Raw genomic sequence first — 43,470 nt, 5'->3', positions numbered from 1 at the left:
GCAAGGCCGGGCGGCGGGTGTTCATGCACCTGTCGCTGGAGGAGGAGTCGCGCACCGTGAGCAAGCCGGCCGTGCGCGTGCGGCTCCGCACCGGCGTGGACCGGGACGGCAAGCTCGTGGCGCGGGACTGCCTCGTGCACGTGGACGGCGGCGCCTACTCGGACTCGGGTCCCCGGGTCACCCAGAAGGCGGGATACCGGGCGCCCGGCCCGTACCGCATCCCGCACCTGCGCTCCCACGCCTACACCGTCTACACCAACACCGTGCCGGCCGGCGCGTTCCGCGGCATGGGCACGCCCCAGGTGGCGTGGGCCTACGAATCGCAGATGGACATGATCGCCCGGGAGATGGGCTGGGACCCGGTGGAGTTCCGGCTCAAGAACCTGCTCGACAAGGGCGAGGAGTTCGCCCCCGGCGAGACCCCCCTGGACACCGACCTCAAGGAGGGACTGCGACGCGCCGCCGAAGAGATCGGCTGGGGCGAGGAGCTGGAACCCGACTGCGGCATCGGCGTCGCCTGCGGCTGCAAGGACGGCGGCGGCAACTTCAAGATCTCGTCCGCGCGCGTGGAGGTGGACGACGGCGGCGGCATCACCCTGCACGAGGGCACCATCGAGATCGGCCAGGGCTCCCACACCGCCATGGCGCGCATCACCGCCCGGGAGCTGGGCGTGCGCCCCACGGAGGTCCAGGTGGCGTCCCTGGACACCGACTCGACTCCCTTCGACATGGGCACCTACGCCAGCAGCGCCACCACGGTCATGGGGCTCGCGGTGCAGAAGGCCGCCCGGGCCGTCCGCGAGCAACTCGTCGAGGCCGCCCGCTCCATGGGCCAGAGCCCCGACGCCGCCGCGACCCTGGCCAACGGCGAGGTGCGCCTGGCGGAGATCGCCTTCCCCTTCTCCGCGCTGGTGCGGCACGTCAAGGGGGCGGGCGGCGTCATCACCGGCGAGGGCCGCCAAGTGAGCGAGCGTGATCCCGACGCCCCCCTCGGCGCCAAGGCGCCCTTCTGGGAGGTGGGATGGGGCGCCGCCAAGGTCCACGTGGACCGGGACACCGGCGAGGTGCGCGTGCTCAAGTACGTCGGCATCGCCGACGCCGGCAAGGCCATCAACCCGCAGCAGTGCCACACCCAGGAGCAGGGCGCCTTCCTGCAGGGGCTCGGCCAGGCGCTGTTCGAGGAGACCGTGTACGAGAACGGCCTGATGCTCACCCCCGACGCCCTCACCTACCGCCTGCCGAAGATCTCCGACCTGCCGGACGAGCAGGTCAACATCCTCTTCGAGAACGCCAACGGCGCCGGCCCCTACGGCGCCAAGGGCCTGGGCGAAAGCGGCATCCTCCCCGTCCCGTCCGCCATCGCCAACGCCGTCGACCAAGCCGTGGGCGTACGCATCACCGACCTGCCGATCACCGGAGAGAAGATCTGGCGGGCGCTGAACAAGTGACCGCGGTTGCACCCAGAGACCGCTTCTACTTTAAGCTCTTCGACCGGCTCGACGGGCCGGGTTGCCCCATCTGCGGCATCGTCATCGACGACAGCCGCACCTACCTGGACAGCGTCCTCTACGAACGCGTTACCGACGTACCCACGCGGGAGGGCCTGCGGGAATCCTTCGGCCTCTGCAACCCGCACACGTGGCTGCTGCGCGACCTGCCCGCATCCAGCGCCCCCGACCTGGGCTTCGCCATCATCGCCAGGGACCTGCTGAACCGCTTCCGCCACACGGCCGGCGCGCCCCCTGTTACCGGATGGCGCGCCCTGAGGGGTTGGCTGACGCACGCCGCGTCGGGACTGCGCGCCCGCCTTAAGAGGACAACCTGTCCGGCCTGCGTGGTCGCCGCCCGATCGGAGTCCGTCCACCTCCAACAACTGCTGGACCTGCTTGGAGACAAGACTTTCTCCGGGAAGTACCGCAACTCTTCCGGCATCTGCATCCCGCACTTCCTCGTCGCCGAGGAAACCCAAGCCGGCCACCCACACTTCGCCAAGCTCCGGCAACTCCAGGTCCGCGCCGCCCAGTCCCTGCACGACACCCTCGACCGTTTCACCGAGAAACACGACCACCGCGCGCGGGAGGAGATCACCCCGGCCGAAGCCAATGCCTGGATCGACGCCATGGAGTTCCTGGGCGGGAAGCGCGGTGTGTTCGATAACGAGATGCGGCGCCCCGCACGTTGGTCTTGGCGAAGTCTCTTCAAACGGTAGCCGGCCTCGCGAACCGGCCCCGGTTCGGTGCTTCCTTGTAGTTCAGGACCTCGATCATCGGCCCATTTCAAGTGAAGTTACCCAAGGTTATCCAAATCAGATAACCTTGGCCCGCAATCTCAGCCTTCTCGCAAGGCGCTGCTTCAATCCATGGTCCTCGGATCGAGGATGTCCCTCAGCCCGTCGCCGATCATGTTGAAGGCGAGGACCACGGCGAAGATGGCGGCGCCGGGGGCGATGGAGAGCCAGGGCTGGTTGAGGAGTTGGTTGACGCCGTCGCGGATCATGCCGCCCCAACTGGGGGTGGGCGGCTTCACGCCGAGGCCGATGAAGCTCAGGTTGGCTTCCTGGAGGATGGCGGTGGCGGTCCACAGGCTCGCGACCACGAGCACTTCGTTGGAGATGTTGGGCAGCACGTGCTTGCAGATGATGCGCGCGTCGCTCATGCCGAGGGCCCGGGCTCCCTGGATGAAGTCCCGCTCCCGGAGCGCGATGGCGGAGCCGCGGGCGATGCGGGCGAAGCGCGGCGTGATGGCGATGGCGATGGCAATGGAGAGGTTCACCATGCCGGAGCCCAGGACGGCCAGCACCATCAGCCCGAGGATCGTCGTGGGGAAGGTCATCAAGAGGTCCGTCAGCCGGACCGTGGCGGTATCGATGGCGCCGCCCTTGTAGCCCGCGACCACGCCGAGGGTGCTGCCGAAGATCAGCGCCATGCCCACCGCGGACAGGGCGATGCCCAGGGACACGCGCGCCCCCATGATGATGCGCGAGAGCACGTCCCGGCCGAAGCTGTCCGTGCCCAGCACGTGCTCCGCTCCGGGCGGCATGTCTCCCTTCATGAGGTTCTGCTGGACCGGATCGAAGGGGACCAGCCACGGGGCGAACAGGGCCACCAGCAGGATCAGCGTGGTCAGGACAAGCCCCACCAGCGTGGTCTTGTTGCGCTTCATGGCGCGCCACATCCTGCGGCGCCGGCGGCTGCCGGACGAGACCTGGGCGCTCACGGGTTCCAGGGTATCGGCGCTCACGGGTTCTTGCGTATCGGCGTTCATGGTTTGGTTCACTTGTACCGGATCCGCGGATCGATGAGAGCGTAGGTCAGGTCGGTCAACAGGTTCACCAGCACGATGATCCCGGCATAGAACGTCATCACCGCCTGGAGCATTAGGTAGTCATGGGTGTTGATGCCGCCGACCATGAGCTTCCCCAGGCCCGGCCGGTTGAAGACGATGGTGACCAGGATGGAGCTGCCGATGAGGATGCCGGTGTAGATGCCGACCACCGACACCACCGGCATCAGGGCGTTCCGCAGCGCGTGCTTGTACATCACCCAGTGCTCCTTGAGCCCCTTGGCCCGGGCGGTGCGCACGTACTCCATGTTGATGACCTCGAGCAGGGCGGACCGGGTGACGCGGGTGATGTACGACATCATGGCCAGCCCCACGCTGAGCGCCGGCAGCACCAAGTGGTGCAGACGGTCCCAGGGGTCGTTCAGGTCGCCCGCGCCGATGACCGGGAAGAGGCGCGTCTGATAGGCGAAGAAGAAGATCAGCAGGATGCCGAGGTAGAAGGACGGCGTGGAGATGCCCGCCAGCGAGAGCACCCTGGCGCAGTAGTCCGTCATGGTGTTGCGCCGCCGCGCGGTGAGGATTCCCAGGGGAATGCCCAGCAGCAGGCCCACCGCCAGTCCGGAGACGGCGAGGTCCAGCGTGTACGGCAGGGCACGCAGAATCTGCGGCAGGATGGGCCTGCGGTTGGCCATGGAGATGCCGAGGTCGCCCCGCAGGAGGCCCCAGACATAGTCCCGGAACTGGATCCAGAGCGGTTCGTGGAGGCCCCAGCTCCGCCGGAACTGCTCCAGGGCTTCCGGTGGCGCCTCGTCCCCCAGGATGGCATAGGCGGGGTCGCCGGGCAGGATCCGCATCACCACGAAGATGAAGACCATGACCCCCAGCATGGTGGGGATGGCCCAAAGGGTCCTGCGCACGATATAGCTGCTCATCTCCGCCCGATCAGTCGCTGATGTCCTGAAGAAACCAGCTCAGCGGCAGCTCGTGGCCCAGGCCCCGCGCACGGGCGCCCTCGTAGACCTTGCGGGCCGCGGCCGCGAACTGGATGGGTATGCCCTGGGTCACGAAGCAGGTCACCTCCTCGCTGGACCCCCTCCCCGGATGGTCCCCGAGCACCACGTCGGACAGGAACACCCGCTTCTCCCGGCCCATGAGCTGCTTCTCCCGTCGCAGCCACTCCGTATCGATGGGTTCGTAGCCCACGGCCGGGCGTCTTTCGGGGTCGGCGACATGGTAGTCGGTCCTGGGCGTGCGGGAGTAGACGTAGCGGTGGCACCGGCGGAAGACGTCGTCATCCATCTCGTTGGGCAGCACCGCGAGGACGTGCATGCCGGGCTCCAGCCACTCCCCCTTGACCACGGGCTCCAGCGAGTTGGTGCAGGCCGCGACGATGTCCGCGCCCTCCATCACGCCGCGCGGGTCGTCCACGGCCGCCACCTCGACTCCCAGGTTGGCGCCGGTCCGTTCCGCGAAGGCCGCCCGGTGCTCCGGGTTGGGACTGTAAACGAGGATCTTGCGGAGGGGCCTCACCTTGGAGATGGCCAGCGCGTGCGCCGTGGCCATGCCGGCGGTGCCGTAGAGGCCCAGGACGGCGGCGTCCTCGCGGGCCATGTGCCTGACGCTGATGGCGCCGGCGGCCCCCACGCGCATGTGCTGGATGTGGCCGTCGTTCATGATCGCCAGGGGCGCGCCGTCGTCAGTGCTGAACAGCAGGATGAGGCCGCAGAACTTGCCGGGCGCCACGCAGTACTTCTTGACCTGGGTCCCGGAGGCCGGAAGGATGTCCGACTTCATGCGGACGGCGAGCGCGTCCATCTTCGGGAGCGCGGAGGCCATGGGGTCCCAGGCGTACCAGCCGTCCCCGTTCGGCCGCGGCACCGAGTGCGTCGCCCGGGTGGCGGTGGCCCGCCCCAGACCCCACTCGCGATACGACTCCTCGACCGCGTCGATGGTGTCCTCCATGGTGAGGACGCGCGCCGCGGTCTCGTTGTCGATGAAGAGAACGCTCCGCTGCGCGATCTCCCGGTCCGCCTCGGTATTGCCGTGGTAGGTGACGTAGGCGTCGTTGTCCATGGTGCCGCCAAGCCCTCCCGGAACCTGCGCCGCGGTGGTTCGGTGCAGGGGCGACCGGCCGGCCGCCCCTGCAGCGCATTCCGATTACCGGGGAAAGGCCGCTAGCCCATCTTGGCATCCCACTTGAGCGGCACACAGATGCACAGGTCCGACACCAGGTTGAAGCCGATGTCGACGCTGGACTTGCGGGCGTAAACGTTCTTGATCTCGTGGGTGGGGAGCGCCGCCAGGTCCTCCAGGATCTTGACCTGGGCGTCCTGCCACGCGTCGATCTGCCCCTGCGGGTCCATCTCGGCCTTGGCCTTCTGAATGGACGGGTCCGCGCCGTTGAAATGGGAGAAGTTCCGTTTCGCGCCCTTGGCGAAGAACTCTTCCAGGATGAAGTTCGCGGTGGGGAAGCGCGTGGCCGCCCGCAGCACCAGGGGGTTGCTGCCCTCGTCGTTCTTCTTGTGCCAGGCCGGATGGGCGATGACGTTGATATTGATGTCGATGCCCACCTGCTGCATCTGGTTCTGCAGCACCTCGATGGGGCGCCGGAACATGGGCTTCTCACTGATGAAGACCGGATCGATCTTGAACCCCTTGGGGAGGCCCGCGTCGGCCAGGAGCTGCTTGGCCTTTTCCGGGTTGAATTCGTAGCGCAGCTCCTCGGGCACGTCCTTGAGGGCGCCCACGAACGTCGGCGGGATCACCGATTTGAGGGGCGACGCCACGTCGGGGCCGATGAAACGGACCAGCGCTTCTCGGTTGATGGAGTGGGCGATGGCCTTGCGTACCCGGAGATCGTCCAACGGCTTGCGCCGCCGGTCCATGTGCAGCTTCACCACCGTGGACGGGCCGAAAGACTCGATGGCCACGCCCGGCCCCTTGACCTGGTCGATGGCGCGCTGCTCCCGGGCCATCTCGATGATGTGCAGCTCCCCGGCCTTGAAGGCGAGGTTCCGGCTGCTGGAGTCCGGCAGGAAGCGGAAGTTGATCTGCCGGATGCCGGGCTTGCCCCGGTAGTAGCCGTCGTTCCGCACCAGCACCAGCCGCTCCTGCGGTATGTGCTCCTTGAACGCGAACGGGCCGGTGCCGATGGGATGGGTCTTGACCTTGTCGCCGAGCTTCTCGGAGGCCTTCCGGCTCATGAGCATGCCCCCCTGCCAGCCCAGCAGGTTGGGCAACAGGATGAGCTTGCTCTGCGGAGTCTTGAGCGTAATGCGGACCGTGTGCTTGTCCAACGCCTTGACGTCGTCGAACTGCTTGTAGAACTTGGCGTAGATGCTGGTCTTCCTGTTCCTGGCGCGATTCAGCGAGAAGGCCACGTCGTCCGCCGTGAACTCGCCGAAGCCGCCGTGGAACTCGACCCCCTTCCTCAGCTTGAAGTCCCAGGTCTTGAGATCGCCCGAGGACTCCCAGCTCTCCGCCAGATCGGGCTCGAACCGTTCCGCGTTCACCTCGCCGGGCACCGGCCGCACGAGCCCCCGGTACACGTGCTCCAGCACGGTCTTGTCGGTCGAGTTGGGTCCGGCCATGGGATCGAGACGGCGGATGTCCGCGGCCCCCAACCCGTACTCCAGGACGTCTCCTTCCGCGCCGATGGCGAACGGATGCAGCGCGCTCAGGCCGATGGCCGTGCCGCCCACGACCCCGATCCCCTTGAGAAACGTGCGTCGATCGATTTCCCTCATGATCCCTCGCTCCTTTCCCTGCTGGTGTCCCAGCGTCAGGCGTTCCAGTGTCGCGATTCGATGTGGCCTTACCCGGTGATTTTCGCTATAGCTACCCCGTATGTCACGCTCTCGTGAAATCCCGCGCACGAGCGCGGTTGAGCAAGGCCATACCAAAGGCCCGAACGCGCTGTCAACGACGTTCTTCGGCCCCATGACACGGCTTACGATGCGGCACTCGCCCGGAAGGGAACACACGTGATACGAGTCGACCCCCACAAATGCGACGGCTGCGGCATCTGCGTGTACGACTGCGGCGCCGACGTGTTCCGCTTCACCAACAAGAAGGACAAGGTCTTCCCCTTCGGCAACAAGTACTGCGTCAACTGCTTCCTCTGCGAACTGGTCTGTCCCGAAGACGCGATCGAGGTGGTGCTGCAGCCCAAGAAAAAAAAGGCCGTGGCGGCCACCGAGCCCACCCCCTCGGCAGACACATGAGCGACGCCGTCCCCACCACCGACTGCGACGTCCTCATCATCGGCGGCGGCCTGGCCGCGTGCATGGCGGCACTGGAGGCCTCCAAGCGCAACATGGACGTGGTGCTGGTGGACAAGGGGCGGCTCGGGCGCAGCGGCTCCAGCCCCACCTCCGGCGGCGTCCCCCAGGCGGCCTTCGCCCACGCCGACCCCCGCGATAGCAAGGACCAACACTTCCGCGACACCATCGTGGGCGGCGATTTCATCCCCAACCAGAAGATCGTCCGCGCCATCGTCGACGAGGTCACCGACCGGGTCATCGAGCTGGAAGAGATGGGGCTGCACTTCAAGAAGACCCCGGACGGCAAGCAGTTCTACCAGGAAAAGCGCCTGGGAAGCTCCTACGCGCGCAGTTGCCCGCCGGTGGGCGGCAGCGTGGGCATGCTGGGCTCCCTCCGCAAGGAGGTCTTCAACCGCGAGGTGCAGGTGCACCAGTGGACCATGGTCACCAAACTCCTGCGGCACAACGGGCGGGTCACCGGCGCCTTCGGCATCAACGTCCAGAAAGGCACCTACCACGCGTACCGCGCCCGCGCCGTGGTGCTGGCCGCGGGCAGCGCCATCGGCATCCAGAAGTACACCAGCGCCAACTTCCTCACCACCGGCGACGCCTACGTGACGGCCTTCGACATCGGCGCACCCCTGGCCAACCTGGAGTTCCTGGAATTTACGCTGATCCCGGCCCCGGGCGGCGAGGCCATCTCCATGGCCGGCCTGTCGCCGTTCACCAGCAAAGGCGGCCGTTTCTTCAACGCCCTGAACGAGCGGTTCCTGGAGAAATACGACCCCGAGCGTCTGGAGGGCACCACCCGCGCCATCCTGGTGGGCGCCACCTACAAGGAAATGCTCGAAGGGCGCGGCCCCGTCTGCCTGGATCCGTCCTACATCCCGGACGAGAAATGGGACGACGAGATCCAGTTCGAGTACACCCCCAAGCTCGGCAAGGCCGGCGTCAACCCCCGCTCCGACCGCTTCGAGTGGGTGCCCGCGCTGCACACCTTCCTGGGCGGCCTCGACATCAACGAACGCTGCGAGGTGGCCGGAGTGGAGGGCTTGTACGCCTCGGGCGAGTCCGCCACCGGAACCCACGGCTCCAACCGCCTCAGCGGCAACGCCATCGCCAGCGCATTCGCGCTGGGGGCGCGGTCGGGGAAGTACGCGGCCATCTACGGTGCGGACGCCGAGATGGGAGAGGTGGACCCGGCCGAGCTGTCCGCCGAGGTCGCACGAATCGAAGCCTTCAAGGGCGAGAACGGACTGGACCCCACCGAGCTGCACGAGGAAATCAAGGACATCGCCTGGGAGAGCACCGGCGTGGTGCGCAACGAGCCCGGCCTCACCTCCGGGGTAGAACGCTTCCGGGAAATCCGCAGCGAAAAGGTCCCGCGTCTCAAGGCCGACAACCTCCGCGACCTCATCAAGTCCCTGGAATGCGCCAACCTCTCCTGGGTCGGCGAGATGGTCGCCGCCTGCGCCCTGGAACGCAAGGAATCCCGCGGCCAGCACACCCGCGACGACTACCCGGAGCGGGACGACAGGAACTGCCTCAACTGGATCTCGGTGGAGAAGGACGGGGATGGGGTGAAGCCTGTGGTCAGGCCGATTTCGTTTGAGGAGGGGGATCTGAAGCCGTAGGGAACTATCGCGGAACGCTACACGCACGAGGTTGAGAAAGCCTGTGCAAGGTTGGGCCGGCTGTTGCGCAACGGAGGGAGAGACTATGAGAGCAAGGCACAAGGAAAAGGCGAGGGGTTGGACGAACTGCGAAATTCACTTGGGGGACTCATCATGGGACAGCTCAGACAGCTCCGCGAAGTTCGCATGGCCGGACAAGAACGGCAAAATGGCTCGTGGGGGCGAAGTTCCGGTGGAAGCTCTACCCCAGCTCCTTGAGGCTGCAATTCGGGAGGGATACTTGAGGATCAAGTCCGGTTGATTAGTCAAGTATAGAATTCCCTTTGCTAACGACTATCGGCGATTGATGGGCCTCGCCCGATTCCGGCCATTTTCATTGGGATGCCTGTTCACGATGGTGGGCGGCAAGCGAGGAACACATTGCCGCTAGCCGCTGGCGGAGGCTGGAGGGCTCCAGCACGGTCACGCTCTCCCCCCAAGTCACCAGATGCCAGCAGATTTCCTCGGTGCCTCCGGCCCTGAAGCGTACTGTCAGGGAACCGTCACCGCTCTCGATAGTCGTCTGGCTTGGATGGAATCGAAACGCCTTGGCGTCCGGCGCTACGTCGGCATCGAAGCGGAGCACAACATCGACGGGTTTCTCCTGGAAGGTGCCGAATGAACGCTCGGCATAGCGCCGCAGGTTGAACGCCGGTTCGCGCTCAAATGTTTCGTCAGTGATCCTGGCCTGAGTCACGTTGGCGAGGCGCCAGAGCATGGGATCCTTTCCGCGATCCGTTCGCCCCACCAGGAACGCGCGGTTGCCGTAGAGCACTCCGTAAGGCCGCACCCGCCGCCGTCGCCGCCGTCCCGTTCCTCGAGAAAGGTAGTCAAACTCGATCTTGCGGCGCGCCGTGATCGCATCCCGCACGAGCGAAAGAAGTCCCTCTTCAAGACATTCCCTCGGGCCAGCACGCATGGCAAGCCCTTCCGCCTCCATGAGGCTGGTCAGGGCGCTGTGGAACTCTTCGGGGGAGTGGCGCCGCGATGCTGCCCGCAGCTTGACCGCGAGGTCGCGGACCTTGCCGGCACCTTCCGCGAGGCCGGCATTGCCCAGGCTTCCGGCCGCCGCCTCGATGTCCGCCAACTCGTCGGGTGAGATTTGAACAAAGGGATGGAGGGCGCGCGACCGAAGTCGCCACCGAATGCGCCGGTCGCCGGTCTCCACGTCTACGGTCTCCAGCGGTCCGAAGACCGCCTCAACGGCGTCACGCATCCGCTCCGCCGTGCGCCGACTGACGGAGAACTCCTCTTGGATGTCTGCGGTGGTCAGTCCGCCGGGGCTTCCTTGGAGGTGAGTAGCCAGGCGGAGGATTTCTGCAAGGCGTTCGTAGCGCATGTGCTAGCTAGGGTTGATCGCCGCTACAGCCGATTCCCGTAGCTCGGCGTCTTTCCATACCGCAGAAACCGCATCAAGGAAGTGGAAGTGGCTTTAGCTTACTGATTCGCCACGTCTTTGAAGAACCGGCGTCGCTTGCGATCGCATAGTGCCAGGCCGGCAGTGGCTCAACGGCGGTTCGGATTCCTACCAGAAAGAGGTACTCCGTGTTGTCCGCCTCCGGCCACTTTGAGTCGACCTCCGTACACCAACCCAACAGCTTCTTGAGCTTCTCGGTTAGCCAAGTATTGTCGGCTTCGTCATTGTCGTAGAATATCAATACCTTCAGAGGCGAACGCCACATGAGAAGTTTCCACATCTCCGTTCCCACATCCCTTCTGTTGTTTTCATGCTCGATAATCACATCCATGCAGGCTGGAAACACATATTTTCTCCCAAGGCGGTCCTGTAGGCTTGAATTTTTGTCATAATACACGGCATCCAGCGTGTACCATCCTCGAGCCATGGTGAAGTTCAGCTTTTCCGACAAGCGTCCGAGGAACGTGCATTCGCAAGGGGTTTTACTCGTCGCCAGCATGTATGTCGTCTGACTCTTGCCTTTCGAGAATGCCTCACGAATTGCTTCCCTATTCTGCTCGACTTCCTCCTTCCACAGTTTCGCAAACACACGACAGAAACGTCTTGCAGAAACCCTTTCCGGTTTCTTGCTCTTTAGGTTTAGCATGGATTTATGGGCCTCCTTCGTAGGCGTTGGTGAAATCCTAAACGGCAAACCCGATACCGCGTGGGCAGCTTGATTTGGCTTCACACTCCGCCCGCAACATTTCCGCTAACGCCTTCGGGTCCCTCAGACAACCTAGAATCTCCCCCTTCCTCAGCACGACGGCAAAATCACCGGGCGTGAGGACGCGCAAGTCCGCAATCTCGCCTGCGGGCTCAATATCGAAGTACACGCAGAATGCATCGATGGCTTGCTCAGGCGACAGATAGTCAAGCGCGATCTTGAACGTAAAGCGCCTCAGGGTCGCCGGGTCAAGCCGCTCGCCAAAGTTGGTCGTGAAGGCGACGGGGAACGGGTGGCTTTCCATCCAGGTCAGCATCTCGTTCACTTGGCTCACCTCCCAGCTTCTTTCGGCGAGACGCCGGTCGGCCAGCAGTGAATCGGCTTCGTCGAAGACCAGGAAGGCTTCGGCGTCGCGAGCTTCGGCAAAGGCTTCGGCGATGTTCGCTTCAGTTCCACCGACCCACATCGACATGAGATCGGATGCGCGCTTCTGCACGACTTCGAGGCCGAGGCGGTCTGCGAGATACCGAACGAATGCGCTCTTTCCGGTGCCCGGCGGCCCTTGAAGGGACAGCGAGAAGTGACGCGCGCCGGATGCGACGAGACGGTCTGCGAGTTGCACCGGTTCCACGTCGGCGCGGATCAGCGCGGGATCGTACTTGTCCGGTGGCCGTTGAACCGGCGGTTTGTCGGCCGACAGCACCCGTGCGAGTCCGCGTACGCCGCGGCGTACGTCGGTGACCGTCCCGCCACCGAGCCCCGCGGCGGCGGTGACCCCGGAAGCAACGCCCGGCGTCACGTCGAACTCTCGTGTAAGGGCGTGAGCATCCTCCTCGGTCGCCTCGATCCCATGGTGTGCGAGTTGTCGCGCCCAGATCCGCGCTCGGACCTTGGGCGGGGGTTGGCGGAGCTCCAGCGCGAACATCATGCGACGCAACAGAACCGGGCTGGTCCGCCCGGCGACGTTCGACGTCCACAGGATCGGCACCGGAGTCTGCTCCAGGAGACGGTTCATGAATACCTTCGAACCCTCTGCCGAACGCGCGGGAGCCCGACGCGACCCAAACAATGCCGCCAGCACTTCTCCCTGCCCCGAAAGCAAATCCTCCATCTCATCGAAAAGCAGGATCGACCGCCGGTCTTCGGCAAGCAAACGTTGAGCCAGCCGGAGTTCCTGTATCCTCTCCTGGCGAGAAGGTTCGCCGCCGGCGGCATCCGATTCTCCCACCACGTACAGGGGTGCTTCCAGACGGGCGGCCAAGGTCTTGCAGAACTCGGTCTTGCCCGTCCCGGGTGGTCCATATACGAGCACATTGACGCCCTTCCGGCCACTCCGTAACGCCCCGCGCAGGATCCGTTCGAGTTGGTCTCGGTCGCCGGCGACATGGTCGAAATCGGACCAACGCAGCTCGCCAGGACCAGCCTCGTCAAGCAGCAGGCGTTGCACCTCGAAGCCGGCCTCCCTCGGAACCCAGTGAAGTCGAGTCAACCGGTTGATGAGAGTCAAGTCGCCATCGTCGTCGATGGATACAAGCCCCGATGTCAACAGAGGCGCGTCGGGCGCCATGCGGCGATGGACCGCGGCGGCCGACAGACCAAGCAAACGCGGGACAAAGGGGTTGTTCACTCCGACGCCGCTCCTCGTCCAGTGCAAATCCTCGAAGAGCGCGTCGATCATCAGAGCCACCAGGGACCCGGTGCGGCGGTGCAGCAACAACTCCAGGATCGCGGTATCGGTCCGGGAAAGACGTGTAGTCCTTGCGAGATGTCGCAGGCGCCTCGCCGTCCGATCCGGGCGTACGTGTCTGGTTGCTTCCAGCGCGGTTCTCAAAGCCGCCTCCACGCGCTGCCACACCCGTGCGGGTACGTCCTGGTCTCGCAACCCTTGCGCCAGCACGCGCGCAGCCTCGTCGTCCTCCCTCAGCAGGTACGGAAGGCCCAGTTGGTCCTCATGTTGACTGAGCCATAGCAGCAGATTTTTTGCCTCCTCGTCGCGGCCACGGAGGTGCGGAACAACATTCGACAAGTAGAAGAAGATGAGACGGCGTTCGTAGGAAGGCAACATGACAAATCCCCCATTTCTGTGACGTCTATGGGAGACTTTAGCGGAGGCATGCGTCAGTTTCGGACGTACTCGTCCGTCCTTGACACAGAATTATTCGAAATGAGGAGGCGCCAGGCTCTCACACCCGCTGCAGCACTGCCGTCCCGAACAACTCCATCGCCGACAGGATATCCTTCTGCTCCAGGCCGGGGGTCCAGTCGAAACGGAGCAGCAGCAGGTCGGGCTTGAGGGACTCCTTGTAGGAGCGGATTTCCTCGATGCAGTCCTCGGGGGAGCCGAGGATGAAGCGGTGGCGGGCGAGGCGGTCGAAGTCCCAAGTTAGCTCGTCGGGGTTGGTCATGGCTTCGTCCTGGCCCCATTTGACGTAAACGTCGCGGTAGAGGCGGTCGAGGCAGGGGCGGGCCTTGGCGACGGCCTCTTCGCGGGTGGGGGCCACGAAGCACTCGCGGACCATGACCAGGGCGCCGTTGCCGGGCTTGCCGGTATCCGCCCACGCCTGGCGGAACAGCGCGGTCTGGTCCTTCAGTTCCTCGATGGCGGAGTGGGGTCCTACGAGCCAGCCGTCGCCGATGCGGGCGGCGCGGCGCACGCCCTTGTCGCCGTTGGCGGCGATCCAGACGGGCGGGCGCGGCTTCTGCAGCGGACGTGGGGCGATGGTGACATCCTTCAGCTCGAAGGCATTTCCCGAAAACGAGACGTGCTCCTCGGTCCACAGCCGCTGGACGATCTCCACGCCCTCCACGAAACGGTCGAAGCGTTGTTTCTTGGTGAGATTGAACGCGTCCAACTCCTGCTGCCGGTAGCCGAGGCCGAAGGAAAAGACGGAGCGGCCCTCGTTCATGACGTCGATGGTGGCGAGCTCCTTGGCGATGACCACGGGGTCGTGGAGGCCCAGCAGCGTGGTGGCGGTGCCGACGCTGGCGCGCTTGGCCTCGGCGCAGAGCCGTCCCAGGAGCGGCACCTGGTGGAGGCGCTGGAAGCCGGGGATGTTGTAGTGCTGGCCCATGGTGATGGCCTCGAAGCCGGCTTCGTCGGCCACGCGGGTCTGCTCCGCCAACGTGGGCAGGAGGGTTTCGGGGGGCTTCTCGTTGGAGACCTGTGGGTTGAGCTGGATTCCGAATTTCATGGTTCGCTCCTCGACTTCTTGACGGCCTCCAACAACCTCGCGCCGTCCTTGAACGTCTGCGCCCACAGGTCGGTGACGGCCAGGAAACCGGCCACCAGCGCCAGCAGCGCAACCAGAATCAACAGAACCGCCAGCATCATCGTTCCACTCCTTCCTCCTAGGCGTCGAAGCCGTCAACCCTTGCCGTTGAGAGCCCGCCATACGCGCTCGGGCGTAAGCGGCAGCTCACGAATCCGTACCCCCGTGGCCCGTGCGACGGCGTTGGCCACCGCGGGCGCCACGGCCACGATGCCGGACTCGCCCATGCCCTTGGCGCCCCAGGGGCCGGGGCCGTCGGCGTTCTCGGTCAGCGCCACTTCGAACCGGCGCGGCATGTCTGCGAATCCCGGCACCTTGTAGTCGATGAGGTTGGGGTTGAGGGGTTGGCCGCCGTCGTAGAGCAGGCTTTCGCACAGGGTGTGGCCCAGGCCCATCACGGCGGCGCCCTCGTCCTGGGCTTCTGCCTGGAGTCTGTTGATGGCCTTGCCCACGTCGGCGACGCTGGCGTAGTGCGGGACGCGGACCTCGCCGGTCTCTTCGTCCACGGTCACCGCCGCGGCGCCCATGCCGGTTTCCCAGAACACCGGAAACTGGTTGGGAATGCCACCGCCGGCGCGCACGTAGCCCCGGCCGATGAATTCGCCGCCGGGCATGGCGAAGTACGCCCGCACCACCGCGCCGTAGTCCATGCGTTGTCCGCCGGCTTCGGCCCAGCCGTTCTCCAGGGTCACGCCGGTCGGCTCGCAACCCATGGCCTCCGCGGCCGCCTTCCGGATCTGCCCGGCAAGGTCTTCCGCTGCAAACTTCACCGCGGTCCCCATGACCGTGGTGGAACGGCTGGCGCCGGTGGAGCGGTCGAACGGCGTCACGTCGGTGTTGGTGGCGCGCATGACGATGCGCTCCGGCGGCAGGCGAAGGCCCTCGGCCGCCACCTGGCTCAGGACCGTGCGTGCTCCCTGCCCCACCTCGGTGCTGCCGGCCATCAGCACCACGCTGCCGTCGCTCAGAAGGCGCAGGAGGGCGGTGGACACCGGCATGGCCTCGGAGTCGGTGACGCCGACGGCGATGCCGAGGTTGTGTGCCGGGGCCCCCTGCTCCTCGTTCCAGCCCACCATGGCTCCCACCGTGCGCAAGTCCATGTGCAGGTCCGCGTCCATGGGCTTGGCCCCCGGTTTGAGTAGCTCGTCGCGGCGCAGCAGGTTCTTGAGGCGAAACGCCAACGGGTCGATCTCCAGCCCTCGGGCGATGTCGTCCATGTGCGACTCCAGCGGGAAGATCGACTGGGGTCCGCCGATGGAGCGCATGGAGCCCGCGGGCGCGGTGTTGGTGTACACGGCGTAGACGTCGATGCGGTAGTTTGGAATCCGGTAGGGGCCGTGGATGCGGGTGGCGACGCGTTTGGCCACCCGCGGACCGTTGTCGGCGTAGGCGCCGGTGTCCAGATGCAACCGCGCCTCCCGCGCCACCACGGTGCCGTCCCGGAGGACGCCCGTCATGACCCGGCAGCGCGCCGAATGGCGCCGGATGGTGAGCATGGACTCGGAGGCGCTCTGGGCCAGCCGTACCGGCCGGCCGCCGGCGGTGCGCGCCAGCGCCACCGCCAGGGGCTCGATCTTGAAGTAGGACTTGCCGCCGAAGGCGCCGCCCACGTAGGGCACCGTCACCCGCACGTTGGGCATCGGCACCCGGAACATCTGGGCGATCTCGGCGCGGATGAGGAACGGGTGGGCCGAGGATGTCCAGAGCGCGATCTCGTCTCCCTCGAACCGGGCCACCGCGGTGTGGGGCTCCAGCGAGTAGTGGCAGATCATCGGGAACTCGAAGGTGTCCTCGAAGACCGCGTCGGCCTGCTCGAAGCCCGCGGCCACGTCACCGTCCTCCAACCGCTCGTGGTGGCAGACGTTGCGCGGCGCCTCTTCTTCCACGGCCGCCATCTCGTGGTATTCGCCGACCAGGGCGTTGGCGTCGTGGAGCACCGGGGCGTCCGGCGCCAGTGCTTCGTCCATGGTGGCCGCCATCGGAAGCTCGCGGTAGCGCACCCGCACCAGCGACAGCGCCTCGTCGGCGAGGTCACCGCTCTCGGCCGCCACCGCTACCACCGGCTCGCCCACGTAGCGCACGCGGTCGGTGGCGATGAGCGGCCGGTCCCGCAGGCAGTGGCCGTAGTACGGATCGATGTCCCGGACGGACTCGCGGGTGAGCACGCCGTGGACGCCCGGAAGCGCCTCGGCCTCGCGGACGTCGATGCTCTCGATCAGGGCATGAGGGAACGGGCTGCGGAGAACCCTGCCCTCCAGCAGCCCGGGAAAATCAAGGTCGGCCGTGAACCGGGCCTTGCCGGTGACCTTCTCCACCCCTTCGGCGCGGCGGATGGATCGGCCGACTGTGGTGAACTGCGCCATGGTCGCCGTGGGCGCAGGAGCCTGTCCGAGCAACCGATTCTGTTCTCCCGCAGGTCGGGTTAGCCGAAGGCGCAACCCGACTCCGCTGTCGGATTACGCTTCGCTAATCCGACCTACGAGGGCTGATTACTCGGACAGGCTCCTGGCGGCCCGGTCGGAGGGTCATTTCTTGTAATAGCGGCACTCGAACGTGATGCAGCCGTTGGGGCTCTTGTAGGGGCCGTGCACCATGCCCGGAGGGCGGCAGCCGTACATGCCCTTGGTGAACTCCTGGTTCAGGCGGGTGTCGATGAGGCTGCCCTCGAGGATGATGACCTCTTCCCAGAAATCATGCACGACGGTCTCGTCGGTTTCCACGCCGGCGGGGAAGTTGACCATGCGGGCATAGTCGCCCGTGTCCGGGTCCTCGCTCAGGATCTTCTCCATGATCCCTTCGGCCGTGGCCCCCGAGCCCGCCCCCACGGGGCGCCAGTCGATGGTGTCGGTGTTGAAAAACTCTCGCTCTTCCTTGGGCATCTATTTTTCTCCCTTCAGTCTCTTCAGTCTCGTTCGCTAGTCGATGAGAACCCTGTCATTGAACGCCGAAAACGTGGTGCGAATCTTGGGGATCTGCGCCAGGTCCATCTCTCCACGCACGACGCATTCGCCGTCGCCGCCGGCTGCCAGCGCCGTGCCCCAAGGATCGGACACCGTGCTGTGCCCGACGAAAGCTTTGCCCCGGTTGCTGCCGGTGCAGTTGCTGGAAACCAGGTAGACCTGGTTCTCCAGCGCACGCACCCGGTTCAGCAGAAGCCAGGCCTCGAGCCGGGGATACGGCCAGGCCGACGCCACGAGGAAGACCTCGGCTCCGGCGACGGCCATCTGGCGGTACAACTCGGGGAAGCGCAAGTCGTAGCAGGTGGACAGCCCGAACTTGCCCAGCTCGGTGTCCACCACCGTGGGCGCCTGCCCCCTCGTCAGCAGACGCGCCTCCTCGGACTGGTACCCGAAGAGATGGATCTTGCGGTAGGTACCGATGATCTCGCCCTTGGGGTCGATGAAGACGCTTGTGTTGTAGTACGCGCCGCCGTCCTCTTCCACGATGCTGCCGCCGAAGAGGTACACGCCCTTGGCCGCGGCCTTCTCGCACAGCATGGACACGGTGGGGCCGGACAGCCTCTCGCTCTCGGCGCTGTAGTCGTCGAAGGCGAAATAGCCGACGTTCCAGATCTCGGGCAGCAGGATCAGGTCGGCGCCGTCCACGCCGTCGATGAGGGCGGCAGCGCGTTGGATGTTGGAGGCTTTGCCGCCATCGTCCATGCCCATCTGGATGGATGCCACGCGAATCCGTCGTTCTTGATTGTCACTCACCATATGCCTCGGATGTATTGCGGCCAACGCCGGCTACGAGAGCCAGTCGATGGGGCGGATGCTGTAGCGGAACGACAGCTCGCGCCCGAGTACGTCGTCGGAAAGGCGCCCTTCGAAGGTGGGCGAGAACAGCAGCTCGCCGCCCAGGCTGGGCATGGTCCCCATGTAGAGCACCATGCCGTCCAGTGCCCCGTCCTTCACCACGGCCCTCACGCCGTCGAGAAAGTCGTCGACGGTCAGGAAGTCAGCCAGGGACCCTTCCTGGTAGAGCGTTCGCCGCCCGTCCACATCGATCCAGCTCTGGAGCTTCAGCCGTTCCCAGTGGGGCTTCACGTCCGCGAGCCTCCATACCTCACGGGACACCACCTTGGCGCAAATGACCTTGGACTTGGGGATGCTATCCTTCTCCAGCTCACGGTCCGTGTGGTCGCTGCCCACCGCGATATAAACCTCATCCCCCTTGAACAGGAACACCACCTCCACCTCGCCGGAAGTGTCGTCGCCCAGCACCTCGATCTCGTCGTCGGTGGTGACCATCTCACGGGTCACCGCGAAATAGGCCGGGATGCGGTCCGGCGCGGCCACGCCGTGGGCCTTGAGCTCCTCCACGTGCTTCATGGCCCCTTCCCGGTTCTTCCCGGTGAACCCCGCGTCCAGGATCCGCGCCACCGGGAACTCAAGGTCCGAGCGGTTGCCGTCGGCTTCCACCACTGTCAGGTTCAATGTACGCACGTTTCTCTCCCCGCTACGCGAAATGCGGCATGATCTTCTCCGCGATCAGCTCCACCTGCTCGATGTCGGGGCCGGCGGGTTGCAGCGTGACGTGCTCCATGCCGGCGTTCTCCAGTATTCTCAGCTTCTCTATGATCTGGTCGATGCTGCCCACCATGTAGCACTCCTGGAGGTGCTCCCAGCTCCGGTTGCTGCCCATCATGCGCTCCATGTGCGGGCGCTGGAGCCGCAGCGCCTCCTCCGGGTCCTGGGTGTCTACGACCCAGGTGGCCTGCACGTGGCCGAAGCCCAGGGTGGCGGGGTCGCGCCCCACGGACTTGAGGAACTCGGCGACGGTCTCGAAGTCGCGCTTGACCCACTCCAGCTTGCCCGAGGCGCGGCAGGTGAAGACGTCGGCGTGCTTGGCGATGCGCTGCATTACCGTCTTCACCATGTAGGGCTTGTCGGGCGACAGCTTGTCGGGAATGCGTGAGCCCCCGGCGACCCATACCTCCGGGTACTTGGGCGGCATGGGGTCGATGGTGACGTCGTCGAACTCGAAGAACTCGCCCTTGTAGGACACGTGCTTCTCGGTCAACAGCAGCTTGCACGCGTCCAGGATCTCGTCGGTGCGGCGCCCGCGCTCGCGCAGGTCGATGCCCATGGCGTCGAACTCGGGCTTGCTCCAGCCCGGTCCCACGCCGAAGAAGAAGCGCCCGCCCGAGATGTAATCCAGCGTGGCGATCTCCTTGGCCAGCAGCACGGGGTGCCGCAACGGCAGCACCAGGATGTGGGTGCCCAGCTTGATGCGCTCGGTGCACGCGGCCGCGGCCGCCAGGCAGATGAGCGGGTCCATCCACGAGCCGCCGTAGAGGCCCGGGGCGTCGGTCAGGTGGTCCCACACGGTCAGGGACTCGAACCCCAGCGCCTCGGTGCGCCTGGAGTAGTCCTGCACCACCGTGTGCGCCATCCGGTAATCCATGTCCGGCCAAGTGTAGGTGGGGATGGTGATGCCAAGCTTGAGACTCACGTTGACTCCTTCGGTGGCTCGACGCGGTTGATCCCGAACAGTTAGAGAGCCCGGCGGGCAATGTCAAGGACGAGACCGCTCGCAGTGCGGGGTGCGAACGGCATTGGGCTTCCGCCTTTCCTCGAACGAAGAAGCCCTGCGCGCCGGCTAAAAGAAATCGCCCTCCCAAAGCCTTGCGAGGAACGTGTTGTAGTGGAGCAACTCGATGCCGTTGTCGGTGTTGCGGTCGTGAGGGTCCAGGGAGACGATGACACGGCGCTTGGTTTCCGGATGGTCGGCGGCCAGTTCCCGCAGGCCGCGGGCGTGATCGGCGCGGACCCGATGGACCGCCTTCGTTTCGATCGCGCAGTCGATGTGGTTGACGACGAAATCGACCTCGACGCCGGAGCTGAGGCGCCAGTAATGGAAATCCGCGTAGCGCGCCCGGTACGAGTTGTAGCAGCAAAGCTCATGAAACACCCAGTTCTCGAACGCCTTGCCGAACAGCTCTCCGCCAGGGCTCAGCGCGCCGCGCCTGGCCAGGAAGTTCACCACGCCGACATCACCGAAGTAGAACTTGGGTGCGGCGACGGTCCTGCGCTTCGGGCGGCGCCGATACGCGGGAAGGAAACGCCCCAACAGCGTATCCTCGAGAATCTCGAAGTAGGACCGGACGGTCTGGCTGGCCACACCGGTGTCGCGCGCGATGGTGGTGTAGCTGATCACTTCGCCGTCGGAGAGCGCGGCGAGGGCGAGGAAATCCGCGTACGCCGGCAGCCTGCGGGACAGCCCCTCGGCCGCCACTTCCTCCTTCAGGTACTGCGAGACGTAGCCGTCCAGCAGCGGCAAGGGCCGCGCCGCGGCGTAGATGCGGGGCAAGTAGCCATGGTTCAGCAGCCGGACAAGGTCCACGTCCGGTCCGATCTCCATCGCCGACAGGCCGTAAAGCTCCCGGCGTTCCGCGCGCCCGCCGAGGAGATTGGCGTGCCCGCGCCGAACCTTGCGCGCGCTCGACCCGCACAGCGCAAAGTGAACGCCCCGGTGCTCCATCAGCCAGTGCACCGCGTCGAGCAGCGCCGGCACCTTCTGTACCTCGTCGATGACCATGAAATCGGCGCCATGCCGGCGCTGTTCCTCGATCAGCATCTCCGGCGCCTGCAGGTACCGGCGGTACGACTCGGGCCGCAGGAGATCGATCCACGGCACATCGGAGAAATGCTCGGCGAGAAGCGTGCTCTTGCCCGTCTGGCGCGGCCCCCAGAGGAAGAAGGTACCGGGCTCCGTCTCCCGCAGGGTAAGCAATCTTCTGTATCTTTCCATTACTGATTGAATTTCGCATGTATTTCAGAATTTGGCAATCTGATTTGCGCGAACCAGATACAAGAGATTCGCCGCCTCTTGCTTTACTCGAAGAATTCTATACCTTGTCGCTTGTCGCCCTTGGGAGCACTGGAACCGGGCGCACATTGGAGCAAGGGAGGAGGACCGATTCATGGACAAGGTTCCCATCATCGACGCCGACGGACACATTCTCGAGGACAACGACGAGCTCGAAGACTACTTCGAAGGCCCGTACGAGGGGCACCGCAGGCACAAGGTGTTCGGGTTGTTCCCGTCGCTGGACGGCTGGCCCCGGGGCGCGGTCAAGGGGGTGAAGAAGGCCAGCCAGACCTCGCCGGAGAGCTGGATGGAGTTCATCGACGGCGCCGGCATCGAGGCGGCGGTGCTCTACCCCACCGCGGGTCTGGGCTTCGGGCTGATCCAGGACTCCGACTGGGCGTGCGGGCTGGCGCGGGCCTACAACAACTGGTTCCACGACAAGTACACGCGCACGAGCCCGCGTCTCAAGGGCGTCGCCATTCTGCCGGTGCACGATGTGCCGCAGGCGGTCGAGGAGTTGCGCCACGCGGTCACCGAGCAGGGCATGGTGGGCGGGCTCCTGCCCGCGGTCAACGTGCTGCACAAGGGCTTCGGCCACTCCGACTTCCACCCGCTCTACGAGGAGGCGCAGCGCCTCGACTGCCCGCTGGCCATTCACGGCGCGCCGAGCCAGGGGCTCGGCTTCGACTACCTCAAGACCATGTCCATGATCCACACCCTGGAGCACCCCATCGCGCAGATGATCCAGATGGCCAGCATGGTGCTGGACGGCGTGTTCGATCTCTTCCCGAAGCTGAAGGTGGGCTACCTGGAGGCCGGCGCCGGCTGGGTCCCGTACATGATGGAGCGCATGGACGACAAGTTCCACGTGGACCGCAAGCGCAAGCACTTCCCGTTGAAGAAGCTGCCCAGCGAGTACGTGAAGGGAGGCAACGTCTTCATCACCTGCGAGCTGGACGAGAAGATCCTCGACGTGGTGGCGCGGGAGTTCGGCGAGGACTGCCTGATGTACCCCTCGGACTACCCGCACGAGAAGGCCGTGTCGGAGTTCGGCACCGACATCCCCGAGTTCCTGGAACGCCCCGACCTGTCGTCGGATCTTAAGAAGAAGATCCTCTACGACAATGCCAAGCGGTTCTACGGGCTGTCGTAGCCGAGGATTTCAGACCCCCGTCCCAATACGTCATTCCCGCGAAAGCGGGAATCCAGGAGGGGTGGGGCGGGGAAACGCCGCTGTAGCGCCCCACCACCGCCCCTGGATTCCCGCTTTCGCGGGAATGACGATACCGGGCGGGAGTGGTCAGCCCAGTCGCACCGACAGGTCGGGCCTGCGGATGTAGATCTGCCTGGTCTCGGAGCGCTCCGTGAGCGACCGGATCAGCCCGACGAGCCCGCCGCCGTTCCGTGACCGCGGCAGCGCCTGCTGCATGGCGCGCACGTCTTCCTCGGAGGTGAAGTAGCGCAGCAGCAACTCGTCGTCGGACACGCCCGGGCCGCCCAGCTTCTCCCGCAACTCCTTGACCGAGGTATCCGGCGGCTGCCAGCTCCGCAGCTCCCTGGCCCGCGGCCGGTCGAGGATGCGGTCGCGCACGTCCGGGTCCATGGACGACGCCTCCTCCTCGCCCCAGTGGCCCATGGCGTACAGGATGACCTCGTCGGTGACCTGCTCGTAGCGTTTGCCCAGGATCACGTTGATGGCGCACTGGCTGCCGACGAACTGAGAGTACGGCGTCACCATGATGGGATAGCCGAACTCCTCCCGCACTTGGCAGGCCTCGTCCAGCACCTCGCCGAGCCGCTCGCCCATGCCGATGTTGGCGAGTTGGTGCCGCAGGTTGGAGATCATCCCGCCGGGCACCTGGTGCTGGAAGTGGTAGGCGTCGTAGTGAAGCGGTTCGCCGATGGGGAGCCCCTCTTCCTTCGCCACCCGTGTGAAATGCTCCGACACCGGCCGCAGGCCGTCCGCGTCGATGACCGGGTTGTAGCCCAGGGCGCGGGCGTTGCGCACGATGTTGAACAGCGACGGGTTGGACGAGCCGTCCGACAGCGGCGGCAGCGCGGCGTTGATGATGGGGATGCCGGCCTCGATGGCGTCCAGGGTGCACAGGGGGCCAAGGCCGCTGTTGCAGTGGGTGTGGAACTCCACGGGGATGCCGCCGCTGTTCGCCAGCACCACCGGGGCCAGCGTCCGCGTCCGGTCCGGCGTGAACAGGCCGCCCGGGTCCTTGAGGCAGATGCGCTTCACCCGCAGCTTCGCGGCCGCGCGCGTGCGCTCGGCATAGTATTCGTCGGTGTGCTTGGGCGAGATGCTGAAGATCAGGTTGACGATGGTCTCGAGTCCGGCGGCCGCCGCGGTGCGCACCTGTTCGGCCCACACGGCCGGGGTGTTGGACGGATCGGAGGTCCGCAACTCGCTGATGCCGTTGGCCGCGAGGCGTTCGAGCCAGAGCTGTTGCACCGCCGGCGGCGTATGTTGGAACGCGGCCATGTAGCGGTTGCGAATTCCCCGCAACGCCGTCTTGGGCACCCGCTCCTTGACTCGCCGCACGCGAGCCCAGGGGTCGTCCTTCAGTTCGCGCACGCACTTCTTGAAGAAGGCCGAAGCGATGATCTCCATGGCCAGGAAGCCGGCCTCGTCCATTTGCGCGGCCACGGGCAGCATCATGTCGGTGCGGATGCCCATGGCCCATAGGCTCGACGGGCCGTCGCGCAGGGTGGTGTCGACGAAGTGGATCTCTTTCATGCCCGGCAGCATATAGAATTCGGCGGGCGATGGACAGCCGGAGGGCGGGACAAGCAAGGGGGCATAGGGGACGCAAACCTGACTGGCAGGTTGCACCAAGTGGGCGGCGGGGCTAGGTTGCGATCATCGAACATGGCCGCAACCGAATCGAGCAAGAAGAGATGGCTCACGTGGACCGCGATCGCGATGTTGCTGATCGTGGCCGCGGTGGGGGCGTGGATATGGTCGTCCCTGGGCTACATCACCACCGACGACGCCCGGGTCAAGGCCGACATCGTCACCATCAGCACCGACGTGCCCGGCAGGATCAACGCACTCCCCAGGGAAGAGGGCGACGCGGTGGAGCCCGGCCATATCATGGCGGTGCTGGACAAGCGCGAGGTCCTGATCCGCATCGAGCAGCACAAGGCCGCGCTGGAGCACGCCCGCAGCCTGCTGATGCAGGCTGAGCGGGAGCTTCGCCACGCGGCCGACGAGCGGAGGCGCGAGATCAAGGAAGCCGAGCGGCTGGCCAAGAAGGCGCGGGTGCGGGAAGCCGAGGCGGAGTTGCAGGAGCTCCAGTTGCGGCTGGGGCTGATGACGCTGCGCAGTCCGGTGAAGGGCGTGGTGGTGAAGAAGAATGCCCACAAGGGAGAGTTCGTGCAGGCCGGCCAGCCCGTCTACATGGTGGTGGACTCCAGCCGCTACTGGGTGGAAGCCAACGTGGATGAGACCCAGATCCGCTTCGTCAAGCCCGGCAACAGCGCCACGGTGAGGCTGGATTCGTATCCCGGCGTCGAGTTCGAGGGCAAGGTCGTGGACGTGGGCGGCGCCACCACTTCCGAGTTCTCGCTGTTCTCGCCGCAAAAGCTCACCGGCGTGTTCATCAAGTCTACGCAGAAGCTGCCGGTGAAGATCGCGGTGGAGAACACCGACGGCATCCTCCGGGTGGGCATGCTCGCGGTGGTTCGGATCGCGAAGCCGGAATCCGGCGAGGACGGACTCCAGGCCAGCGGGCGCCCCGGGAGTTTGTCTGAGTAGTCAAATACAACCCCTCTCCCTCTGGGAGAGGGTGGCCGAAGGCCGGGTGAGGGCCTAACAAGCCATGACTCCCGCGCCGCCTCCCGTCCAGACATACGACCCCGCCCGCAAGTGGCCCGTCACCATCACCCTGTCGCTGGGGATGATCAGCGTCGGGCTCGGCATCACGGGCGTCGACACCGCCATCCCGGCGATGATGTCGTCGCTGGGCACCTCGCTGCACCGGATCCAGTGGGTGCTGATCGCGTTCATGATCACCCGCACCGTGCTGATTCCCTGCGTTGGCTGGCTGGGACAGCGCATCGGCGACCGCAACCTCTTCATCCTGAGCGCCGCCACCTTCGGCGCGGGCTCGTTCCTGTGCTCCATCGCCTGGGACGTCAACTCGCTGATCTTCTTCCGCATCATCCAGGGCATGGGGGTGGGGCCGCTCATCGGCGTGTCCATGTCCATCATGTACGAGGCCTTTCCGCGGAACGAGCGCGGGCTCGCCATGGGGCTGTTCATGACCGGCTGGTCGCTGGGGCCGTTCTTCGGACCGCCGGCGGGCGGCTATCTGGCCCAGTACATAAGCTGGCGGACGATCTTCTACCTGCCGCTCCCGACCCTGATTTTCGCCGTCATGGCGGCGGTGGTCATCCTTCCCCGGCGGTCCTCGTCCCACAAGCCCTCCGCCTTCGACCTGCTCGGATTCCTGACCCTCACCGGCGGGCTCGTGGTCATGCTCCTGGGCCTCACCCAGGGCCAGGAGGAGGGCTGGACCAGCCAGCGGATCCTGTCCCTGTTCGGAACCGCCGCCCTGCTCATCGCGGTCTTCATCATCGCCGAGCTCCGGGCCGAGCACCCCTATGTCCAGATCCGCTACTTCAAGGACCTCAACTTCAGCATCTCGAGCATGATCGTGCTGATCCGGGTCATGGGGTTCCGCGGCACCAGCTTCATCTTGAATCTGTTCCTGCAGAAGGCGCTCTTCTACCCGCCCCTGCAGGCCGGCATCTTCATGCTTCCCGCCGCCGTCGCAGTGGGCATCGTGTCGCCCTTCGCCGGCATGCTGTCGGACCGGTTCGGACCCAGGATCCTGCTGGTGACGGGGCTCGTGCTGCTCACGGTGACGCTCTTCAGCCTGGCCAACGTCACCATCTGGACCGGCGTGGGTGTGATCTACTTCCTGGTGATACTCAAGAGCATCGGCCAGTCCACCATCAACGCGCCGCTCAACTCCATCGCCTTGGGCGCCCTGCCCGAGGGCGAGTCGCGCATGGGCAGCGGCATCCTGGGCCTCGCCCGCGGGTTGGGCGAAGCCTTCGGCATCGCCACCCTGAGCTTCCTCCTGGAGCGCCACATCTTCTACAAGGTCGAGGCCATGACCCCCGGGCTAGGCGCCCGCCTGACGGAAAACCTGCGCGACGATGTCATGCTCCAGATCCACGCCCTGCTCCAGCACGCCGGCCAGTTCGGCATCGGCCTGGAACAACGCGCCGAGTCACTGCTGGGCTTCAGCCTGCTGACGGAGGGCGTGACCCTGGCCTACCACCAGCTATTCGTCCTGATCGGAATCATGTACCTGGGGCTGGTGGTGATGGTGTCGTTTCTGAAGACGCGGAGGGGGCAGGAGAAGGCGCCGCCGGTGGCGGGGTCGGCGGAGGCGGCGGGGACGAGGACTGCCTGACAACGAACGCCGCTACAGCAGCTCCTTGCCGACCGGCTTGGAGTCGATCCAGGCACGATCCTCGGACCCGGGGGTTTCGTTTTCGTCACACTGCGCCAAAAGCTCCTCAAGGGAGTAGCGGGGACGGGCCTTCGGCTCGCTCACGAGACGTTCTATGGTCATCGATCCTCCTTCACCGTGCGTTCCTCCTTGACCGTCGTAGTATAGCGCACCCCTCTCGGCACGGGTACCGCCTGATGCACGGTGGTGCCGTGCTTGCCTTCGGTGCGCCGGCTGGCGTCCACCGCGACAAAGGCCGTGTAGTCGGACATGAGGCCGTATTCCAATGCGGTCTTCTTGATGGCGCCGGCCAACTCGTTGTGGGGGTCGTGGGTCCAGGTTTGGCGGTCGGCGAGGTCGGCGATGCGCAGTCGCGCCCAGATGTTGGGGATGAAGGCGTGCGCGTCCTCTCCGCCGGACCGGGGCACGGCGTACTCGACGCGTTTTCCGCCGGCGCGGCCCCGTACCACGGGCTTGCCCGGCTCGCCCGTGAACTTGCCGGTGACCACCACGGCGCGGCCGACGAAGAGATCGGGCAGGCGCTTGGGGTAGGTGTTGGTCACCTTCATCGTTCCCCAGTCGATCTCGACGTCCGAGAGCACGGGGCGGCTGATGCGGTTGAAGAAGTAGCGCATGACTTCCGCGCCGGAATCGTCCAGCGCTAGGTAGGCGGCGGCGCCGCGCCCCACCTTGGCCATGCGGTTCAGGAGATAGCGGTTGACGGAGTCACCCACGCCGAAGCTGAAGATTCTCGACTCTCCGATGGACTTGTGGATGGCCTCCAGTATCTCGACCTCGTTGCCGATGTAGCCGTCGGTCAGGAAGGTCACGAAGCGCAGGCGCCGGGGTTCGTGGGGGAAGTTCAGGGCGGCGCGGATGCCTTCGATCATCTCCGTGCCGCCGCTGCCCTCGAGTTGCCGGACGTACCGTTTCGCCCGGGCGACGTTCTCCGGCGTGGCCGGTACGGGGTTGGGTCCGAACCGGCTGGCGTTGTTGGAGAAGCGGATCACCTGGAAGGTGTCTCCGGGCTTGAGCAGGTCCAGGGCCGCGAGAATGGCCGCCTTGGCCTGGGCGATGGGTTCGCCCTGCATGGAGCCCGAGCAGTCGAGCACGAACACCATCTCCATGGGATGCCGCGGCGCGGCGTCGAGATGTTCGGGCGGATAAAGCACCATGGTGAAGTACCCCTGTCCCTTCTTGCGGTCCACGTAGGTCAGGAGGTTCGTCTTGACGCGGCCGCCCGCCACCTTGAACTTGAGGACGAAGTCCCGGTTGGGGATCGTCGCCTGGTCGGCGAGCCTGATGGTGGCGGCATCGGGAGCCGCGCGCGTCTGGTCGATGCGGTGGCTCGACTCGATGGCCTCGATGGCGACGCCGGCGTCGAGCTTCACCGTGATGCCGATGTCGTGCCCCGATCGTTCCTCGGGCCGCAGATAGCGCACGCCCGTGCCGGTGGATACGGGTTGAACGTGCGTCCGCGGAAGCGGGTGCACGGGGTCCTTGGAGCCGGGCGGGTTGTAGCGCGGACCCACCACGGTAGGGAGCACGAACGTGTACCAGCCGTCGCGGTAGGCCAGCGAGTGGAAGTAGCGGATGTTCACGTCGATGCGCTTGCCGGGCTCGATGTTGGCCACCTTCTGCTCGAAGATGTTGGGGCGGTGCTGGGTCAGCAGGCTCGCCTGGTAGCCTTGCGCGCGCGCCTCCCGGTAGATGGCCTCGGCCTCCTCCTTCTCCCTCAGGATGCCGCGGATGCGGCGTTCGCCGATGGTCATCACGAACTCGCTCACCGCGGCCTTCTCGGGCAGCGGGAACATGTAGACGGCCTCGATTTTCTCGTCGAAGGGGTTCTCAAACTGTTGGGTGACGTCTACCGTGCCCACGTACCCGGTGATCGCCGCGTGAACCTCGGTGTGCGTGAGCGGAAGCGGGACCTCCGCCTTCTCCTCTCCTGCGGAGGGGCGTGTGGTCACCAGCGCTCCCGAGCCCGGATGTTCCGGTTGCGCCCGCGATTGGTCGGTATCGGCCGGCCGCGGCGTTACAATGACCCAAAGCTCTTCATCCGGGTCCAGCGACCGGACTGGCGCTGTCGCCAGGTCGGCAGTTGCTGATTGAACCATTAGCGGCGCAAACAGCGGTCCACCGCCCCCTCCCTTTCTCCGGAAAGCCCGGTGCCTCAAGGACCGCGGAGGGGGCGAGGAGGCATGGCTGTCGGTCCTGCGTTCCAGGGCGGCCCCAGCGGCCGGCGGAGACGGGACACCGGAAACCTGCCCGGTTCCGCCTTGGGGCGAGGCCGGACCAGCGACGGCGCCACCCGGCTCGGGGTCCGGCGCGTCGGTCGCGCATGCCGCTACCATCAGGAGCATGCACAGGGCGGCCACGGTCGTCCACGTATCGGCGATTCCTTGCTGTTTCATTTACGCGATCTCCCTGGCTGGATGTCGAGATGTACGGTGGCGGGCACGGGTTTGCCCTCGGCGTTGCCTGCCGTGACCAGTCTCAGAACGTATTCGGGCTCGGAGTCGCCGGTGAGGTGAACGTGAACGGTGGCGATGCGGAACCTGCCCACCGGAAGTTCGTTCCCGGACCGCAACGTGAAATCGGCGACGATGATGCGGTCGGCACGGCCGTCGTTGACGGCCTTTCGGTCATAGTAGGGTGCCCTGGCAAACGCCGGACTGTCCCCGTTCTCGACCCCCACCACGCGCATCCCGCCGGCGGCTTCCGACAGCTCGAACTGCCAAGCCGCCACGGGCTCGGCGGATTCCAGGTGGATGTCGAGGGCCGCGAAACGGACCTTCGTGTATTCCGCGTACGACCAGCCCGGCAAGGCGGCGGCCCAGAGCGCAAAGCAAAGCAGAAGTGTCAAGCGCCGGCGATTCATAGCTTGTCCGCGGAACCGTCCAACGCCACGACGCTCATGGCCAGGGCGTCGATCTTCGTTTGAGCGGCAGGCGCACGGTCGGCGCGCGCCATGCGGGCCAGGGCAAAGGCGTCGAGAATGTCCACGGTCCCGGAGCCGTCGACGTCGTCGGGTATGCCGGCGACGGTAGCGACCCGTAGGTCGGCGGGTCCCATCGGCGTGTACGTCCGCCAGAGAAGAACACCCACCAGGAGGCTCGCGGCCAGGCTTCCCGCCATGGCCCAACGAAACCCGGCCGGACGCGCGCGCCGCGGCCGCGTCAGGAAGTGCTCTCTGGCCGCCTCGGCAATGCGCCGGTCCGCCTCCGGCGACATGACCGCCACCGACCTGTCGAGGCGGGCGAGTTCCTGGGCCAACTCCTCGGGCAGGTCGATCTCTTCTTCAGCGGACGGCATGCCGTGTGCCGGTCGCGTGGGCAGGATCCTTCTGTCGTCGTCGCGCTCCATGGTTCCACCCCGTTAAGCGCGCGAGGCGGCCAAAAGGTTCACGGCTTGCCGAAATCCTTGATCTCGGGGCTTTCCCGCAACTCTCTGACCGCGAGATGGAGCCGGGACTTGACGGTGCCGAGGGGTATGGAAAGGGTGTCCGCGATGTCCTGCAGGGACATGTCGTCGACGAAGCGCAGGAGCAGCACCTCGCGGCGCTCCGCGGAAAGACGGGCCAGAGCCGCCGACAACCGCGCCGGGTCTCGCTCCGCCGGATCGGTGCCGCTCGGCGCCTGCAACCGGTCCGGATCGAACTCCTCGGAATCGTCCAGGCGCGCTCGCTGCCGCAGGGAGGAAAGGGTCAGGTTCTTGGCTACCGGATAGAGCAACGACCGGAGCTGCGCCGTGAGCACCAGCCCTTCGCCCGTGGGGGGAAACTTCTTCAGCAGGTAGAGAAACGTCTCCTGCAGCACGTCGACGGCCGCGTCCCGGTCGGCGCCGAATCGCAGGGCCACCCGCGTGACGTAGTCGCGGTGCCGCCGGTACAGCGTTTCAAAGGCCCGGACCGCCTCATCGCGGTCGCCGCGGTTGCATAGCTCCACCAGCTCCTTGTCGCTGCGTCGGTCCCACGCATGTGCCATGGAGCGTCCAGTATAGGGCTTCCCCGGCGGCGGGGAAATTCCCTCTCGCCTTCACTTGCGGAAACCCGACTTGCCGGCCATCCAGAGACCCACATGACGCAACCGCCGGAACCACGGGTAGAAGAAGCGCGCCCGTTCGGAGCTGGACCCCACCCATCTCGTGAGCATGTTGACCCAACCGGGTTCTGAGGCCAGGGAACCGAGCGCCTCCATGGCCTCGGCTCCCTGGTAACGCCGGCCCTCCAGAACGAGGATCATGCCGTCTTCGAGGTCGCAGCCATCCCGCCGCAACTCGTCCACGAGGGCAGGAGCGTTTCTGCCGTCGATGAACCGCAACCGCCCTCCGTCGGCGGTCCTGAACCTGGACTTCCGCGCATACGTGCGGCAGTAGACGCACTCGCCGTCGTAAAGCAGAAAGTCGTTTCTTCCGCTGGAGTCCGTTTTACAATCCTCCTGAGTCAGCCTATGATTTTTTCATGTGGAATCGTAGGTACTCCCGCCGCGGCGCCTTGTTTGCCGCGGCAGCAGCGGGTGTCACGGGCCTGTCGTGGCTGGCCTGTTCGCGGGCGACGCTCCTGGACTATCCTTTTTCTGGTCCCGCGGCGGACCGCTCGCTCGGACTGGCGCCGCCACTTGCCTGCACGCGTGCCATACCCGAGACGACCGAGGGACCGTTCTACACGCCGGGGACGCCGCTCCGCACCAGTCTACGGGAACCGGGCTCGAACGGCCGGTCGCTGGTGCTGCAGGGGCTTGTGCTCTCGCCGGACTGCCGTCCCATCGGCGGCGCCGTGGTCGACATCTGGCATGCCGACGAGAACGGGCGCTACGACAACTCGGGGTTCCGGTACCGCGGCCATCAGTACACCGACCCCGCCGGGGCGTTTCGCTTCGAGACCATCCGGCCGGTGCGCTATACGGGGCGCACGCCGCATATCCACGTCAAGGTCCAGGGCCCGGCCACGCGCCTGCTCACGACCCAGCTCTACTTTCCCGACGTGCCCGACGAGAACGCCCGGGACAACATCTTTCATGACGACCTGTTGCTGGACCTGAGCCGCACTCCGCAAGGCTGGCTCGGGCGCTTCGACTTCGTGCTCGCACCGGGCTGATTTCAACCGCTCGCGCAACGAATCCACTGCCCGAACCACGGACCCCCGGTTTCGCCACTCCCGGTCCGCCCACGCTCACGGCCTGACGTAACGAAACTCCAGCGTGGTGCAGCCTTCCTCGGTCCGGTAGGGACCGTGCTTCATTCCCGGGGGACGGCAGGCATACATGCCCTTCTTGAGGAGGCGGTCTCCATCCCACTGGCTTCCCTCCACGATGTACACCTCCTCCCAGAAATCGTGGACGAAGGTCTCCGTGCTCGCCCCGCCCGGGTCCACCTTGAGAAGCCGGGTGACGAAACCGATCTCCGGGTCCTCGGTCAGGATCTTTTGATAGTGACCCGGCGGCGCGCCCTCCACCGGCACCCAGGGCAGGTCGTCCACCGGAAAGAACTCTAGCTCTGGCTTGGGCATGGCCGAACCTCCTTCGTCCTTCGTGTGTTCCTATGCACCGACGACTATCCTATCATACGACGGGTGGAGCGCGGCACGAGGGAAATATTCATCATCGCCGTCTTCTGTCTGGCGCAATCCCTGGCCCAGATCGGCGCCATGGCGTTCGCGGCGCTGCTGCCGGCCTTCTTCGCGGAATGGTCCCTCAGCCACGCGCAGGCGGGGTGGCTTTCCGGCATCATGTTCGGCGCCTACGCCGCCGCGGTGCCGATCCTGCTGCCGCTGACGGACCGGGTCGACGCGCGCAAGGTCTACATGTGCGCGGTTTCCACCACCATGCTGGCCCATCTCGGCATGGCCTTCCTGGCGGAGGGGTTCTGGACCGGCCTCGTCTTTCGCGCGCTGAACGGCATCGGCTGGGCCGGCACCTACATGGTGGGGCTCAAGGCGTTGTCCGAACGGGTGGAGGGGCCGGCACAATCGCGCGCCGTGGCCGTTCACGGCGCCAGCACGGGGATCAGCAGCTCGTTCTCCTTCGTCATCGCCGGCGCGGTGACGGCGCAATTCGGCTGGCAGGCCGCGTTCATGGTCGGGGCCGGCGGGGCGTTCGGGGCGTTGCTCGTGGCCCTGACCCTTTTCCCGGCAAGTCCGCGGCGGGAACGGCCGGCCTCCGCGCCGCGGATCCTGGACTTCAAGCCGGTGCTCCGCAACACCTCGGTCATGGCCTATGCCCTGGGATACTGCGTGCACACCTGGGAGATGTTCGTCGTCCGTTCCTGGATGGTGACTTTCCTGACCTTCGCGGCGGCCCAGGGCCCCGGTGCGCCGAATGTCCTCGTTCCGACCGTGGTGGCGACCCTGGCGAGCCTGCTCGGCACGGCCTCCAGCGTCCTCGGCAACGAGATGGCGCGGCGCCTGGGCCGCAAGCGCTGGATCCTGCTGGTGTTCACGGTATCCATGGCATTGGCGCTGGCAGTGGGCTTTACGGCGGGGGTGGGATACGGCACGGCCGCCGTCGTCTGTCTCCTCTACAACGCGGCGATCTACGCGGATTCCTCGTCGCTCACCGCCGGCACGGTCGGCAACGCCGACCCCGAGAGGCGCGGCGCCGCGCTGGCCGTGCACGCGATGCTGGGCTACGGCGGCGGCTTTGTCGGGCCGTTGATGATGGGCCTGATCCTGCACGTGCTCGGCGGCGAAAGCGTGCTCAACTGGGGCATCGCCTTCGGCCACATCGCCGTCGTGCTGCTGGTGGGGCCGCTGGCCATCCGCGCTCTCAAGCCGCGTGACCTGCCCGGCGACCGGCCCGGCGCGGACTAGCCGACTGTCCCGATCAGGAAAACCGGCGCAAGGAACTGGCGAGCCCTACGAGGGAAAGACTGTAGATGAGCCACTTGGACGGATCGAAGTTATACCACTGAGGGCCGTTCCGATAATCGCTTTGATACCTGTGGTGATAATTGTGGTAGCCCTCTCCGAAGGTGATGAGCGAGATCCACCAACTGTCACGACTGGAATCGGATACCCCGTGAGGTTGGGTACCCCACAGGTGGCAAATGGAATTGATGCAAAACGTGGAGTTCAAGACAAAGAAGGTCCGCCCGACTCCGGCGAGCAGGAAACAGCCCAGCCCCCCGAACCAGCCGTCGTACAAGAAGCCCACCACGAAGGGCAGCGCCAGGCCGGAAAGGACAATGGGGATGTAGTAGCGATGTTGCCACATCACGACCGCGTCCTGTTTCAGCTTGCGGGCAAATTTATCGTCTCTATGGGGGTCGCTCCAGAACAGCCAACCGCAATGACTATGCCAGAATCCTCGCTTGGCACTGTAAGGATCTTCTTCCTGGTCGCACCGGGCATGATGGCGGATATGATCCGCTGTCCATCTGAAGCCTGAATTTTGTAGAGCCCATCCTCCTGCGATCAAGAGAAGGCCCTTCACCCAATCGGTGCAGGCAAAACTTCGGTGGGCCAGCAAGCGGTGGTACCCCACGGTAATGCCGAGTCCCGTGATGACGTAGAGCACCACGAACATGGCCCAATCGACCCAGGAATAACCATAAAAATACGCGTAGGCCGGCAACCCGACGACTGCACCGGCCACGACGCTGGAGAACAACGTAATGTTCAAACGATTCGGAGTCCGCAAACGATAGCCTCCTCTTCCTTTCTCTCCTGCTCAAGCTACCACAAGTCCCCGCAGGGTTCACGTCAACCCACGGTCCATGGCGCCATTTTTCCTCTACCCGTCGTCCACGATGCTGCCGCGCTCGATGACGAAGGTACGGTCGAGGAGCCTGGCGATGTGGACGTCGTTGGACTCGGCCACCAGCACGGAGGCGCCCTCCTTCTTGAGGTCGTCGAGTATTTCCACCATGCGCTGGGCGAAGATCGGCGCGATGCCTTCGCCGGGCTCGTCCAGCAAGAGCAGCCTGGTGCCACCCATCAGCGCGCGGGCGAAGGCGACGAACTTCTGCTGGCCGCCGGACAGGCTCGTGGCGCCGCGGTGGCGAAACTCCTCGACCTCGGGCATGAGGCCGTAGATCCACCGGAGGCGCTCGCGGGCGTTGTCCGCGCCGGTAGCCCAGACGGGCAGCAGGATGTTCTCTTCGGCGGTCAGCTCGGGCACCAGCCGGCGGTCCTCGGGCATGAAGCCGATGCCCAGGTGGGCGCGGCGATGGGCCGGGGTCGCGGCAAGGTCGACGTCGCCGAGCCGTACCGTGCCCCGCTGGACCGAGAGCGCACCCATGACCGCGCGCATGAACGTGGTCTTGCCGGCGCCGTTGCGGCCGATGAGGCCGCACATGGATCCCGACGGGACGCTCAAATGGATCCCGCGCAGGATCGGGGTGGCGCCGATGCTCACGTCGAGATCGCTGACGGCGAGAGTCTCCTCACCGGACGGGGAACGCCCTGATGCCGCTGTCCGTGCTTCCGTGCCCGGGTCATGCCCCCGGCCCAGCACGTATTCCCGCACGCCGTCGTCCCGCATCGCCCGCGCGGTGGGGGCGTCGCAGATGATCTCCCCCTGGTAGAAGGCGAGCACGCGGTCCACGTAGCGTTCGACGATCTCCATGTCGTGCTCGATGAACAGGACGGTGGTGCGCTCCTCCTTCAAGGCCTGCATGAGGATGTCCATGATGGCGAACTTCTCTTCCGCGCTGATGCCGCTGGTGGGCTCGTCGAGCATGAGCAGCCTGGGCTTGCGCACCGTGGCCATGGCGATGTCCAGGAGCTTGCGGATACCCTGGGGCAGCGCGGAGCCGATGACGTCCCGGTACTCCGCGATCTGGTAGCGCGCCAGGTGGGCTTCCACCCGGGCCGCCCGCTCTTCCTCCATGAGCGGCGTCAACAGGCCCGCGCCGTCCTCTTCGGCGACGCCGAAGGCCATCATCAAGTTGTCGAAGACGGTCTCCGAGAGGAAGACCTGGGGCACCTGAAAGGAGCGGCAAAGGCCCAGGCGCGTGATGGCCCGCACCGAGAGCCCGAGGATGCTCTGGCCCATGAATTCCACGGTGCCGCCGCCGGGCGGGAGATGGCCGGTGACCAGGTTGACGAAGGTGGTCTTGCCCGCGCCGTTGGCGCCGATGACGCCGATGGTCTCGCCTTCCTCCACCACGACGTTGATGTCGTGGGCGGCCACCACGGCGCCAAAGGACTTCTCGAGATCGTGGACTTCCAGGACGGTGGACACGGCGGCTATGCCTCTTCCTCTCTCGCTTGGAGCCGGTCGGCGGACCCCGGCCCCGCCCTGTTCCGCCGCCGTTCCACCAGCGACCACAGTCCATTGGGCAGGAACATGATGATGGCGAGCAGCGTTCCGCCCATGATCAACTGCCAGATTCCCGGGAACTGGTCGAAGGCATAGGTGCGTATGAGCTCGTACATCAACGCGCCGATGAAGGGCGCGACGACGTTGCCGGTGCCGCTCAGGATGGCGATGAAGACGAAGTCCCCGGACACCGGCCAGTACACCATGGAGTCCGGGTCCACGTGGCCGATGGTGAGGGCGGCGACGGCGCCGCCGAACCCGCCAAGCAGTCCGGAGATCACGTATTTTGCATGGACCGCCCGCTCCCCGGAGTAGCCCAGGTAACCCAGGCGGATCTCGTTCTCCCGCACCGCGGTGGTCATGTTGCCCAGGGTGGAGCGCAGGTAGAGGTGCACCAGCACCGCCACCCCCCAGGTCAGGATCGCGGCGAACACGAACAGCGCGGTCTTGTTCTCCGCCCCCAGGGGCGCGTACCAGAGGTAGGTCGTGGCCTCCAGGCTGATGCCGTCGGTGGACCCCAGCTCCTCGAGCTTGGCCAGCACGCCGTAGAGGATCATGGAGAACGCCATGTTCAGCAGCGCGAAGAAGATGCCCCGGTACTGCCGCAGCAGGAAACCCAGGCCGTACGCCAGAAGGCCCGCGGTCACCACCCCGCAGGCGATGGTCAGGAAGGCGTCGGTGATGCCCAGGTAGCGGCTCATGAGCCCCACGGTGTAGGCGCCGAAGCCGAAGTAAAGCGCGTGGCCGAAGGAGATCAACCCGCAGCGCCACAGCACCAGCAGCCCCAGCGCCACCGAACCCCGGGCCAGGGAAAGCGTCAGGATATTGCGGAACCAGTCGGGCACCACGAAGTTGAGCACCAGCAGTGCGACGAGCCCGATGGTCAGGCCCCAAAGGGTCTTGTCCTGGCGCCAGCTCATATGGTTCTCGGCTTGGCGGGCGCGAACAGCCCCTGAGGCCGGACGATGAGCACCGCGGCCATGATCAAGTAGATGACGAACAGCTCCAGGGCCGGCTCCTGGTGCACGGCGAAGGCCCGCGCCACGCCCACGATCACCGAGCCGATGAGGGCGCCGGGAATGCTGCCCATGCCGCCGATGACCACCACGGCGAACGCCAGCACGATCACCTCCACTCCGATGCCGGGCTGGACCGAGATCGCCGGCGCTTGGTAGGCGCCGCCCAGGGCCCCCAGGAACGAGCCCAGCATGAAGGTCAACAGGAAGATCCGGTTGACGTTGATCCCCATGGCCTGGGCCAGTTCCCGGTCATAGATCACCGCCAGCAGAAGCTTGCCGAACTGGGTCCGGTTGAGCCCGTACCACAGCACCGCGGCCACCACGGCCGACAAGAGCACCATGGACAGGCTGTAGTTGTCGAAGGGAAGCCCGGCGATCTCCGTCGAGCCCAGCAGCCCGAGGGGCTCCGGCGCGAGATAGGGATCGGTGCCCCAGATCAGCAGCAGCACGTCCTCGAGCACCAGGAACGCCGCGAAGGTCGCCAGCACGATGATGTGCTCGTCCTCGTGATAGAGATGGCGCAGCAGGCCGCGCTCGATGATGAGGCCGAAGACCACCCCGAGGAAGGCCGCCGCCAACAGCATGACCGCGAAGGCGCCGAACTGCGGCCAGTCCACCCGGAAATAGAGGATCAGCAGCGTGGCCGCGAGATAGGCGCCGAACGCGTACAGCGCTCCGTGGGTGACGTTGAGGAGCTTCTGGACGCCGCAGATGACGGTCAGGCCCACGGCCACCATGAACAGGTAGGAGCCGTAGACGAGACCGTCAACCAGGATGATCAGTAGCAGCTCGAGATCCAACGGTTCCTCAGTCGCACTGGGCGCCCTTCATGCCGCCCTTGACCCAGTCCGCCGCGTTGACGCCTTCCGGCGGGTTCACGCACTCGGCCTTGAATTCCACCACGTCCCTGACCACGATCTCGCCCTTGGCATCGTCCCACTCGGCATAGCCCCAGCGGTCCGAGGTGACCGCCTGGTGCCCCTTGCCGATGGACATCTTGACCTTGGCGGCGAGGATGTCGAAGGTGGCGTGCTCCAGCGCCTTGATCACCTGGTCGGTGGACGGGAACTTGCCGCCGTTGGCCTTCATGGCCGTGTCGTAGGCGTACTTTGCCGCCACGATGCCATCGGCGTAGTGATAGGCCGGCGACGAAGGCGGCTGCTTGTACGCCTTGCGGTACTCGCTCCGGAACCACTTGTTGAGCGGGGTGTCGATACCCTCCGCGTACAATCCGTAGGGACCGCGGGCGAGCTGTCCCGGCGGGAACTTCTTGCCGATCCGGTGGGCCGTTATTTCGCCTACCGTGAAAACGAACGTCTTGCGCTTGAACAGTCCCCTGGCTTTGCCCTGGGCGATCAAGGCCTCGATGTCGCCGCCCCAGAAGCTCGAGTGCACCACCTTCTGCCTGGCTCTGAGCAGCACCGAGATCTCGGTGCCGTACTGGCCGGAGAACAGCTTGGGGAACTGCTGCTTCTTGGCCGGCCTGAGTTCCGGCGCCAGGGTCTGCACGCCCAGGTTGAAATCGCGCCAGGCATCCTGGCCCCAGGCGTAGTTCTGGTTGATGCCCATGTAGCCGTCCTTGGCCTCGTTCCGGAGCTTCTTGACGACGTAGTGCGCGGCGCCCACGTTGCCCGCGGTGCTATGGTTGATGATGCGGAAGAGGTACTTCGGCTCCTTCACCAGCTCCTCGAAGACGCGCGGCGTGCCGCATACCGTCAGCAGAGTCAGGACCCGAAGCTCCTCCACCACCCGGGCGATGGCGGCGCAGCTCCCGGAGGAGACATAGCCGACCACGACATCCACGCCCTCCTTCTGCACCTTGTTGCGCAGCTCCGTCACCTGCTTGGTGCCGCCGCCCGACTCGTCGTAGACCACGAGATCGATCTTGCGGCCGGCCAGCCCGACGCTGTTGTAGGGCGCCGGCAGGGTCCCTTCGTTGATGGCGCGGACCACCAGCTCCACGCCGTTCTTGGATGCGGTGCCGTAAGTCGGCGCGCCGCCGCCGGTAAGGAACGTCGGAACCGCCACCTTGACGGTCTGCGCCGAGGCGGCAGCCGCCGCCAGCAACACCGCTAGAGCCGCGGCCAACGCCATGAATTTGGTACGAGGTATTGCGCTCATGTCAGCCTCCCATGTCTGTGATCGCCGCCGGCCATGCGGCCGCGGCAGACCGGGCACCGTTGAGCACGCCGCGGCATGGGTCCGCTCGCGGCGTGCTGATGATTGGGCTATACGGTATAGCGCAAGTCACGCCAAAGCAAGCCCAAAGGATCGGGGCGGAACGCAGTCGCCGTCATGGAGGACTTCGGACATGGCCAGGAACATGACTCAACGAGGCAAGGTCGATCTGGAAGGTCTACACGCCCCGGAGGTGCAGGCGATGAAGGGAATCCAGCCGCCGGCCGACATGCCCTTCCGTATCGGCAACATGAGTCACGCCGTGCTGGTGGTCCGGGACATCGACGCCTCCGTCCGGTTCTACACCCAGGTGCTCGGCTTCAAGGTTTCCGACGTCTACCCGGAGAGCATGGTGCCGGGCCGGATGGTGTTCATGCGCTTCAACGAAGACCATCATGGGCTCGGCGTCATCGGTCAGGCCGAGGATACTTCCGAGGGCCGGGAACTGCACCACCTGGCGTTCGAGGTCCCCACACTCGACGATGTCTTCCGCGCCCGGGACCACCTCGAGAAGCACGGCGTGCCCATCGATTTCCACGGCCGCCGTCGAGCCGGCTGTCAGGTGTCGGTGGAGTTCCGCGACCCCGACGGCCACAGTCTGGAAATTTTCTGGGGGCTCGACCAAGTGGACTGGGAGGGCGAGGCCCGGCCGCCCGAGGAATGGGCGCCGAGACCTTCGCTCGAAGAGGCGTTGAACGAGGCGCCGCCGGGACAGGACACCACTCTCGCCGATCCGGACCTGCAGCGGAAGTAGTTGGCTGCCGCCGCCGGCGATGGGAGAAAAGGGGGTTGCCGGTACGACTACCAGGTCATGCTGGCGCTCAGCATGACGCCATGGTTGGCGCCGCCGCGAGCCGGATTGCGGTGCATGCCTTCCAGGCTCATCCTGACGGACGACCCCAGCGTGAACTGCCCGCCGAGGCTGAACCGCCGTGACCCCGCCCCGGAGAGCGACACGTCGGTGTAGGGAGTCAGCACGCCCCGGCCGCCCCACGAGGTGCCGAAACCATACGCTACCCGCGCATGGACGCGCCCCGTTTGATCGTCTGCCACCAAGTCGGTGACGCCGGTGTTCCATAGCCGTTTCACGCCGCCCGCCGTCGGGCCCCAGGCCGGCCGCAGGCTCACCGCGAACCCCAGGCCCGCCTCGCCCGGATCGAGCCGCAACAACCCGCTCACACCCCACTCCTCGTAATCGCCGCTGTGGGCGAACAGGGTCCGGGCCCGGCCTTCGACGGTCAGTCCCGAGGCGGCGTCCGCGTAACGCAGGCCTCCTCCGGTCTCGACGCCGCCACCCGTGTCGCCGTCGCCGCCGTCATAGCGCATGCCCACCTCGATGGACGGCGTAAAGGTCGCCCCCGAGTCAAGTCTCCGCTCGTGCACCCCTTCCAACATCAGCCGATGCCGGCTGGCGCTCAACGTCGTTTCCTCGAGAGTCCCGGAACCGTCGATATCCGCCCACGAAAACGCCGTCTCGCCCTTCAGACGCAGGCTCGTAGTGCCGCCCCCGACCACCCCATCGCTGGACAACACAGGCCCGTTCACCCCGGCCGCCACCATCCGCTGCGTCAGGTCGCTCGCTTCCGTGCCTCCCGACTCGTCGAGTTCCACCTCGCCCCAGCCATAGCCCCCCGTAACCCACAGGTTCATGCCGCCCGGGGACTGCCAGCCCACGTACGGATTGACGCTCGTCACGGTGGTCGCGGCCTCGCCCGTCACCCCGGAGGCCGTGTAGTCCACGGTTCCCCGCGCCCACCCCAGCGAGACTCCCGCCAGCAGGTCCTCGCTCAGCCTGGTGTCCACCCCGATGTTGGCCCCCATCACGTTGCCGTCGTAGTCCACCGTCTCCGCGTTGCCGCCGGAGAAGTTGCGGTAGTCGCCGCTTCCCCAAAACGCCAGGTTTCCCAACAGGCCACCGGCTCCCGCCGCGTTGAGCGGCAGGGTGAAGGATGAGCCATCGAGCAGCCGGCCAAGGTCGAAGGTGCCGTTCCCCAGCGCCCGCCCGTTTGCCAGCAGGGCATCGGACAGCGTTGAAGCACCGCCGAGGGTGAACCCTTTGGCCGAGGCAGTGCCGGAGTTCGCCTGCTGGATCCGGCCCGAGACGGCGTCCACCGCGCTGGCGGTCATGGCGCGCATCACCTGGGGCAGCACGGACTTGACGGCCGTGTTCCGGCGCGCGGCGACTACATTGGGCGAGCTCTGGTAAAATCCCGACCCGACGATGAAGTTGATCGGGCGTCTTCCCCGCGGGGTCACGATTTCATCGGTGAACGCGCGAGCGTAGCCCACCTTGGGGACGTCGGCGCTGTCGGTGTGGTCAGCGGGATCGTCGAAGTAATACTCGACGAAGCCGCCTTCCGGGCTGCTCTTCGCCGCGTCGAGAACCCGCGGCAGAATCAACTCTCCCGTGACGGCATCCCGGACGGTGGGGGTCAAGGGTCGAAGCTCGAACCGGTTCGGAAACGCTCCGTGAAACAGGATCGCGTCGGTGGTGCGATCCAGGATGTAGAGGTACACCGAACCGTGTCTCCACGGCCCGTTCGGATCCCGCAAGGCGATGAACGCCTTCGCGCTGGCGGCCGGATCTCCGCTCTTCAAGAGCCCGGTAACGAAATTCCCCGCTTCCGTGACGAAGGCCTTCAACGTTGCCCGGTCCACCACGTCTCTGGCCGTAACGGCCGGGGCGCCGTGATCGATTTGTTCCGCGGCCAAGGGGACCAAGTGAGACTCGCCGAGATCGAATCCGGCAAGCGCCACGAACGGCAAACCCCCATAGGCGGTGGAGACATAGACACTGGCATGACCGGAGGCGCCCGGCACCACGGAGGTCGCATCGAACGGGCCATCCGGTTCTTGCGACAGTGTGCCGACGACGGCGGCTTGAGCGCGGCCGGCCACGGCAGGATCCGGAGACGCCAGATCGGCCAGAACAGTTTGGGGGACAACCAGCGCGGAAAGGATTGCTTCATAGATCGACGGGTGGAGTTGCCTGCCCGTGAGCGCCATGTCCTTCGTATGCAGGAACAGCCTGCCGTCGAGGGACAGGGCCACGGCGTATGTGGTACCGGAACGCCAAACGCCATCGTCTTGCCTGAGGAGACACGAAAAGTAGAGGAATGGCCCGAGATCCGTCGACTCGTTCTGGCTCCTGAATTGCGCTGTCACGGCCAGAGCGAAGTCCCTCAGACTGCCGCCATCTTCCACCTGTTGCGCCGTCACCGGCGGATCCGGAGGAGGAGTCACCCCCGCGGGGAGTGGACAAGCCGCTTCCGTCTGCGCCACGGCGCGGGGCGCAGCGGCAAAGACGCAGGCCAGCAAGAGCAGGCCGGCACAGAGAATCATTGAAGTCGAGGTCATTGACTCTTGAGACAACGTTCGCAGGGGAATCAGGCGGTGCCCGGTTGGCGGGCCGCCGCCGTCACGCCCGCTTGTTCGTCACCCGGATTGACGATGAAGGCTTCACCGCGCGTGAAGAAGTCACGGACCAGGGCGACAAACCGTTCGGGCTGGTCCACCTCAATGTTGTGTCCGGCGTCATAAACGTAGACCAGCTTGGCGTGGGGGATCTCGCGCGCCAGTAGCTGCCCGCTCTCGGGCGGCATCATGCCGTCTTTCGTTCCCTGCAGCACCAGCGTCTGCTGCTCGATCTCGGGCAAAAGGGCGACGAGCGCCTCATCGAGTCCGACGGATTTGTGGTAGTAGTCCGCCCACCCACGGCTCTCGGCAAGCTGCTCCGGAGTCTTTTCCCCCGGAGGGATGCGCTCCGGGTGCGCGAACATCCGGCTTCGCATCTCCTCCGGACTGCCCGGAGGTTTCTGCGGGATGTGCGGCGGGCGGAAACCCGACGGGCACTGGAGCACGACGGAACTTATCTTTTCCGGGTTGCGCACCGTCACCCACGCCGACAGGAACCCGCCGAAAGACTGGCCTACGAGGTCGCAAGGCCCGCCGATGACCGAATCCACGAACTCGCCGGCGAGATCGGCGAGCGCCGGCATGGTGTCGACGCCCTCATGGGCCGGAGTCCCGTCGAACCCGGGGGCGACCATCATGTGGATCCGGTGGTCGCGCGACAGCTCGTCCAGCGCGTAGGTGAAGCGGATGCCGCCCGCGCTGTGCA

The 43,470-nt window shown here is 65.8% G+C and carries 39 protein-coding genes and 1 pseudogene; 10 read left to right on the top strand and 30 right to left on the bottom strand.

From position 1 onward, the window contains the following. Both OXU42_01550 and OXU42_01545 read left to right on the top strand, forming a co-directional pair. A partial coding sequence (locus OXU42_01550; protein ID MDE0028074.1) for a molybdopterin-dependent oxidoreductase occupies positions 1-1,448 on the top strand: 1,448 nt, incomplete at its 5' end. Then, complete coding sequence (locus tag OXU42_01545; protein ID MDE0028073.1) at positions 1,445-2,209, top strand: DUF6062 family protein; 765 nt, start codon at positions 1,445-1,447, stop codon at positions 2,207-2,209. The genes OXU42_01550 and OXU42_01545, both read left to right, overlap by 4 nt. A gap of 143 nt (positions 2,210-2,352) precedes the next feature. On the opposite strand, the gene OXU42_01540 is transcribed toward OXU42_01545, so the two are convergent. From OXU42_01540 to OXU42_01525, 4 genes are all read right to left on the bottom strand, one after another. Continuing rightward, the gene (locus OXU42_01540; GenBank protein MDE0028072.1) at positions 2,353-3,276 is read right to left on the bottom strand and encodes an ABC transporter permease; all 924 of its coding nucleotides are present in this window, start codon (positions 3,274-3,276) and stop codon (positions 2,353-2,355) included. Then, the gene (locus OXU42_01535; GenBank protein MDE0028071.1) at positions 3,273-4,214 is read right to left on the bottom strand and encodes an ABC transporter permease; all 942 of its coding nucleotides are present in this window, start codon (positions 4,212-4,214) and stop codon (positions 3,273-3,275) included. Before OXU42_01535 ends, OXU42_01540 begins: the two co-directional genes overlap by 4 nt. A gap of 10 nt (positions 4,215-4,224) precedes the next feature. Beyond that, entirely contained in the window at positions 4,225-5,355 is a 1,131-nt protein-coding gene (locus OXU42_01530; GenBank protein ID MDE0028070.1) for an ornithine cyclodeaminase family protein, read from the bottom strand. 101 nt (positions 5,356-5,456) lie between these two features. Further along, positions 5,457-7,028: an ABC transporter substrate-binding protein gene (locus tag OXU42_01525; GenBank protein MDE0028069.1), complete on the bottom strand. Its 1,572-nt coding sequence runs from the start codon at positions 7,026-7,028 to the stop codon at positions 5,457-5,459. A 237-nt stretch (positions 7,029-7,265) separates the two neighbouring features. Between OXU42_01525 and OXU42_01520 the strand changes: the two genes are divergently transcribed. After that, positions 7,266-7,505 (top strand): 4Fe-4S dicluster domain-containing protein, encoded by a 240-nt coding sequence (locus OXU42_01520; protein ID MDE0028068.1) that lies wholly within the window; start codon positions 7,266-7,268, stop codon positions 7,503-7,505. Continuing rightward, complete coding sequence (locus OXU42_01515; GenBank protein ID MDE0028067.1) at positions 7,502-9,178, top strand: FAD-dependent oxidoreductase; 1,677 nt, start codon at positions 7,502-7,504, stop codon at positions 9,176-9,178. Before OXU42_01520 ends, OXU42_01515 begins: the two co-directional genes overlap by 4 nt. A gap of 373 nt (positions 9,179-9,551) precedes the next feature. Here the strand turns inward: OXU42_01515 and OXU42_01510 are convergent, their stop codons facing one another. From OXU42_01510 to OXU42_01460, 11 genes are all read right to left on the bottom strand, one after another. Beyond that, positions 9,552-10,556 (bottom strand): WYL domain-containing protein, encoded by a 1,005-nt coding sequence (locus OXU42_01510; GenBank protein ID MDE0028066.1) that lies wholly within the window; start codon positions 10,554-10,556, stop codon positions 9,552-9,554. A gap of 73 nt (positions 10,557-10,629) precedes the next feature. Then, positions 10,630-11,280: a hypothetical protein gene (locus tag OXU42_01505; GenBank protein MDE0028065.1), complete on the bottom strand. Its 651-nt coding sequence runs from the start codon at positions 11,278-11,280 to the stop codon at positions 10,630-10,632. Between the two features lie 37 nt (positions 11,281-11,317). Continuing rightward, positions 11,318-13,405, bottom strand: a complete 2,088-nt coding sequence (locus OXU42_01500; GenBank protein ID MDE0028064.1) for an AAA family ATPase — start codon at positions 13,403-13,405, stop codon at positions 11,318-11,320. Between the two features lie 118 nt (positions 13,406-13,523). Beyond that, entirely contained in the window at positions 13,524-14,531 is a 1,008-nt protein-coding gene (locus OXU42_01495; GenBank protein MDE0028063.1) for an LLM class flavin-dependent oxidoreductase, read from the bottom strand. After that, positions 14,528-14,671 carry a hypothetical protein gene (locus tag OXU42_01490; protein MDE0028062.1) on the bottom strand — a complete coding sequence of 48 codons (144 nt, stop codon included), beginning with the start codon at positions 14,669-14,671 and terminating at the stop codon, positions 14,528-14,530. The genes OXU42_01495 and OXU42_01490 overlap by 4 nt, the downstream gene beginning before the upstream one ends. A gap of 33 nt (positions 14,672-14,704) precedes the next feature. Continuing rightward, positions 14,705-16,972, bottom strand: a complete 2,268-nt coding sequence (locus tag OXU42_01485) for a xanthine dehydrogenase family protein molybdopterin-binding subunit (GenBank protein ID MDE0028061.1) — start codon at positions 16,970-16,972, stop codon at positions 14,705-14,707. A 162-nt stretch (positions 16,973-17,134) separates the two neighbouring features. Continuing rightward, entirely contained in the window at positions 17,135-17,488 is a 354-nt protein-coding gene (locus OXU42_01480; GenBank protein MDE0028060.1) for a cupin domain-containing protein, read from the bottom strand. A gap of 36 nt (positions 17,489-17,524) precedes the next feature. Then, the gene (locus OXU42_01475) at positions 17,525-18,298 is read right to left on the bottom strand and encodes a carbon-nitrogen family hydrolase (protein ID MDE0028059.1); all 774 of its coding nucleotides are present in this window, start codon (positions 18,296-18,298) and stop codon (positions 17,525-17,527) included. A gap of 57 nt (positions 18,299-18,355) precedes the next feature. Beyond that, positions 18,356-19,054: a DUF2848 family protein gene (locus OXU42_01470; protein MDE0028058.1), complete on the bottom strand. Its 699-nt coding sequence runs from the start codon at positions 19,052-19,054 to the stop codon at positions 18,356-18,358. A gap of 13 nt (positions 19,055-19,067) precedes the next feature. Further along, the gene (locus OXU42_01465; protein MDE0028057.1) at positions 19,068-20,003 is read right to left on the bottom strand and encodes an LLM class flavin-dependent oxidoreductase; all 936 of its coding nucleotides are present in this window, start codon (positions 20,001-20,003) and stop codon (positions 19,068-19,070) included. Between the two features lie 207 nt (positions 20,004-20,210). Continuing rightward, complete coding sequence (locus OXU42_01460; GenBank protein MDE0028056.1) at positions 20,211-21,362, bottom strand: ATP-binding protein; 1,152 nt, start codon at positions 21,360-21,362, stop codon at positions 20,211-20,213. A 172-nt stretch (positions 21,363-21,534) separates the two neighbouring features. Between OXU42_01460 and OXU42_01455 the strand changes: the two genes are divergently transcribed. Then, positions 21,535-22,575, top strand: a complete 1,041-nt coding sequence (locus OXU42_01455) for an amidohydrolase family protein (GenBank protein MDE0028055.1) — start codon at positions 21,535-21,537, stop codon at positions 22,573-22,575. A 147-nt stretch (positions 22,576-22,722) separates the two neighbouring features. Here the strand turns inward: OXU42_01455 and OXU42_01450 are convergent, their stop codons facing one another. After that, positions 22,723-24,177 carry a carboxyltransferase gene (locus tag OXU42_01450; GenBank protein ID MDE0028054.1) on the bottom strand — a complete coding sequence of 485 codons (1,455 nt, stop codon included), beginning with the start codon at positions 24,175-24,177 and terminating at the stop codon, positions 22,723-22,725. A gap of 120 nt (positions 24,178-24,297) precedes the next feature. Between OXU42_01450 and OXU42_01445 the strand changes: the two genes are divergently transcribed. Then, positions 24,298-25,185, top strand: a complete 888-nt coding sequence (locus OXU42_01445; protein ID MDE0028053.1) for an HlyD family secretion protein — start codon at positions 24,298-24,300, stop codon at positions 25,183-25,185. 64 nt (positions 25,186-25,249) lie between these two features. After that, positions 25,250-26,854 (top strand): DHA2 family efflux MFS transporter permease subunit, encoded by a 1,605-nt coding sequence (locus tag OXU42_01440; GenBank protein ID MDE0028052.1) that lies wholly within the window; start codon positions 25,250-25,252, stop codon positions 26,852-26,854. A gap of 12 nt (positions 26,855-26,866) precedes the next feature. Here the strand turns inward: OXU42_01440 and OXU42_01435 are convergent. The 6 genes and pseudogenes from OXU42_01435 to OXU42_01410 all read right to left on the bottom strand — a co-directional run bounded on the left by OXU42_01435 (position 26,867) and on the right by OXU42_01410 (position 31,293). Then, positions 26,867-27,004, bottom strand: a pseudogene (locus tag OXU42_01435) (antitoxin). 8 nt (positions 27,005-27,012) lie between these two features. After that, the gene (locus OXU42_01430; protein MDE0028051.1) at positions 27,013-28,863 is read right to left on the bottom strand and encodes a VIT and VWA domain-containing protein; all 1,851 of its coding nucleotides are present in this window, start codon (positions 28,861-28,863) and stop codon (positions 27,013-27,015) included. 440 nt (positions 28,864-29,303) lie between these two features. Continuing rightward, the gene (locus OXU42_01425; protein MDE0028050.1) at positions 29,304-29,759 is read right to left on the bottom strand and encodes a hypothetical protein; all 456 of its coding nucleotides are present in this window, start codon (positions 29,757-29,759) and stop codon (positions 29,304-29,306) included. Positions 29,760-29,770: 11 nt separating this feature from the next. Then, positions 29,771-30,259 (bottom strand): hypothetical protein, encoded by a 489-nt coding sequence (locus OXU42_01420; protein MDE0028049.1) that lies wholly within the window; start codon positions 30,257-30,259, stop codon positions 29,771-29,773. 38 nt (positions 30,260-30,297) lie between these two features. Continuing rightward, positions 30,298-30,879: a sigma-70 family RNA polymerase sigma factor gene (locus OXU42_01415; GenBank protein ID MDE0028048.1), complete on the bottom strand. Its 582-nt coding sequence runs from the start codon at positions 30,877-30,879 to the stop codon at positions 30,298-30,300. A gap of 51 nt (positions 30,880-30,930) precedes the next feature. Further along, positions 30,931-31,293 carry a DCC1-like thiol-disulfide oxidoreductase family protein gene (locus tag OXU42_01410; GenBank protein MDE0028047.1) on the bottom strand — a complete coding sequence of 121 codons (363 nt, stop codon included), beginning with the start codon at positions 31,291-31,293 and terminating at the stop codon, positions 30,931-30,933. Between the two features lie 62 nt (positions 31,294-31,355). Between OXU42_01410 and OXU42_01405 the strand changes: the two genes are divergently transcribed. Continuing rightward, positions 31,356-31,991, top strand: a complete 636-nt coding sequence (locus OXU42_01405) for a hypothetical protein (GenBank protein ID MDE0028046.1) — start codon at positions 31,356-31,358, stop codon at positions 31,989-31,991. Positions 31,992-32,066: 75 nt separating this feature from the next. Here OXU42_01405 and OXU42_01400 read toward each other — a convergent pair whose 3' ends face one another. Next, positions 32,067-32,402 carry a cupin domain-containing protein gene (locus OXU42_01400; protein ID MDE0028045.1) on the bottom strand — a complete coding sequence of 112 codons (336 nt, stop codon included), beginning with the start codon at positions 32,400-32,402 and terminating at the stop codon, positions 32,067-32,069. A 63-nt stretch (positions 32,403-32,465) separates the two neighbouring features. Here OXU42_01400 and OXU42_01395 point away from each other — a divergent pair, with 63 nt between their 5' ends. After that, a complete protein-coding gene (locus OXU42_01395; GenBank protein MDE0028044.1) occupies positions 32,466-33,701 on the top strand; it encodes an MFS transporter in 1,236 nt (411 codons plus the stop codon). Between the two features lie 13 nt (positions 33,702-33,714). Here OXU42_01395 and OXU42_01390 read toward each other — a convergent pair whose 3' ends face one another. The 5 genes from OXU42_01390 to OXU42_01370 all read right to left on the bottom strand — a co-directional run bounded on the left by OXU42_01390 (position 33,715) and on the right by OXU42_01370 (position 39,293). Beyond that, positions 33,715-34,512 (bottom strand): fatty acid desaturase, encoded by a 798-nt coding sequence (locus tag OXU42_01390; GenBank protein MDE0028043.1) that lies wholly within the window; start codon positions 34,510-34,512, stop codon positions 33,715-33,717. A gap of 111 nt (positions 34,513-34,623) precedes the next feature. Further along, the gene (locus OXU42_01385; GenBank protein ID MDE0028042.1) at positions 34,624-36,075 is read right to left on the bottom strand and encodes an ATP-binding cassette domain-containing protein; all 1,452 of its coding nucleotides are present in this window, start codon (positions 36,073-36,075) and stop codon (positions 34,624-34,626) included. A 5-nt stretch (positions 36,076-36,080) separates the two neighbouring features. Further along, a complete protein-coding gene (locus OXU42_01380) occupies positions 36,081-37,073 on the bottom strand; it encodes a branched-chain amino acid ABC transporter permease (GenBank protein ID MDE0028041.1) in 993 nt (330 codons plus the stop codon). Then, positions 37,070-37,972: a branched-chain amino acid ABC transporter permease gene (locus OXU42_01375; protein MDE0028040.1), complete on the bottom strand. Its 903-nt coding sequence runs from the start codon at positions 37,970-37,972 to the stop codon at positions 37,070-37,072. Before OXU42_01375 ends, OXU42_01380 begins: the two co-directional genes overlap by 4 nt. A 7-nt stretch (positions 37,973-37,979) precedes the next feature. After that, the gene (locus tag OXU42_01370) at positions 37,980-39,293 is read right to left on the bottom strand and encodes an ABC transporter substrate-binding protein (GenBank protein MDE0028039.1); all 1,314 of its coding nucleotides are present in this window, start codon (positions 39,291-39,293) and stop codon (positions 37,980-37,982) included. 190 nt (positions 39,294-39,483) lie between these two features. Between OXU42_01370 and OXU42_01365 the strand changes: the two genes are divergently transcribed. Next, a complete protein-coding gene (locus tag OXU42_01365) occupies positions 39,484-40,104 on the top strand; it encodes a VOC family protein (protein ID MDE0028038.1) in 621 nt (206 codons plus the stop codon). A 47-nt stretch (positions 40,105-40,151) separates the two neighbouring features. On the opposite strand, the gene OXU42_01360 is transcribed toward OXU42_01365, so the two are convergent. Both OXU42_01360 and OXU42_01355 read right to left on the bottom strand, forming a co-directional pair. After that, positions 40,152-42,401 carry an autotransporter domain-containing protein gene (locus OXU42_01360; protein MDE0028037.1) on the bottom strand — a complete coding sequence of 750 codons (2,250 nt, stop codon included), beginning with the start codon at positions 42,399-42,401 and terminating at the stop codon, positions 40,152-40,154. Positions 42,402-42,736: 335 nt separating this feature from the next. Continuing rightward, the coding region (locus OXU42_01355; protein ID MDE0028036.1) for an alpha/beta hydrolase at positions 42,737-43,470 on the bottom strand (734 nt) is incomplete at its 5' end.

The sequence above is a fragment of the Deltaproteobacteria bacterium genome, from assembly GCA_028818775.1.
In the GTDB taxonomy this organism is placed as follows: Bacteria; Desulfobacterota; Binatia; order UBA9968; family JAJDTQ01; genus JAJDTQ01.
The sequence above is the reverse complement of the archived record's forward strand: the minus strand, read 5'-3'. Positions and strand labels throughout refer to the sequence as shown.

Coding starts and splice junctions, on each gene's coding strand:
- OXU42_01530 (MDE0028070.1), bottom strand. CDS start 5,355: ATGGACAACGACGCCTACGTCACCTACCACGGCAATACCGAGGCGGAC.
- OXU42_01465 (MDE0028057.1), bottom strand. CDS start 20,003: ATGGCGCACACGGTGGTGCAGGACTACTCCAGGCGCACCGAGGCGCTG.
- OXU42_01440 (MDE0028052.1), top strand. CDS start 25,250: ATGACTCCCGCGCCGCCTCCCGTCCAGACATACGACCCCGCCCGCAAG.
- OXU42_01380 (MDE0028041.1), bottom strand. CDS start 37,073: ATGAGCTGGCGCCAGGACAAGACCCTTTGGGGCCTGACCATCGGGCTC.
- OXU42_01400 (MDE0028045.1), bottom strand. CDS start 32,402: ATGCCCAAGCCAGAGCTAGAGTTCTTTCCGGTGGACGACCTGCCCTGG.
- OXU42_01450 (MDE0028054.1), bottom strand. CDS start 24,177: ATGCTGCCGGGCATGAAAGAGATCCACTTCGTCGACACCACCCTGCGC.
- OXU42_01405 (MDE0028046.1), top strand. CDS start 31,356: ATGTGGAATCGTAGGTACTCCCGCCGCGGCGCCTTGTTTGCCGCGGCA.
- OXU42_01525 (MDE0028069.1), bottom strand. CDS start 7,028: ATGAGGGAAATCGATCGACGCACGTTTCTCAAGGGGATCGGGGTCGTG.
- OXU42_01515 (MDE0028067.1), top strand. CDS start 7,502: ATGAGCGACGCCGTCCCCACCACCGACTGCGACGTCCTCATCATCGGC.
- OXU42_01510 (MDE0028066.1), bottom strand. CDS start 10,556: ATGCGCTACGAACGCCTTGCAGAAATCCTCCGCCTGGCTACTCACCTC.
- OXU42_01370 (MDE0028039.1), bottom strand. CDS start 39,293: ATGAGCGCAATACCTCGTACCAAATTCATGGCGTTGGCCGCGGCTCTA.
- OXU42_01485 (MDE0028061.1), bottom strand. CDS start 16,972: ATGGCGCAGTTCACCACAGTCGGCCGATCCATCCGCCGCGCCGAAGGG.
- OXU42_01415 (MDE0028048.1), bottom strand. CDS start 30,879: ATGGCACATGCGTGGGACCGACGCAGCGACAAGGAGCTGGTGGAGCTA.
- OXU42_01505 (MDE0028065.1), bottom strand. CDS start 11,280: ATGCTAAACCTAAAGAGCAAGAAACCGGAAAGGGTTTCTGCAAGACGT.
- OXU42_01460 (MDE0028056.1), bottom strand. CDS start 21,362: ATGGAAAGATACAGAAGATTGCTTACCCTGCGGGAGACGGAGCCCGGT.
- OXU42_01495 (MDE0028063.1), bottom strand. CDS start 14,531: ATGAAATTCGGAATCCAGCTCAACCCACAGGTCTCCAACGAGAAGCCC.
- OXU42_01455 (MDE0028055.1), top strand. CDS start 21,535: ATGGACAAGGTTCCCATCATCGACGCCGACGGACACATTCTCGAGGAC.
- OXU42_01490 (MDE0028062.1), bottom strand. CDS start 14,671: ATGATGCTGGCGGTTCTGTTGATTCTGGTTGCGCTGCTGGCGCTGGTG.
- OXU42_01365 (MDE0028038.1), top strand. CDS start 39,484: ATGGCCAGGAACATGACTCAACGAGGCAAGGTCGATCTGGAAGGTCTA.
- OXU42_01480 (MDE0028060.1), bottom strand. CDS start 17,488: ATGCCCAAGGAAGAGCGAGAGTTTTTCAACACCGACACCATCGACTGG.
- OXU42_01445 (MDE0028053.1), top strand. CDS start 24,298: ATGGCCGCAACCGAATCGAGCAAGAAGAGATGGCTCACGTGGACCGCG.
- OXU42_01535 (MDE0028071.1), bottom strand. CDS start 4,214: ATGAGCAGCTATATCGTGCGCAGGACCCTTTGGGCCATCCCCACCATG.
- OXU42_01420 (MDE0028049.1), bottom strand. CDS start 30,259: ATGGAGCGCGACGACGACAGAAGGATCCTGCCCACGCGACCGGCACAC.
- OXU42_01500 (MDE0028064.1), bottom strand. CDS start 13,405: ATGTTGCCTTCCTACGAACGCCGTCTCATCTTCTTCTACTTGTCGAAT.